The sequence below is a fragment of the Nitrospirillum amazonense genome (assembly GCF_007828045.1).
Taxonomy (GTDB): domain Bacteria; phylum Pseudomonadota; class Alphaproteobacteria; order Azospirillales; family Azospirillaceae; genus Nitrospirillum; species Nitrospirillum amazonense_C.
The window spans coordinates 321465-376069 of sequence record NZ_VITN01000005.1; the positions used below are offsets into that span (position 1 = coordinate 321465).

Annotated in this window: 56 protein-coding genes (2 of these 56 cut by a window edge); 23 read left to right on the top strand and 33 right to left on the bottom strand. The window is 68.3% G+C overall.

Annotated elements, in window-relative coordinates; genetic code table 11:
* From FBZ89_RS11180 to hemN, 4 genes are all read right to left on the bottom strand, one after another.
* Positions 1-271 carry the 5' portion of an ExbD/TolR family protein gene (locus FBZ89_RS11180; protein ID WP_145750049.1) on the bottom strand. It extends 176 nt beyond the left edge of the window, so the window shows 271 of its 447 coding nt (coding positions 1-271); its start codon is at positions 269-271; its stop codon lies off the left edge, out of view.
* A 2-nt stretch (positions 272-273) separates the two neighbouring features.
* Positions 274-1203, bottom strand: a complete 930-nt coding sequence (locus FBZ89_RS11185) for a MotA/TolQ/ExbB proton channel family protein (RefSeq protein WP_246172134.1) — start codon at positions 1201-1203, stop codon at positions 274-276.
* A gap of 81 nt (positions 1204-1284) precedes the next feature.
* On the bottom strand, positions 1285-1947 hold the full coding sequence (locus FBZ89_RS31920; RefSeq protein WP_145750050.1) for an energy transducer TonB: 663 nt from the start codon (positions 1945-1947) through the stop codon (positions 1285-1287).
* Positions 1948-2571: 624 nt separating this feature from the next.
* Positions 2572-3978: an oxygen-independent coproporphyrinogen III oxidase gene (gene hemN / locus FBZ89_RS11200; RefSeq protein ID WP_145750051.1), complete on the bottom strand. Its 1407-nt coding sequence runs from the start codon at positions 3976-3978 to the stop codon at positions 2572-2574.
* 182 nt (positions 3979-4160) lie between these two features.
* Between hemN and FBZ89_RS11205 the strand changes: the two genes are divergently transcribed.
* The 3 genes from FBZ89_RS11205 to folB all read left to right on the top strand — a co-directional run bounded on the left by FBZ89_RS11205 (position 4161) and on the right by folB (position 6583).
* Positions 4161-4862 (top strand): ribonuclease HII, encoded by a 702-nt coding sequence (locus tag FBZ89_RS11205; protein WP_145750052.1) that lies wholly within the window; start codon positions 4161-4163, stop codon positions 4860-4862.
* Between the two features lie 197 nt (positions 4863-5059).
* Positions 5060-6097 carry a site-specific DNA-methyltransferase gene (locus tag FBZ89_RS11210; RefSeq protein ID WP_246130165.1) on the top strand — a complete coding sequence of 346 codons (1038 nt, stop codon included), beginning with the start codon at positions 5060-5062 and terminating at the stop codon, positions 6095-6097.
* A 42-nt stretch (positions 6098-6139) separates the two neighbouring features.
* Positions 6140-6583: a dihydroneopterin aldolase gene (gene folB, locus FBZ89_RS11215; RefSeq protein WP_145750054.1), complete on the top strand. Its 444-nt coding sequence runs from the start codon at positions 6140-6142 to the stop codon at positions 6581-6583.
* A gap of 86 nt (positions 6584-6669) precedes the next feature.
* On the opposite strand, the gene FBZ89_RS11220 is transcribed toward folB, so the two are convergent.
* Complete coding sequence (locus tag FBZ89_RS11220) at positions 6670-7920, bottom strand: threonine ammonia-lyase (RefSeq protein ID WP_145750055.1); 1251 nt, start codon at positions 7918-7920, stop codon at positions 6670-6672.
* Between the two features lie 240 nt (positions 7921-8160).
* The gene (locus tag FBZ89_RS11225; RefSeq protein WP_145750056.1) at positions 8161-11646 is read right to left on the bottom strand and encodes an indolepyruvate ferredoxin oxidoreductase family protein; all 3486 of its coding nucleotides are present in this window, start codon (positions 11644-11646) and stop codon (positions 8161-8163) included.
* A gap of 418 nt (positions 11647-12064) precedes the next feature.
* On the opposite strand from FBZ89_RS11225, the gene FBZ89_RS11230 reads away from it, so the two are divergent.
* Entirely contained in the window at positions 12065-12541 is a 477-nt protein-coding gene (locus FBZ89_RS11230) for an RNA pyrophosphohydrolase (RefSeq protein ID WP_145750057.1), read from the top strand.
* 72 nt (positions 12542-12613) lie between these two features.
* On the opposite strand, the gene FBZ89_RS11235 is transcribed toward FBZ89_RS11230, so the two are convergent.
* From FBZ89_RS11235 to FBZ89_RS11260, 6 genes are all read right to left on the bottom strand, one after another.
* On the bottom strand, positions 12614-13474 hold the full coding sequence (locus FBZ89_RS11235) for an acyl-ACP desaturase (protein ID WP_246172135.1): 861 nt from the start codon (positions 13472-13474) through the stop codon (positions 12614-12616).
* 411 nt (positions 13475-13885) lie between these two features.
* Entirely contained in the window at positions 13886-14311 is a 426-nt protein-coding gene (gene atpC, locus FBZ89_RS11240) for an ATP synthase F1 subunit epsilon (protein ID WP_145750058.1), read from the bottom strand.
* A 78-nt stretch (positions 14312-14389) separates the two neighbouring features.
* Positions 14390-15829, bottom strand: coding sequence for a F0F1 ATP synthase subunit beta (atpD, locus tag FBZ89_RS11245; RefSeq protein ID WP_145750059.1), 1440 nt, complete (start codon positions 15827-15829; stop codon positions 14390-14392).
* 44 nt (positions 15830-15873) lie between these two features.
* A complete protein-coding gene (locus FBZ89_RS11250; protein ID WP_004271497.1) occupies positions 15874-16764 on the bottom strand; it encodes a F0F1 ATP synthase subunit gamma in 891 nt (296 codons plus the stop codon).
* Between the two features lie 87 nt (positions 16765-16851).
* A complete protein-coding gene (atpA, locus tag FBZ89_RS11255; RefSeq protein WP_145750060.1) occupies positions 16852-18381 on the bottom strand; it encodes a F0F1 ATP synthase subunit alpha in 1530 nt (509 codons plus the stop codon).
* Entirely contained in the window at positions 18381-18941 is a 561-nt protein-coding gene (locus FBZ89_RS11260) for a F0F1 ATP synthase subunit delta (protein ID WP_145611249.1), read from the bottom strand. The genes atpA and FBZ89_RS11260 overlap by 1 nt, the downstream gene beginning before the upstream one ends.
* 301 nt (positions 18942-19242) lie before the next feature.
* On the opposite strand from FBZ89_RS11260, the gene FBZ89_RS11265 reads away from it, so the two are divergent.
* Positions 19243-19578 (top strand): hypothetical protein, encoded by a 336-nt coding sequence (locus tag FBZ89_RS11265; protein WP_088872042.1) that lies wholly within the window; start codon positions 19243-19245, stop codon positions 19576-19578.
* 248 nt (positions 19579-19826) lie between these two features.
* On the opposite strand, the gene FBZ89_RS11270 is transcribed toward FBZ89_RS11265, so the two are convergent.
* Positions 19827-20813, bottom strand: coding sequence for a diacylglycerol/lipid kinase family protein (locus FBZ89_RS11270; RefSeq protein ID WP_145750061.1), 987 nt, complete (start codon positions 20811-20813; stop codon positions 19827-19829).
* Positions 20814-20950: 137 nt separating this feature from the next.
* Between FBZ89_RS11270 and FBZ89_RS11275 the strand changes: the two genes are divergently transcribed.
* The 6 genes from FBZ89_RS11275 (at position 20951) to FBZ89_RS11300 (ending at position 27335) form a co-directional block, all read left to right on the top strand.
* Positions 20951-21784, top strand: a complete 834-nt coding sequence (locus tag FBZ89_RS11275; protein ID WP_244909269.1) for a UDP-2,3-diacylglucosamine diphosphatase — start codon at positions 20951-20953, stop codon at positions 21782-21784.
* A complete protein-coding gene (locus FBZ89_RS11280) occupies positions 21781-22845 on the top strand; it encodes a glycosyltransferase family 4 protein (RefSeq protein ID WP_145750062.1) in 1065 nt (354 codons plus the stop codon). Before FBZ89_RS11275 ends, FBZ89_RS11280 begins: the two co-directional genes overlap by 4 nt.
* Before the next feature lie 116 nt (positions 22846-22961).
* Complete coding sequence (locus FBZ89_RS11285) at positions 22962-24254, top strand: 3-deoxy-D-manno-octulosonic acid transferase (protein WP_145750063.1); 1293 nt, start codon at positions 22962-22964, stop codon at positions 24252-24254.
* The gene (gene lpxK / locus FBZ89_RS11290; protein WP_145750064.1) at positions 24251-25231 is read left to right on the top strand and encodes a tetraacyldisaccharide 4'-kinase; all 981 of its coding nucleotides are present in this window, start codon (positions 24251-24253) and stop codon (positions 25229-25231) included. The genes FBZ89_RS11285 and lpxK overlap by 4 nt, the downstream gene beginning before the upstream one ends.
* Positions 25232-25311: 80 nt before the next feature.
* On the top strand, positions 25312-26229 hold the full coding sequence (locus FBZ89_RS11295; protein ID WP_145750065.1) for a lysophospholipid acyltransferase family protein: 918 nt from the start codon (positions 25312-25314) through the stop codon (positions 26227-26229).
* 209 nt (positions 26230-26438) lie between these two features.
* Positions 26439-27335, top strand: coding sequence for a lysophospholipid acyltransferase family protein (locus tag FBZ89_RS11300; RefSeq protein ID WP_186457302.1), 897 nt, complete (start codon positions 26439-26441; stop codon positions 27333-27335).
* Between the two features lie 17 nt (positions 27336-27352).
* On the opposite strand, the gene xseA is transcribed toward FBZ89_RS11300, so the two are convergent.
* The gene (gene xseA / locus FBZ89_RS11305; protein WP_145750067.1) at positions 27353-28984 is read right to left on the bottom strand and encodes an exodeoxyribonuclease VII large subunit; all 1632 of its coding nucleotides are present in this window, start codon (positions 28982-28984) and stop codon (positions 27353-27355) included.
* A 60-nt stretch (positions 28985-29044) separates the two neighbouring features.
* Here xseA and purD point away from each other — a divergent pair, with 60 nt between their 5' ends.
* Both purD and FBZ89_RS11315 read left to right on the top strand, forming a co-directional pair.
* Positions 29045-30358, top strand: coding sequence for a phosphoribosylamine--glycine ligase (purD, locus tag FBZ89_RS11310; RefSeq protein WP_145750068.1), 1314 nt, complete (start codon positions 29045-29047; stop codon positions 30356-30358).
* A 63-nt stretch (positions 30359-30421) separates the two neighbouring features.
* Complete coding sequence (locus FBZ89_RS11315; protein ID WP_145750069.1) at positions 30422-31345, top strand: tetratricopeptide repeat protein; 924 nt, start codon at positions 30422-30424, stop codon at positions 31343-31345.
* Here FBZ89_RS11315 and FBZ89_RS11320 read toward each other — a convergent pair.
* The 4 genes from FBZ89_RS11320 to FBZ89_RS11335 all read right to left on the bottom strand — a co-directional run bounded on the left by FBZ89_RS11320 (position 31342) and on the right by FBZ89_RS11335 (position 34202).
* Complete coding sequence (locus FBZ89_RS11320) at positions 31342-32019, bottom strand: hypothetical protein (protein WP_145750070.1); 678 nt, start codon at positions 32017-32019, stop codon at positions 31342-31344. The two genes, FBZ89_RS11315 and FBZ89_RS11320, sit on opposite strands and share 4 nt — an antisense overlap.
* Before the next feature lie 29 nt (positions 32020-32048).
* Positions 32049-32483: a nucleoside deaminase gene (locus tag FBZ89_RS11325; protein ID WP_145750131.1), complete on the bottom strand. Its 435-nt coding sequence runs from the start codon at positions 32481-32483 to the stop codon at positions 32049-32051.
* A 98-nt stretch (positions 32484-32581) separates the two neighbouring features.
* A complete protein-coding gene (locus FBZ89_RS11330) occupies positions 32582-33487 on the bottom strand; it encodes an alpha/beta fold hydrolase (protein WP_145750071.1) in 906 nt (301 codons plus the stop codon).
* Positions 33488-33563: 76 nt separating this feature from the next.
* Positions 33564-34202, bottom strand: a complete 639-nt coding sequence (locus FBZ89_RS11335) for a TetR/AcrR family transcriptional regulator (protein WP_145750072.1) — start codon at positions 34200-34202, stop codon at positions 33564-33566.
* A gap of 103 nt (positions 34203-34305) precedes the next feature.
* On the opposite strand from FBZ89_RS11335, the gene FBZ89_RS11340 reads away from it, so the two are divergent.
* From FBZ89_RS11340 to FBZ89_RS11355, 4 genes are all read left to right on the top strand, one after another.
* Complete coding sequence (locus FBZ89_RS11340; protein ID WP_145750073.1) at positions 34306-35709, top strand: pseudouridine synthase; 1404 nt, start codon at positions 34306-34308, stop codon at positions 35707-35709.
* A complete protein-coding gene (gene rsmD / locus FBZ89_RS11345; RefSeq protein ID WP_145750074.1) occupies positions 35709-36272 on the top strand; it encodes a 16S rRNA (guanine(966)-N(2))-methyltransferase RsmD in 564 nt (187 codons plus the stop codon). Before FBZ89_RS11340 ends, rsmD begins: the two co-directional genes overlap by 1 nt.
* Positions 36273-36378: 106 nt before the next feature.
* Positions 36379-36960 (top strand): peptidoglycan recognition protein family protein, encoded by a 582-nt coding sequence (locus tag FBZ89_RS11350; RefSeq protein ID WP_145750075.1) that lies wholly within the window; start codon positions 36379-36381, stop codon positions 36958-36960.
* Entirely contained in the window at positions 36954-37349 is a 396-nt protein-coding gene (locus FBZ89_RS11355; RefSeq protein ID WP_145750076.1) for a hypothetical protein, read from the top strand. The genes FBZ89_RS11350 and FBZ89_RS11355 overlap by 7 nt, the downstream gene beginning before the upstream one ends.
* 23 nt (positions 37350-37372) lie before the next feature.
* Here the strand turns inward: FBZ89_RS11355 and FBZ89_RS11360 are convergent, their stop codons facing one another.
* Positions 37373-37978, bottom strand: coding sequence for a gamma-glutamylcyclotransferase (locus FBZ89_RS11360; RefSeq protein WP_246172138.1), 606 nt, complete (start codon positions 37976-37978; stop codon positions 37373-37375).
* 222 nt (positions 37979-38200) lie between these two features.
* Between FBZ89_RS11360 and FBZ89_RS11365 the strand changes: the two genes are divergently transcribed.
* The gene (locus tag FBZ89_RS11365; RefSeq protein WP_186457303.1) at positions 38201-39310 is read left to right on the top strand and encodes a DUF2125 domain-containing protein; all 1110 of its coding nucleotides are present in this window, start codon (positions 38201-38203) and stop codon (positions 39308-39310) included.
* Between the two features lie 155 nt (positions 39311-39465).
* Here FBZ89_RS11365 and FBZ89_RS11370 read toward each other — a convergent pair whose 3' ends face one another.
* From FBZ89_RS11370 to FBZ89_RS11380, 3 genes are all read right to left on the bottom strand, one after another.
* A complete protein-coding gene (locus FBZ89_RS11370) occupies positions 39466-40356 on the bottom strand; it encodes a prephenate/arogenate dehydrogenase family protein (protein ID WP_145750079.1) in 891 nt (296 codons plus the stop codon).
* Positions 40353-41453: a histidinol-phosphate transaminase gene (hisC, locus tag FBZ89_RS11375; RefSeq protein WP_145750080.1), complete on the bottom strand. Its 1101-nt coding sequence runs from the start codon at positions 41451-41453 to the stop codon at positions 40353-40355. The genes FBZ89_RS11370 and hisC overlap by 4 nt, the downstream gene beginning before the upstream one ends.
* A gap of 359 nt (positions 41454-41812) precedes the next feature.
* Complete coding sequence (locus FBZ89_RS11380; RefSeq protein WP_145750081.1) at positions 41813-42676, bottom strand: chorismate mutase; 864 nt, start codon at positions 42674-42676, stop codon at positions 41813-41815.
* A gap of 170 nt (positions 42677-42846) precedes the next feature.
* On the opposite strand from FBZ89_RS11380, the gene metX reads away from it, so the two are divergent.
* Both metX and metW read left to right on the top strand, forming a co-directional pair.
* The gene (gene metX, locus FBZ89_RS11385) at positions 42847-44013 is read left to right on the top strand and encodes a homoserine O-acetyltransferase MetX (protein WP_246172139.1); all 1167 of its coding nucleotides are present in this window, start codon (positions 42847-42849) and stop codon (positions 44011-44013) included.
* A gap of 4 nt (positions 44014-44017) precedes the next feature.
* Positions 44018-44653 (top strand): methionine biosynthesis protein MetW, encoded by a 636-nt coding sequence (gene metW, locus FBZ89_RS11390; RefSeq protein WP_145750083.1) that lies wholly within the window; start codon positions 44018-44020, stop codon positions 44651-44653.
* Positions 44654-44795: 142 nt separating this feature from the next.
* Here the strand turns inward: metW and FBZ89_RS11395 are convergent, their stop codons facing one another.
* Positions 44796-45398, bottom strand: a complete 603-nt coding sequence (locus tag FBZ89_RS11395; protein ID WP_145750084.1) for a helix-turn-helix domain-containing protein — start codon at positions 45396-45398, stop codon at positions 44796-44798.
* 116 nt (positions 45399-45514) lie between these two features.
* Between FBZ89_RS11395 and FBZ89_RS11400 the strand changes: the two genes are divergently transcribed.
* Positions 45515-46714: an MFS transporter gene (locus tag FBZ89_RS11400; protein WP_186457304.1), complete on the top strand. Its 1200-nt coding sequence runs from the start codon at positions 45515-45517 to the stop codon at positions 46712-46714.
* Between the two features lie 21 nt (positions 46715-46735).
* Entirely contained in the window at positions 46736-47455 is a 720-nt protein-coding gene (locus FBZ89_RS11405) for an HAD family hydrolase (protein WP_145750086.1), read from the top strand.
* Between the two features lie 31 nt (positions 47456-47486).
* Here FBZ89_RS11405 and FBZ89_RS11410 read toward each other — a convergent pair whose 3' ends face one another.
* The 8 genes from FBZ89_RS11410 to FBZ89_RS11445 form a co-directional block, all read right to left on the bottom strand.
* Complete coding sequence (locus FBZ89_RS11410; protein WP_145750087.1) at positions 47487-47753, bottom strand: Txe/YoeB family addiction module toxin; 267 nt, start codon at positions 47751-47753, stop codon at positions 47487-47489.
* Complete coding sequence (locus tag FBZ89_RS11415; RefSeq protein WP_145750088.1) at positions 47753-48013, bottom strand: type II toxin-antitoxin system Phd/YefM family antitoxin; 261 nt, start codon at positions 48011-48013, stop codon at positions 47753-47755. The genes FBZ89_RS11410 and FBZ89_RS11415 overlap by 1 nt, the downstream gene beginning before the upstream one ends.
* A gap of 60 nt (positions 48014-48073) precedes the next feature.
* Positions 48074-48625 carry a hypothetical protein gene (locus tag FBZ89_RS11420; RefSeq protein ID WP_145750089.1) on the bottom strand — a complete coding sequence of 184 codons (552 nt, stop codon included), beginning with the start codon at positions 48623-48625 and terminating at the stop codon, positions 48074-48076.
* 12 nt (positions 48626-48637) lie between these two features.
* Positions 48638-49825: a glutamate 5-kinase gene (gene proB / locus FBZ89_RS11425; RefSeq protein ID WP_145750090.1), complete on the bottom strand. Its 1188-nt coding sequence runs from the start codon at positions 49823-49825 to the stop codon at positions 48638-48640.
* 3 nt (positions 49826-49828) lie between these two features.
* The gene (gene obgE, locus FBZ89_RS11430) at positions 49829-50911 is read right to left on the bottom strand and encodes a GTPase ObgE (RefSeq protein ID WP_145750091.1); all 1083 of its coding nucleotides are present in this window, start codon (positions 50909-50911) and stop codon (positions 49829-49831) included.
* Between the two features lie 240 nt (positions 50912-51151).
* Positions 51152-51433, bottom strand: a complete 282-nt coding sequence (gene rpmA, locus FBZ89_RS11435; RefSeq protein ID WP_145750092.1) for a 50S ribosomal protein L27 — start codon at positions 51431-51433, stop codon at positions 51152-51154.
* Between the two features lie 37 nt (positions 51434-51470).
* Positions 51471-51788, bottom strand: coding sequence for a 50S ribosomal protein L21 (rplU, locus tag FBZ89_RS11440; protein WP_145750093.1), 318 nt, complete (start codon positions 51786-51788; stop codon positions 51471-51473).
* A gap of 188 nt (positions 51789-51976) precedes the next feature.
* The gene (locus tag FBZ89_RS11445) at positions 51977-52780 is read right to left on the bottom strand and encodes a class I SAM-dependent methyltransferase (RefSeq protein ID WP_145611221.1); all 804 of its coding nucleotides are present in this window, start codon (positions 52778-52780) and stop codon (positions 51977-51979) included.
* A 160-nt stretch (positions 52781-52940) separates the two neighbouring features.
* Here FBZ89_RS11445 and FBZ89_RS11450 point away from each other — a divergent pair, with 160 nt between their 5' ends.
* A complete protein-coding gene (locus FBZ89_RS11450; RefSeq protein ID WP_145750094.1) occupies positions 52941-53429 on the top strand; it encodes a hypothetical protein in 489 nt (162 codons plus the stop codon).
* Between the two features lie 3 nt (positions 53430-53432).
* Here FBZ89_RS11450 and FBZ89_RS11455 read toward each other — a convergent pair whose 3' ends face one another.
* Both FBZ89_RS11455 and mhpT read right to left on the bottom strand, forming a co-directional pair.
* Positions 53433-54065 (bottom strand): trimeric intracellular cation channel family protein, encoded by a 633-nt coding sequence (locus tag FBZ89_RS11455; protein WP_145750095.1) that lies wholly within the window; start codon positions 54063-54065, stop codon positions 53433-53435.
* 103 nt (positions 54066-54168) lie between these two features.
* Positions 54169-54605: the final stretch of a 3-(3-hydroxy-phenyl)propionate transporter MhpT gene (gene mhpT, locus FBZ89_RS11460; protein ID WP_246172140.1), read on the bottom strand. It continues 832 nt past the right edge of the window; only the last 437 of its 1269 coding nucleotides appear in the window; its start codon lies off the right edge, out of view; its stop codon occupies positions 54169-54171.

Sequence of the window (54605 nt, forward strand, 5' to 3'; positions counted from 1 at the left end):
GCAACGCGCTGTAGTCCGGCATCTTGGACTCGTTCCAGAAGATGTCGCCGTCCCGGTTTACCGCGATGACGATGTTTTCCGGCTTCGTCTTGGTAGGCTGATTACGTTCCTTCGGCAGGTCCACGTTCACCGTGTGGGTGACGACGGGGACCGTAATCAGGAAGATGATCAGCAGCACCAGCATGATGTCGACGAGGGGGGTCGTATTGATCGCCGATACGACCTCGCCATCATCATCACCATCGCCGGCAGGACCGACGTTCATCCCCATGTTTACGCGCTCCGAGCGGACTTGCCGGCGCCGAGACGGCCACCGCTCACCAGCAGGGCATGCAGGTCGGCGGAGAAGTTGCGGACGCGGTCCATGGCGGTCTTGTTGCGGCTCAGCAGCCAGTTGTACCCCAGCACGGCGGGAACGGCGACCATCAGACCGATGGCGGTCATGATCAGCGCTTCACCGACGGGGCCGGCGACCTTGTCGATCGAGGCCTGACCGGCGATACCGATGGCGGTCAGGGCGTGATAGATGCCCCACACCGTACCGAACAGACCGACGAACGGACCGGTCGAACCGACGGTGGCGAGGAAGGCCAGGCCGCCCTTCATGCGGTTGCTGATGCTATCGACCGAGCGCTGCAGCTGCATGGTCACCCAGGTGTGAAGGTCGATCTGGTCGACCAGCGTGCCCTCGTGGTGCTCGGTGGCGCGCAGGCCGTCTTCGACCAGCATGCGGAACACGCTGTTCTTGTTCAGCTTGGCGGCGCCATCGGCCAGGGACGGGGCGGTCCAGAAGGACTTGTCGGCCTGGCTGGCGGAGCGCAGCAGCAGGGTCTGCTCGATCAGCTTGGTGATGATGATGTACCAGGTGCCGGTCATCATGATGGCCATGATGATCAGGACGCCACGGGCCACGAAGTCACCGCCCTTCCACAGGGCGCTCAGGCCGTAGGGGTTCTCGACCGTCTCGGTGGCGGCAGCCGGAGCGGCGACGTCGCTGGCGCTGGCGTCCGCGGCGGGCGCGGCGGCCGGAGCGGCCTGGTCAGCAGCCGGAGCCGGAGCGGCGGCGGCCGGGGCCGAGCTGTCGGTGGACGGGGTCGTGGTCTGGGCGACCGCGACCGAGGTGAAGGTACCGACGACCAGGGCCACCATGGCGAAACGCACCATGGAACCGGCGGTCAGCTTGAAACGCTCCCTAATGCTCATGACAATTCCAACACATTTGGGTTGAGGGGATGAGGAACCCTTGCGCATCCGCGTCTAAGAGGCCCCGGTTTTCTTGAACTGTTAACGCGCGTCCTTGAGCTGGAAGCGGTAGGCGATCTTGGTCGAGGACCACGTCCCCACGGACTTGCCTTCCTGCTGCTCAGCCGTGCACTTCCACACGCCACGCTGGGCCTGCTTGATCACCGCCTCATCCAGACGGTCATGCGTGCTGGACTCGACGACCTTGGCGTCGGTGACCTTGCCGCTGGAGTCGCAGTACACGACGAACACGACACGGCCTTCCTCACCCAGGCGCGAGGACGCGGACGGGTATTCCGGCTGATAGCGGCTGAAGCTGTTCGGGTCGATCTTGACCGGAACGGAGGCGGGGGCCGGCGGGGCAGCGGGCGCGACCGGGGCGGTCGGCGGCACGACCACCGGCGGCCTGTTCGTGGTCGTCGGCGTCGGGCTGGGCGGCGGCGGGGTCTCGATATTGACCTCGACGGGCGGCACGAACGGCGGCGGCTGCACGGTCTGCGGCGGCGGCGGCGGCGGCGGCGGCGGCGGCGGCGGGTCCTTCTTGACATCTTCAATGATCTGGGTCTCGACAGGACCCTTGACCACCTCGACGACCTTGTTCGCAAGGCCCGTGAAGAGGGCGTAGACGATACCGGCCTGGATCAGGACCGTGGCGGCCAGCCCGATCAACCGGCTGTTTGACGATTGTTTTGTGGTGTAAGGCATTTTCCTGCGGTCACATCACGAAGGAAGACACCGCATCGGAAAACGCCATGGCGCATCCGAGCGGAAGCGATTTACGGGCGGCAGAACGGGGGGAATCCGTGATGCCGGGAACCAGAGGTCCGCCTGGACATCGAAACGCAATCCTGGGGTCGACCAACACCGACCTTCCCACATCTGCCTCCAATTCATTTGCGAAGCAGTATCCGGCACCCGTGGCGCACATCCGGTTATTTCATAACCTAACGAACACCAGCCCCAAGCACCACGGCCCGCTTTTCACGGACCCGAACACCGCTTGCGATCGTTGTCGACCTTCACAGTCGAGCCTTGTTGGGTTTTCGTATGCCCGATTTCTAAGACGCACGCAAGCGGCAGGTATGCAGGAAATGACTCTCTCGGTCACTGCCTGTCTTAAACCAGCCAGCCTTCGTAATTTCATGCAACTTTCGCGGGGCACGATCGCCATTTTGCTGCATTGCAGCAGGGGCTTGGGGACTCTCCTCCGTTAACCTGTGGGACTGTTTCTTTTCAGTCTTCTAAGGCACATTGTGAAAGCGGGCCGGGAACACCATGGGTTTCGCGGACGCGGCGATCCGCCCCATCTTGAAAAATTCTGAAAAAAATCTACACGGCATAGCTGTGCCGTCCCGATTCCGGATCGAAGTAAGCATCGAACAGAACCGCGACGCTGCGGACCAGGGGTCGAGCCTCCTCCCTTACCTCGACCCTAGTTTTATCACAGATTATAATATCATCGTCGGCGAGCGCGGCCAAGGCGCGGTGGGTCGCAGGGGTCAGGATCTCTTCCAAAGAACCACCGTGGCGGCGGCACGTATCGCTTAAGTCCACCGAAAAACGGCACATCAACTGTTCGATGATGTCCGCGCGCAGCCGATCATCATCGCTGAGCGCCAAGCCCTTGGCCACCGCCCACCCCGCACCGCCTCCCTCCGCGTGGGCTTCCCACGCCTTAAGGTAAGCGGGCACCTCCACCTTGTTCTGGATATAGCCCCCGCGCGTGCGCCCGATGGCGGAAGCGCCGAAGCCCAGCAGCGCCGTGGCCGTGTCGACGGTATAGCCCTGGAAATTGCGTTTCAGCCGGCCGGCGGCGTAGGCCGTGGCCATCACGTCGTCCTTGCGGGCGTAGTGGTCCAGGCCGATGGCGACGTAGCCCGCCGCCTCCAGGGTCTCGGCCATGGCGGCGGCCTGCTCGGTCCGTTGGGTGGCCCCCGGCAGGGCGGCCGTCTCGATGCGGCCCTGGTGGGCCTTCAGCGACGGCATGTGGGCATAGCCGAAGACGCTCAGCCGGTCCGGCGCCAGGTCCAGGGCTTGGGTCACGGATTGGACACAGCTGTCCACCGTCTGGTGGGGCAGGCCGTAGATCAGGTCCAGGTTGATGCCGCCGATGCCGGCCTGGCGCAGGCGGGCCACCGCCTCCGCCGTGGCGGCGTAGGGCTGCACCCGGTTGATGGCCCGCTGCACCCGGTCGTCAAAGCTTTGCACGCCCAGGCTGGCCCGGGTGACGCCCGCCTGGCCCAGCGCCGCCGCCATGGCGGGGGTCAGGGTGCGGGGGTCGATCTCCACCGCGATCTCCGCCGTGGCGGCCGGCCGGCCGAAGCGCTGGGCCAACCGGTCCATGAGCGACAGGAAGGCATCGGGGGGCAGCAGGGTGGGCGTGCCGCCCCCGAAATGGATGTGGGTGACGGGGGGCAGGCCGCCGCCCCGAGACAGCGTGGAGTCGGGGACCAGCGCCCCCGCCACGGCGTCGATCTCCGCCTCCAGGGCGGCCTGGTAGCGGCGGATGGGCGCCTCATGGTTGACCACGGTGGTGTGGCAGCCGCAGTACCAGCACATGCTGCGGCAGAAGGGGAGGTGCAGGTAGAGGGACAGGGTGTCGGCCGCCGTCAGCTGCCCCAGCCAGCGGCGGTAGTCGTCGGCCGTGACCGCCGCGCTGAACTGCGGCGACGGTGGATAGCTGGTGTACCGGGGGACGCGCTGGTTGCGGTACTTGGCGACGAGATCGGGGCGCATGGGGCGGACCTGGCAGGACGGTTTGGAGCGGGACGATGTTGGGACGGACGCATGCTGCGCCCGATGCGTCGGTGGCAAAATGATCTGCCTCAACCTCTCCCTATTCCCGGAGGTCCAAAGCTTGCCCGCGAGGGGTGCGGTCGGCCATCATGGCGGCCACGCCCGTGCTTAAGCTGTGAACGATGCCCCGCCCCCGCAAGCCCACCTCCGAAATTGTCATACAGTTGGGGCCGCCCACCCTGCGGCCGGAACTGGACGCCGGCCACGCCCATGACAATCTGGTCTGCGGCGTGGACGAGGCCGGGCGCGGCCCGCTGGCCGGCCCGGTGGTCGCCGCCGCCGTCATCCTGCCCATCTGCCCTCCCGGCAGCACGGAAGCCCCGCCCTGGTGCGCTGGCATCAACGACAGCAAAAAACTGACCGCCGCCGCGCGCGAGGCCCTGTTCGACGCCATCCGGGCCAACGCCCGCGTGGGCGTAGGCATCAGCAGCGTGGAGGAGATCGACACCGTCAACATCCTGCAGGCGACCTTCCTGGCCATGCGGCGCGCGGTGGAGGCCCTGGCGGCCGATGGCGGCCCCGCCCCCCTGACCGCCCTGGTGGACGGCAACCAGCGTCCGCCGGGCCTGCCCTGCCCCCGCATCACCACCCTGGTCAGCGGCGACGCGCTGAGCCTGTCCATCGCCGCCGCGTCGATCATCGCCAAGGTCACCCGCGACCGTCTGATGGCGGATCTGGCCCTGTCGCACCCCGGTTATGGGTGGGAACGCAACGCCGGTTACGGCACGGCCGAACATCGTGACGCAATCAAGATATTGGGGGTCACGCCCGCTCACCGCCGTACATTTGCTCCAATCTCAGAACAGTTGGCCCTAAACCTTTGACTCTACTGACTCTTGCCTAAAAAATTACATTGACGGCGACTCGGGGCCGACTCATTGTCGGCAAAAATCAACCCCCGATTCGGCGAATACTCCCCATGTTGAAGACCACGGAAGCCCGTACCGACTCCAAGACCAAGTCCAAGGTGCGGGAGGCGGCCCCCGCCAACCGGATACTTGTGGGCGACTGCGTTTCCCTGATGCAGGGTCTGCCGGCCGGATCGGTCGACATGGTGTTCGCCGACCCGCCCTATAACCTGCAGCTGTCGGGCGACCTGATGCGTCCCAACCACACCCGCGTCGATGGGGTGGACGAGGAATGGGACCGTTTCGCCGACTTCGCGACCTACGACCGCTTCACCCGCGACTGGCTGGCCGCCGCCCGCCACGCCCTGAAGGACGACGGCACGCTGTGGGTCATTGGCAGCTACCACAACATCTTCCGCGTGGGCGCCATCCTGCAGGACCTGGGCTACTGGATCCTGAACGACATCATCTGGCGCAAGACCAACCCCATGCCCAACTTCCGGGGCAAGCGCTTCACCAACGCCCACGAGACCATGATCTGGGCGGCCAAGTCGCAGGACGCCAAGTACTTCTTCGCCTATGAGGCCATGAAGAACCTGAACGAGGAGCTGCAGATGCGCAGCGACTGGCTGTTCCCCCTGTGCACGGGCTCGGAGCGCCTGCGCGACGCCGACGGCAACAAGGCCCACCCCACCCAGAAGCCGGAGGCCCTGCTGTACCGCGTGCTGTCCAGTTCCACCCGCGTGGGCGACACGGTACTGGACCCGTTCTTCGGCACCGGCACCACCGGGGCCGTGGCCAAGCGCCTGCGCCGCAACTGGATCGGTATCGAGCGGGAGAAGACTTACGCCGAGGTCGCCCTGTCGCGCATCGCGGCGGTGGAGCCCGCGGCCGAGGCCGAATTGCTGGAGCCGCCGTCCAAGCGCGCCCAGCCGCGGGTACCCTTCGGCTGGCTGGTGGAGCGCGGCCTGCTGCAGCCCGGCACCACCCTGTATGACACCCGCCGCCGCCACAGCGCCCGCATCAAGGCCGACGGCACCCTGGTGGGCGCCAACCATTTGGGGGAGCACAACGGCTCCATCCACAAGGTGGGTGCCGCCATGCAAGGCCTGCCGGCCTGCAACGGCTGGACCTTCTGGCACTATGTCGAAGGCGGCCAGCTGGCCCCCATCGACATGCTGCGCCAGCGCGTCATCGCCGAAATGCACTGAGCAGCCCTTCCCGCTACCCAGCCGGGGTGGTAGAGGAGCCCTATGAATAAGCTCTTCGCCCAAGTGACCGGCGGTCCGGCCAAGGCCGTGCCCGTGCAGTCCGCCTCCCCGGCCGTCACCCATCCCCCCGCCCTAGCCCGCATCTTCGTGCGCGATCTGGTGGTGATGGCCACCGTCGGCATCTATGAGCATGAGAAGCAGAAGGCCCAGCGCCTGCGCGTGAACCTGGACATGATGGTGCTGGACCGGTTGGGGTCGCGCCGCGACGACATCGCCGACGTGGTGTCGTACGAGGACGGCGTCACCATCGTCCGCGAGCTGGCGGCCCAGGGCCATCTGAACCTGGTGGAAACCTTCGCCGAGACGGTGGCCCAGCGCCTGCTGGCCGATGGCCGGGTGCACAGCGTCACGGTGCGGGTGGAAAAGCTGGACGTCTTCCCCGACGCCGCCTCCGCCGGGATCGAGATCACGCGGCAGCGGGGGTGACCCCTTGGCGCGCGGAATAGGAAAAAGGCGGCCGTCGGTCCTTCCACCGACTGGCCGCCTTTTTTCTTGTCAACCCCTGGCGGTGCTCACTCCCCCGCCAGGGCCTTGACCTGGAAGCCGTTGCTGCGCAGCGCCTCGACCACCCGACCGGCGTGGTTGGCGGAGCGGCATTCGACCGTGATGTCGATGTCGGTGGCCTTGACGTTGGCGGTGCTGAACAGGCGCTGGTGCACGGCCTCGATGATGTTGCCGCCGGCCTCGCCGATCAGGGTGGTGATGCGTCCCAGGGCGCCCGGCCGGTCGGGGATGACCACGCGCAGGGTGACGATGCGGCCCTCGCGCACCAGCTGGCGCAGGATGACGCTGGCCAGCACGCGGCTGTCGATGTTGCCGCCGGACAGCACCAGGCCCACCTTGCGGCCAGCGAAGCGCTCCGGATGCTTCAGGGCGGCGGCCAGGCCGGCGGCGCCCGCCCCTTCCGATACCGTCTTTTCGATGTTCAGGAACAGGGCCACGGCCCGCTCCACCTCCCAATCCTCCACCAGGATGATGTCGTCGACCTTTTTCCGGACGATCTCCAGCGTGGTGGCGCCAACGTTCTTGACCGCGATGCCCTCGGCAATGGTGTCGCCGCCCACGCTGACCGGCAGGTTGTGCAAGGCCTGGTACATGGGCGGGTAGGCCGTGACCTCCACGCCGATGACCTCGATGTCAGGCTTGCGCGCCTTGGCGGCGATGGCCATGCCGGAAATCAGGCCGCCGCCGCCCACCGGCACCAGCAGCACGTCCAGGTCGGGGGCGGCGTTCAGCATCTCCAGCGCCACCGTGCCCTGGCCGGCGATGACCAGCGGATCGTCGTAAGGGTGGACGAAGACGTAGCCGTGTTCCTGTTGCAGACGTTCGGCTTCCGCCGCCGCTTCCGCCAGCACAGCGCCCTTCAGCACCACCTTGGCGCCAAAGTTCTCCGTATGCTCCACCTTGATGAAGGGGGTGCCCTCGGGCATCACGATGGTGGCGGGAATGCCCAGGCGGCCGGCGTGGTAGGCGACACCCTGGGCGTGGTTGCCGGCGGACATGGCGATGACGCCGCGCCGGCGCTCCTCCTCCGTCAGGGACAAGAGACGGTTCAGCGCGCCGCGTTCCTTGAAGCTGGCGGTGAACTGCAGGTTCTCGAACTTCACCCAGATTTCGCAGCCGGCGATGCGCGACAGGGTGCGCGAGGGAATGCAGGGCGTGTCGATCACCTGGCCCCCCAGCGCCAGGGCCGCCGCCCGCACATCCTCCAGGGTGACTTTGTCCGCCAAGGTCACCGTGTCCACGCCCGCGTTGCTGTCCATCACGTCTATCCTTGAAGAGGCGTCCTTGAGGGCGCCAACCATAGACCTCAAGCAACGGCCCGCGACAGGAGATTTGTCGCGGGTCCGTCGTCAATCCCTCAAGCGCCGGGCGCCAGCATCCGCCGGCTTGGCTTGTCCTCCCCTTCCGGTCCACTTCGTTCCCCGGAAAGGTCCGGCGGACGCGCTGGCGTCCTACAGCGGCATGAGGCTCAAGCCTCTTTTGCCGCTGCCGCTTGATCCTTACTCCGCCGCCAGCGGCGTGGATTGGCCTGGCGTGCCGGTGCGCCAATCGCGCAGCAGCGCCTCTTCCTTGGCCTTCACCTCGGCGTAGGCCTTCTCCTTGACGTGGCCGTAGCCGCGGATCTTCTGCGGCAGCTCCGCGATCTCCACCGCCAGCGCATGGTTGTCCTCGGACAGGCCGGCCAGCAGTTCCGCCACCGTGGCGCGGAAGTCCACGATCAGCTGGCGTTCCATGCGGCGCTCGGCCGTGCGGCCGAAGACGTCCAGGGCGGTGCCGCGCAGACCCTTCAGGCGGGCCAGCAGGCGGAAGGCCGTCAGCATCCAGGGACCGAAGGCGCGCTTGCGCATCTCGCCGGTGGCCGGGTCGGCGTGGGACGCGGTGGGCGGGGCCAGGTGGAAGACCAGCTTGTAATCGCCCTGGAACTGCTGGCGCACCTGGTCGAGGAAGCCGGTCTGGGTGTAGAGGCGCGCCACCTCGTACTCATCCTTGTAGGCCATCAGCTTGAACAGCGTGCGGGCCACGGCCTCGGTCAGCTGGTCCGCACCCGGCACCTTGGCCGTCTCCACCGACCGCACCTGGGCCACCAGCTGGCCGTAGGCGTCGGCGTACGCCGCGTCCTGATAATCGGTCAGGAAGGCGGCGCGGCGCGCGATGACCTCATCCAGCGTCTGCGACAGGCGACGGTGGGGCTGGTCGGCGGCGGGACCCTTGGGCGTGGAGATCTTTTCCACCGCCGCCTGGTCCAGGGCGGCGCGGCGGCCCCAGCGGAAGGCGTCGGTGTTCATCTTCACCGCCGCCCCGTTCATCTCGATGGCCTTTTCCAAGGCCTCGCCGCTGACCGGCACCAGGCCCTTCTGATAGGCGTAGCCCAGCATGAACAGGTTGGTGGCGATGCTGTCGCCCAGCAGGCCGGTGGCGATGCGGGTGGCGTCCACGGCGTTGACGGCATCGGCGCCGCAGGCCTTGGCCACGGTCGCCACCATGGACCCGCCATTCATCTGGAAGTCGGGGTTGGTGACGAAGGCGGCGGTGATGGCCTCATGGGTGTTCAGGATGGCGTGGGTGCGGCCCTTGGCCATCTTGGTCAGGGCGTCGGCGTTGGCCGCAACCACGATGTCGCAGCCCAGCACCACGTCGGCGCCGCCGGCGGCGATGCGGGTGGCGTGGATGTCCTCCGGCCGCTCGGCGATGCGCAGGTGGCTGGTGACCGCCCCGCCCTTCTGCGCCAGGCCGGCCATGTCCAGGACGGTGCACCCCCGGCTTTCCAGGTGGGCGGCCATGGCGACGATGGCGCCGATGGTGACCACGCCGGTGCCGCCCACGCCCGTCACCAGGATGTTCCACGGGCGGTCCAGGGTACGGCGCACCGGCTCCGGCAGGGTCTCGAACGCGTCGGCCTTGCCCCCAACCGGCTTGGGCTTGCGCAAAGACCCGCCCTCCACCGTCACGAAGCTGGGGCAGAAGCCCTTGAGGCAGGAGAAATCCTTGTTGCAGCTGGACTGGTCGATCTGGCGCTTGCGGCCGAACTCCGTCTCCACCGGCACCACGGACAGGCAGGAGGACTTGGCCGAGCAATCGCCGCAGCCCTCGCACACCAGCTCGTTCACCACCACCCGGCGGGCCGGGTCGGGGAAGGTGCCGCGCTTGCGGCGGCGGCGCTTCTCGGCGGCGCAGGTCTGTTCATAGATCAGGACGCTGACGCCCTTGATCTCGCGCATCTCGCGCTGCACCCGGTCCAGGTCGTCGCGGTGCTCGATGGTGGTGAAGGGCGGCAGGCCCTGGCCCTGGCCGTACTTCTCCGGATCGTCGCTGACCACGACGATGCGTTCCACCCCTTCGGCTTCCAGCTGGCGGGCGATCTGGTGCACCGACAGGCTGCCGTCCACCTTCTGGCCGCCGGTCATGGCGACGGCGTCGTTGTAGAGGATCTTGTAGGTGATGTTGACCTTGGCGGCGACGGAGGCGCGCACCGCCAGGATGCCGGAGTGGAAGTAGGTGCCATCGCCCAAATTGGCGAAGACATGCTCCTCCCCCGCGAAGGGCGCCTGGCCGATCCAGTGCACGCCCTCGCCGCCCATCTGGCTGAACACGTCGGTGTTGCGGCCCATCCACGTCACCATGTAGTGGCAGCCGATGCCGGCCAGGCCGCGACTGCCCTCGGGCAGATGGGTGGAGGTGTTGTGCGGGCAGCCGGAGCAGTAGAAGGGTGCCCGGACCACGGTGCTGGCCGAGGCGGAGGGGCGCAGCTGCGCCTCCAGGGCCCGCACCCGCTCCGCCACCCGATCGACCATCAGGCCCAGCTTGGCCATGCGGCCGGCGAGCGCCAGGGCGATGGTGGTGGGCGACAGCTCCGCCTTTTCCGACAGCAGGGGGCGGCCATCCTCATCCGTCTTGCCCAGGATGCGGGGGCGACGATCCCAGTTGTACAGCTGTTCCTTCAGCTGCGCCTCGATCAGGGCGCGCTTTTCCTCCACCACCAGCAGCTCTTCGGCGCTCTCGGCGAAGTCGCGCATGCCGTGGGGTTCCAGCGGCCAGGTCATGGCCACCTTGAAGATGGCAATGCCCAGATCGGCCGCCATCTCGGCATTGATGCCCAGCTCATCCAGGGCCTGGCGCACGTCCAGATAGGACTTGCCAACGGTGACGATGCCCAGGCGGGGCTTGGCGGCGCCCAGGATGACCTTGTCCAGGCGGTTGGACCGGGCGAAGGCGCGCGCCGCGTCCAGCTTCCACTGGATCATGCGGTCTTCCTGGATCAGCGGCGTGTCGTGCAGGCGGATGTTCAGGCGGCCCGGCGGCATCTCGAAATCGGCGGGCAGCACCACGCCGCTGGTGATGTCGGGCACGCGCACGATGGCGGAGGTGTCGATGGTGTCGGCCAGGGCGGTGAAGCCGACCCAGCAGCCGGAATAGCGCGACATCTCCCAGCCGATCAGGCCGTAGTCCAGGAACTCCTGCACGCCGGCCGGGCTCATCACCGGCATGAAGGCGTGGATGAAGGCGTGGTCCGACTGATGCGGCAGGGTGGAGGATTTGGAGGCGTGGTCATCGCCGGCGATGGCCAACACGCCGCCGTGGCGGCTGGTGCCGGCGAAGTTGGCGTGCTTCAGCGCGTCCAGCGAGCGATCGACGCCGGGGCCCTTGCCGTACCAGATGCCGAACACGCCATCGACCTTGGCGCCCTTGAACAGGTTGACCTGCTGGCTGCCCCAGACGGCGGTGGCGCCCAGTTCCTCGTTCACGCCAGGCTGGAAATGGATGTCGTGGCGGGCCAGGTGCTTGCGCGCCTGCCACAGCGCCTGGTCATAGGCGCCCAGGGGGGAGCCGCGATAGCCAGAGATGAAGCCGGCGGTGTTCAGGCCCGCCGCGCGGTCGCGGTCGCGCATCAGCATGGGCAGGCGCACCAACGCCTGGGTTCCGGTCATATAGACCCGGCCGTCCCGCAGGACGTACTTGTCATCGAGGGTAACGGCGGCCAGCGTCATAACGCATCTCCCACTCGGGTGAAACTCGAGCCCCTGCCTAGCCTTGAGGGCCATCGCCCGATGCGGTCGGGTCGCGGCCTTCCCAAGGAACGGGGCCTCGCGGCCTGGGGGTCCGCAAGGTCCGGCGCCGATGTTCCCTCGGCTTACCTTGGTATCTAAGCAAGGATGCGTCCGGCCGAAAATAGGTCATATATGCTGACATATTTCCTGTCGGAAGCACCGCAGCAATCGGGCCAACTCGTTCCCGCTGGCCGCCGTTTGGGTTCGTTCCTTACGCACCCCCTTACCGGAGCGGGGTCACCGACGACCTGGCGCATCGCCGCCACGTTTTTCCAGCCCGCGACTCGGGCACCACGCTGGCTTGACCGGTGCCCGCCCGGTAGTCTGCCGCCAGTTTCCCTTCTGAAGAGCCCGCCCCATGACGAAGCCGGTCGATCCCAGCACCCTGCCCTACCGCCCCTGTGTCGGCATCTGCCTGCTGAACGCCCAGGGTCTCGTGTTCGTCGGCCAGAGGCGCGACACCCCTGGCGCCTGGCAGATGCCCCAGGGCGGCATCGACAAGGGCGAGACGGCGGCCGAAGCCGGCCTGCGCGAGTTGATGGAGGAGATCGGCACCGACCAGGCCACGATCCTGGAGGAAACGGCCGAGTGGCTGCGCTACGACCTGCCGCCGGAGTTGGTGGGCGTGGCGTGGAAGGGCAAGTACCGCGGCCAGAAGCAAAAGTGGCTGGCCTGCCGTTATACCGGCCAGGACGGCGACATCAACCTGGACACCGAGCACCCGGAGTTCGACGCCTGGCAATGGGTGCCGCTGGAGCGGACGGTGGACCTGATCGTCCCCTTCAAGCGCGCGATCTACACCCAGGTGGTGGCCGCCTTCCGGCATCTGGTTTGAGGTTGTAAAAGCGGAAACGCCGCCCGGGTTGCCCTGGGCGGCGTCTTCCTTTTCCAGCGCAAGGAAGCGTCTTCAGGCAGCCAGGGGCGGCACGCCAGCCTTCTTCATCATACGCTTGTAGGCGTAGCGCGAGGCGACGTCATGCAGCCAGCCCTGGGGCTTCAGGCCGCTGGCCTTGAACACCATGGCGACCATGCGGTCCAGATGGTGGGGGCGGTAATAGCTGTAGGCCCGGCGCACGTAGTTGGCGAAGGCCGTCTCGCGGTGATAGGGCGCGCCCTCATCATTGTTGGCGGCGTGATAGGCGAAGGACAGCTCATCATCCTCCGTCTCGTTGATGCGCGAGAGGGAGATGCGCAGGCGGCCGAACTTGCCCAGGCGTTCCTGGGTCAGGTAATCGCCCAGGTAATCGTAGAACAGCTTGTAGTGCCGGAATTCGTCGGCCGCGATGTGGCGGCAGATCTGCTTCAGCACCGGCTCATCCGTCGCCTCGGCCAGGGCGGTGTAATAGCTGCTAGTGCCGGTCTCGACGATGCAGCGCGCCACCAGTTCACCGGCGCGGGAACCGCGCACCGACTGGCTGACGTCGATGTCGATCTTGTAGCCCTCGCGGAAGCGCTTCACCGCCGCCTGGAAGTTCCAGCTGGGGTCCACGCGCTCGGCCCAGGCGCCCAAGGCCTCGCCATGCTGCACTTCCTCAACCGCCCACTGGCGGGCCGTCCGGCAGAACTCCGCGTTGTCGGCGAAGACATTGCACAGGTAGTCGGCGTAGCTGTCGCCGTTGTACTCCACCAGAGCGGCGGCCTTGATGAGCTTCAGGATGTCGGGGTTGACCTTGGACCGGTCCAGCGTGTCCCAGGGCAGGCCGGCAACCGTCCAATGACCGTTGCGGGAGTCCGTAGCCTGAGATTCCGTGCCGTTGACGTCTGCCATGCGCGTTCCGTTCTTCGTGCCCCAGGGCCGGCGCCTTCGCTTCCGGGTGCCGGCATCCGATGACCATTATACGGGCCCGATGCTGCCGCCGTGCCCCCACTGCGACGATCGAACCCCACTCCATTCGAAAAGGTCCGCCTGGAAACAAGAAAGCCGGCGGGCTTTTCGTGATGCCCCACCGGCCGGTATGCCACAAATTCGTAACACCCGCCAAGCTCGGCAAGGCGCCAAGCTAGCACGATGCCGCCGATCGGCAAAATGCCCACCCGTCAAGGGTGGGAACTATTGTGCTAAATCAAGGGACTGGGCTTACGTCCTAGGCGGTTTACCTAAGGGCGAAGGGGGCTAGGCACGATGTCCTAGCCCCCTTCGGGCCCTTGCGATTCGCTCTCAACTACCAGAGACCAACCCTTAGTGGGCGGCCGGGCCGGTGCCGAGGGCTTCCAGCTTGGCCTGGGCGACCAGCAGCTTGGCCTCCGCGGCGCGCTTGTCGACGTCGTTGGCGACGTCGGCCACGTCCTCGGCCAGATCCTTCACCTGCTGCTCCACGGCCGCACGGTCCAGGGCCGCGACCTCGATCACCTCCTCCGCCAGCACGGTACAGCGGATCTCGGTCACCTCGGCGAAGCCGCCGGCGACGAAGATGCGGTTGCTGATGGTGGTGATGCCATCGAGGTAGATGTCGATGACGCCCGGCTTCAGCGTGGTGATCAGCGGCGCGTGGCCCGGCAGGGCACCCAGGTAGCCTTCAGTGCCCGGGACGACCACCATGTCGACCGGCTGGGAAACCAGCAGCTTTTCCGGCGACACCAGCTCGAATTCAACCTTATCGGCCATGATGGGGCTTCCGTTCAGCGTCTTACGATAAGGGACGGAAAGGGGATCACCCCTTCCGTCCCGGTACTACTCAGGCGATCAGGCGGCCTCGGCGGCCATCTTGCGGGCCTTCTCGACGGCTTCCTCGATGGTGCCGACCATGTAGAAGGCCGCTTCCGGCAGGTGATCGTACTGGCCGGCCACGATGCCCTTGAACGCGCGGATGGTGTCTTCCAGGCTGACCAGCACGCCGGGCGTGCCGGTGAACACTTCGGCCACATGGAAGGGCTGGGACAGGAAGCGCTGGATCTTACGGGCGCGGGCGACCGTCAGCTTGTCCTCTTCCGACAGTTCGTCCATGCCCAGGATGGCGATGATGTCCTGCAGCGACTTGTAGGTCTGCAGCACCTTCTGCACCGAGCGAGCCGTCTGGTAGTGCTCCTCACCCACGACGCGCGGGTCCAGCGCGCGGGAGGTGCTGTCCAGCGGGTCCACGGCCGGGAAGATAGCCTGCTCGGCGATGGCGCGGCTCAGCACCGTCGTGGCGTCCAGGTGGGCGAACGAGGTGGCGGGGGCCGGGTCGGTCAGGTCGTCGGCGGGCACGTACACGGCCTGCACCGAGGTGATCGAGCCCTTCTTGGTGGAGGTGATGCGTTCTTGCAGGGCGCCCATGTCGGTGGCCAGCGTGGGCTGGTAACCCACCGCCGACGGGATGCGGCCCAGCAGCGCCGACACCTCGGCACCCGCCTGGGTGAAGCGGAAGATGTTGTCGATGAACAGCAGCACGTCCTGGCCTTCCTCGTCGCGGAAGTATTCCGCGATGGTCAGGCCGGACAGGGCGACGCGGGCGCGGGCCCCCGGCGGCTCGTTCATCTGGCCGTACACCAGGGCGACCTTGGAGCCCGGGCCGTCGAGCTTGATGACGCCCGACTCGATCATCTCGTGGTACAGGTCGTTACCCTCGCGGGTACGCTCGCCCACGCCGGCGAAGACCGACACACCACCGTGCGCCTTGGCGACGTTGTTGATCAGTTCCATGATGGTGACGGTCTTGCCCACGCCGGCGCCGCCGAACAGGCCGATCTTGCCACCCTTCAGGTACGGGGCCAGCAGGTCGATGACCTTAATGCCCGTGACCAGGATCTGCGCGTCGGTCGCCTGCTCGGCGAACTCGGGCGCGGACCGGTGGATGGGGTAGGTCTTTTCGGAGGCGACGGCACCGCGCTCGTCGATCGGCTCGCCGATGACGTTCAGGATGCGGCCCAGGGTGGCCGGGCCCACGGGCATGTTGATGGGGCTGCCGGTGTCGCTGACGGCGACGCCACGCACCAGGCCGTCCGTGCTGTCCATGGCGATGCAGCGCACGGTGTTCTCGCCCAGATGCTGGGCGACTTCGAGCACAAGGGTCTTGCCCTCGTTCTGCGTGTGCAGGGCGTTCAGAATGGCGGGCAGTTCGGCATCGAACTGCACGTCCACCACGGCGCCCAGCACCTGCGTGATACGGCCGACGGCGTTGGTCGCCTGGTTAGTCGTAGCCATGGGGTAAGCTCCCTCGGACCCTTGCGAATGTTGTCGTGGCGCCGTCAGACCGCTTCAGCACCGGAGATGATCTCGATCAGCTCCTTGGTGATGAAGGCCTGGCGCGTGCGGTTGTAGTTAAGCGTCAGCTTCTTGATCGTATCGCCGGCGTTGCGCGTGGCGTTGTCCATGGCGGTCATCTGCGCGCCGAAGAACGAGGCCGAGCTTTCCAGCAGGGCGGTGTACACCTGGATGGAAAGGTTGCGCGGCAGCAGGTCGTTGAGGATGTCCTCCTCCGACGGCTCGAACTCGTAGATGGCCTTCGGCTCGGTGGAGGCCGGGGCCTCTTCCGTCGTGGCCGCCACGGCGAACGGGACGATCTGCTGAACGGTGACGATCTGCGTCATCGCCGACTTGAACTTGTTGAAGATGATGGAGGCGACGTCGAATTCACCGGCGTCGAACAGCTCCAGCACCTTGTCCGCGACCTGGGCCGCGTCGGCGAAGCCCAGGCGCTTGCCGCCCAGGTTCTCGTAGCTGTGGACGATCATCGAGCCGAACTCGCGACGCAGCAGGTCGCGGCCCTTGCGGCCCACGGTCAGCAGCTTCACGGTCTTGCCCTCGCCCGTCAGGCGGGCGACCTGGCGCTTGGCCTCGCGGACGATGGTGGCGTTGAAGCCGCCGCACAGGCCGCGGTCGCCGGTCAGGACGATCAGCAGATGCGTCTTGTCGGAACCGGTACCCGCCATCAGCTTCGGGCCCTGCGCGCCCGCCGGCACGTTGGCGGCGAGGGAGGAGAGCATGCGGCCCATGCGCTCGGCATAGGGACGCCCGGCTTCGGCCTGTTCCTGGGCGCGGCGCAGCTTGCTGGCCGCCACCATCTTCAGGGCCGAGGTGATCTTCTGCGTCGACTTGACGCTGTCGATCCGGATCTTGAGGTCCTTAAGGCTGGGCATGCCGTGCCTTCACTTCCTTGACAAGGTCCCTTGTGGGGAGAACTGGACTGGAGGGCGGCCCCGAAGAGCCGCCCGCCGCTACGGAGATCAGGCGAAGACCTTGGAGAAGTTCTCCAGGAAGGCCTTCAGCTTTTCCTCTGTGTCCTTGCTGATCTGCTTGTCGGTGCGGATCGCGGTCAGGATGTCCTGGCCCTTGCTGCGGATCTCGTCCAGGAAGCGCGCCTCGAAGCGGTTCACGTCCTCGACCTTCACCTTGTCCAGGAAGCCCTTCACGCCGGCGAAGATGGAAACCACCTGCTCTTCCACCGGCAGCGGGCTGTACTGCGGCTGCTTCAGCAGCTCGGTCAGGCGGGCGCCACGGTTCAGCAGGCGCTGGGTGGCGGCGTCCAGGTCCGAAGCGAACTGGGCGAAGGCGGCCATTTCGCGGTACTGGGCCAGTTCCAGCTTAATGGTGCCGGCGACCTGCTTCATCGCCTTGATCTGGGCGGCGGAGCCGACGCGGCTGACCGACAGGCCGACGTTAATGGCCGGGCGGATACCGCGGTAGAACAGGCCGGTTTCCAGGAAGATCTGGCCGTCGGTGATGGAGATGACGTTCGTCGGGATGTAGGCCGACACGTCACCCGCCTGGGTCTCGATGATGGGCAGGGCCGTCAGCGAGCCGGCGCCGTAGCCGTCGGCCATCTTGCAGGCGCGTTCCAGCAGGCGGCTGTGCAGGTAGAACACGTCGCCGGGATAGGCTTCGCGGCCCGGCGGACGGCGCAGCAGCAGGGACATCTGACGGTAGGCGACGGCCTGCTTGGACAAGTCGTCGTACACGATCAGGGCGTGCATGCCGTTGTCGCGGAAGAACTCGCCCATGGCGCAGCCGGTGTAGGGCGCCAGGTACTGCAGCGGCGCCGGCTCGGACGCGGTGGCGGCGACGACGATGGAGTATTCCATCGCGCCGGCTTCCTCCAGCGTCTTCACGATCTGGGCGACCGTGGAGCGCTTCTGGCCGATGGCCACGTAGATGCAGTAGAGCTTCTTGGACTCGTCGCCGCCGGCGTTGATGCCCTTCTGGTTGATGAAGGCATCGATGGCGACGGCGGTCTTGCCGGTCTGACGGTCGCCGATGATCAGCTCACGCTGGCCACGGCCGACGGGTACCAGGGCGTCCACGGCCTTCAGGCCGGTCTGCATGGGCTCGTGCACCGACTTGCGCGGGATGATGCCGGGGGCCTTCACCTCGACGCGCTTGCGCACGACGTCGACCAGCGGGCCCTTGCCGTCGATGGGGTTGCCCAGGCCGTCCACGACGCGGCCCAGCAGGCCACGGCCCACCGGAACCTCGACGATGGCGCCCGTGCGCTTCACCGTGTCGCCTTCCTTGATGGCGCGGTCGTCGCCGAAGATCACGGCGCCGACGTTGTCGGCTTCCAGGTTCAGGGCCAAGCCCTGAATCCCGCCCGGGAACTCGACCATCTCACCGGCCTGGACCTTGTCCAGGCCATGGATGCGGGCAACACCGTCGCCGACCGAGAGCACCTGGCCCACTTCAGCAACATCGGCCTCGGTGCCGAAATTCGCGATCTGCTGTTTCAGGATCGCGGAAATCTCTGCGGCGCGGATTTCCATCAGCCCACCCCTTTCATGGCGATTTTCAGCTTGGTCAGTTTGGTGCGCACGGAACTGTCGATCATGCGCGATCCGACCTTAACGATCATGCCGCCCAGCAGCGTCGGATCGACGCTGGCGGCGACGGAGACTTTGGAGCCCAGGGCCTTCTTGAGCGCGTCGGTCACGGCCGACAGCTGCTCCTCCGTCAGCGGACGGGCCGAGATGACGGTGGCCGTCTCTTCGCCGCGGCGCTGGGCCAGCTCGGCGAGGAAGGCGGCGATCATGCCGTCGAGGGCGAAAAGCCGGCGGTTCTGGGCGACCAGACCAATAAACTTGCGCACAAGCTCGGACGTGCCCGCCTGTGACAGCACCGCCTCCATGGCGCGGGCCTGCTCGGCACGCGACAGGACAGGGCTGCGCACAACGCGACGCAGGTCTGCGCTTTCGGCGAGAACCTGCTTGAGCGACGTCAGGTCCTGCGCGGTTTGGTCCAGCGCCTTCTGCTCGTCGGCAAGGTCGAACAGCGCCGCCGCGTAGCGGGCCGCCAGTCCGGATACGACTGTCCCTTGGGATGCCACCTGGAAACCTCGGTTAATCCGCAGACCTGAAGGATTTCAGGGCCTTAGCAATGTGGGCCCGAACCGGGTGAAAACCACCCCGGCGTCGGGCGTCGTGCACTTAACACAGGATGTCGCAGGGCGCAACTCCATCACTCCATCCAAAGCATACTATCCCACGGGTGAGCAGCCCGCTTTAAGGCGCCATTAACAGTTGGGGCCGCATAGTCCCCTCAACGCGCCAAAGCCACCCGGCGCACTGACGAAAAGTCCGGAACCTTCCGGGCGCCTCCGATCCAGGGTGGCAGAGTGCTGGTGAGTCATGACTGTCGTCCCCTTCTCCTCTGCCCGCTTTACCCCCTTCGATCTGACCGAGTGGAACAGCGTCGCCCAGCCCAAGCTGGAGCGGGGCCTGTGGGAAACGGTCAGCCGCCACACCGCGCCCGACCATGATCAGCTGATCGTGCGCTTCCCCAACCTGGACCGCCCGGTCTTCCGCTTCGAGCGTGACCGCCGCGGCACCTATCGCCTGTACTTCAACGATCGCCGCGGCTGGTACTGCATCGGCACCGGCGAGAGCGCCGAGGAATGCCTGTCCGTGTGGCGGGGCCGCGTGCCGCGCGCCACGGCCGAGGCCGGCGCGCAGGCGGGCCGTTGAACGTCCGCCGCTATACTAAAGAACGAGGGGGCCATGGGCCCCGTCGGAGCCTGAGTTGCCTGGTGAGAACCCGATTTTCGGTGGCCTGACGTTTATAAAGTCTTGGAGTCGTGTACCAGTCGAGTGGCCTAGCGTTGCCTGGAACCAGAGTTGCCTGAACACCGGCTTCAGTAGCGTTGCCTCATGTGACGACAGGGGGCAGACCAGCGCCCCCTTCAGGGCAGACGGGACACTTATCTCAGTTGTGATTAGGGGCGGAGCGGCGGCGCCAGCACACGGAAAGGCGCCGCCGTTTCCATATCCACCGGCAGCCGGGCGATCGTGTCGCCATCCCCCTGCACCGGATCGCCAACCGGCCCCTCGATCCGCACCCGCACCGCCGGCATCACCCGGTATCCCAATCCCCCCTTCGCTTCCGTCCAGCGGGCCAGCCGGCCCGTCACCAGCGCCGCGCCATAACCCAGCGCCGCCAGCCGTCCGCCCGCCTCGAACAGGCAGACGTGGAAGCCGCCTTCGTCCAGCCGGGCGTCGGGCGCGCAGACGAAGCGGCCGCCATAGAAATGGCCCTTGGCCACGATGCAGGACGCCGCCTCGTGCTCGCGGATATGGCCGGCCGCGTCCGTCGTGATCACGCGATAGCGCGGACTGGGCCAGCGCGCGATCTGCGCCAGGCTTTCCAGCACATAGGCGCCCTTGCCGATCCGGCGCTTCACCCCGGGATCCACCCCCTCCACCACATGGGCGTCCAGGCCCACGCCGGCCATCATGGTGAAGAGGCGGCCGTTGGCGCGCCCAGCATGGATGGTGCGCGGCACCGCGCCCGCCAGGGTGCGCGCCAGCTCTGCCACGCCGGACGGCAGGTCCAGTTCCGCCGCCAGCACGTTGGCCGTGCCCAGGGGGATCAGGCCCAAGGCCGGCGGCGACCGGGTCGGCGCCGCCAAGAGGCCGTTCACCACCTCGTTGATGGTGCCGTCGCCGCCGGAGGCCACGACGGCGTCGGGGACGCGCCCGTCCGTCAGCGCGCCGGAGGCGGCCAGGCCCGCCAGGCGCTCGGCGTCGCGCGGGCCGGTGGTTTCCACCACCGCCACGTCGATCCCGCCCTGGCGCAGGGCATCGACCACACGCCCCATCAGGCCCCGCCGGCGGCGGCCCGCCACAGGATTGTGAATGATCAATAGTCGGCGCGCGGGTACGGACACAGGTTCCGTGACAGCCAAGTGAAGGGCGGAAGACATATTTATGAATGCCCCGTGAATATATGGTGAAGTCCTTGAACTTGCCTTCATCAGCATTTGTCTTGCCCTACATGCTGCGGTATAGCCCTGTCAACATTACTATTGATTGTCTGCGTGGGTCATCTCGGGGGCGTAGCATGGAGACGGACATGGAGACGGAACACGAGGCCCCACGGCGGTACCGCAGCATATGGCTCTCGGATCTGCATCTGGGAACCCGCGGTTGCCAGGCCGACATGCTGCTGGATTTCCTGAAGCACACCGAGTCGGAATACCTGTACCTGGTCGGCGACATCGTCGACGGGTGGCGCCTGAAGAAGGGCTGGTACTGGCCGCAGGCCCATAACGACGTGGTGCAAAAGGTGCTGCGCCGGGTGCGCAAGGGCACCAAGGTCTTCCTGATCCCCGGCAACCATGACGAAGTCTTCCGCGACTTCATCGGCCTGCAGTTCGGCGGCGTCACCATTCTCGAGGATGCGGTCCACACCACCGCCGACGGCCGCCGCTTCCTGGTGCTGCACGGCGACCTGTTCGACGCGGTGGTGAAGTACGCCAAGTGGCTGGCCTATGTCGGGGACAGCGCCTACACGGTGCTGCTGACCCTGAACACCTGGCTGAACGCCGCCCGCCGCCGCTTCGGCTTCCAGTACTGGTCGCTCTCCGCCTACCTGAAGAATCGCACCAAGAAGGCGGTGGAGTTCATCGGCAATTATGAGCAGGCGCTGGCGGATGAGGCCAAGCGCCGGCAGGTCGACGGCATCATTTGTGGCCACATCCACCACGCCGAGATGCGTGACATGGGTGGTGTCCTCTACTGCAACGACGGGGACTGGGTGGAATCGTGTACCGCATTGGTCGAGCACGCCGACGGCACGCTGGAGATCCTTCATTGGGCGGACGAGGTGCGCAAGCGCGCGGCGGCCCGCCAGCCTGGGCAGCCGGGCGGGACGACGCAGAAGGCTGCAGCGTGAAAATCCTGATCGTCACGGACGCCTGGCATCCCCAGGTGAACGGCGTGGTCCGCACCCTGACCACGACGCGCGATGAATTGCGCCAGCTGGGCCATGAGGTCGAGGTCATCGCCCCGGACCGCTTCCGCACCGTGCCCATGCCGACATACCCGGAAATCCGGCTGGCGCTGAAACCCGGCGCCCGGCTGCGCCGCATGATCGACGAGATCGCGCCCGACGCCATCCACATCGCGACGGAAGGGCCCCTGGGCCTGGCCGCGCGGCGCTATTGCCTGCGCCGGCGCATCCCCTTCACCACCGCCTATCACACGCGCTTCCCGGAATATGTCCGCGACCGCTTCCCCATCCCGCTGCGCCTCAGCTACGCCCTGGTGCGCCGCTTTCACGCGCCGGCCTCCGCTGTCATGGTGGCGACGCCATCCATCGAGAACGACCTGGTGGACCGCGGCTTCCGCAACATCAAACGCTGGTCGCGCGGCGTCGACACCGACCTGTTCCACCCGCGCGAGAAGGACTTCCTGCCCTTCCCCCGGCCCATCTTCATGTATGTGGGTCGGGTGGCGGTGGAGAAGAACATCGAGGCCTTCCTGTCGCTGGACCTGCCGGGCACCAAGGTGGTGGTGGGCGGCGGCCCGCAGTTGGACGAGCTGAAGGCCAAGTACCCGGCCACCCAGTTCGTCGGACCCAAGCATGGGGAAGAGCTGGCCGAGCACTACGCCGCCGGCGACGTCTTCGTCTTCCCCTCGCGCACCGACACCTTCGGCCTGGTGCTGCTGGAGGCCCTGGCTTCCGGCGTGCCGGTGGCGGCGTACCCTGTGCCGGGTCCGCTGGACGTGCTGGCGGGGTCGGACGTGGCCGTGCTGGACGAGGATTTGCGCAAGGCCGCCCTGGCCGCCCTGGAGATCCCGGGCGACAAGTGCCGCCGCCACGCCCTGACCTTCTCCTGGTCCGCGTCCGCCGCGCAGTTCCTGAACAACCTGCGCCCCTTCCGCGGCCACCCGGCGCTGGACCCGGCCCCCGTGTTGGACCCGCAAGCCGACGAGACCAAGAAGGCCAGTTGATCCCGGCCGCACAATTGACCTGCATTCGTTGAAGCGGGCGCGGGGCCGGTGCTAGGGTGGCGGCGACCGCGGCGGGCCCGTCCCGCCGCCCTATCCGTTTCCCTGACACGACCGGTATGCTGGAAGCGCTTTATCGCGGGCTGACCGCCCTGGCCGGCCCCGCCGTCCGCCGCCTGCTGGACCGGCGGCTGGCCGCCGGCAAGGAAGACCCCCACCGTCTGCCCGAGCGCCTGGGCCATGCCGGCCTGCCCCGGCCCCCCGGCCGGCTGATCTGGCTGCACGCCGCCAGCGTGGGCGAATCCATGGCCGTGCTGCCGCTGATCGACCGGCTGCTGACCCTGTCGCCCCGGCCGACCGTCCTGGTCACCACCGGCACCGTCACCTCCGCTGCGCTCATGGTCAAGCGCTTGCCGCCGGGTGCCATCCACCAGTTCGTGCCCGTGGACCTGCCGGCGGCCGTGGCCCGTTTCATGGACCATTGGCGGCCCGACGCGGCGCTGTGGATCGAATCGGAATTCTGGCCCAACCTGCTGCGCGCCCTGCGCAAGGCCCAGGTGCCCGCCGCCCTGGTGAACGCGCGCCTGTCGGCCGGCAGCCACCGCAACTGGCGCCGCGCGCCGCGTACCGCCCATCGCCTGCTGTCCACCTTCCGCCTGGCGCTGGCGCAGACGGCGACGGAGGCCGGGCGCCTGCGCGATCTGGGCCTGGCCGACGTGCGCTGCGTCGGCAACCTGAAATACTCCACCAGTCCCTTGCCGGCGGAGCCCCAGGCCCTGGCCGCCCTCCAGGCCGCCGTGGCCGACCGCCCCGCCTGGGTCCTCGCCAGCACCCATCCGGGCGAGGACGACTTGGCCGTCCAGGTGCATCGGCGCCTGGCCCCCCGCATCGCCGGCCTGCTGACCCTGGTGGTGCCCCGTCACCCCGCACGGGGGCCGGAGATCGCCGCCGCCTTCCAGGCCCAAGGCCTGACTGCCAGCCGCCGCGCCACCGGCGCCCTGCCGGATGCCACCGACGCCCTGCACGTGGCCGACACGCTGGGGGAGCTGGGGCTGTTTTTCCGCCTGGCGCCGGTGGCCGCCATCGGCGGATCCTTCGTGCCGGTGGGCGGGCACAACCCCATAGAACCGGCACAGCTGGGGGCCGCCATCGTCTACGGCCCGCACATGCATAATTTCGCGGAGATAGCCGCGACCCTGGAGGCGGCCGGCGGCGCCCGCCGCGTGCCGGATGTCGACGGCCTGACAGAGGCGGTGCACGCCCTGCTGACCGACCCGGACGCGCGCGAAGCCCAGGCGGCGGCGGCCAAAGCCGTGGCCGACGACAACCGCGACGCCGTGGACCGCGTGATGGCGGCCCTGGCGCCCCTGCTGGCCGAAGGGGGCCTGCACCTGATCGGGGATGCACGGTGAAGGCCCCCGGCTTCTGGTATCGCCCGGCCGGGCCGCTGGCGGCGCTGCTGAGTCCCTTGGGCTGTCTCTATGCCCTGGGTTCCCGCCGGCGCCAGGCCAAGGCCACGCCGCAGGAGACCGGCATTCCCGTCATCTGCATCGGCAACCTCGTGGCGGGCGGCGCCGGCAAGACGCCGCTGTCGCAGGCGGTGATGCGGCACCTGCGCGCCCGGGGCGTCCAAGCCCACTACCTGTCGCGCGGTTATGGCGGCCGGCTGAAGGGCCCCCTGCGGGTCGATCCGGCCCGGCATGGTGCCGCCGACGTGGGGGATGAGCCGCTGCTGCTGTCGCGCACCGCCCCGGCCTGGATATCGGCGGACCGCCTGGCCGGCGCCCGGGCCGCGCGTCATGGCGGCGCCCAGGCCGTGGTGATGGACGACGGATTCCAGAACCCGGCCCTGGCCAAGAACCTGTCGCTGCTGGTGGTGGACGGCGGCGCGGGCTTCGGCAACGGCCACGTCATCCCGGCCGGCCCCCTGCGCGAGGCGCTGGGTGATGGCCTGGCACGGGCGGACACCGTGGTAATCGTGGGTGCCGACCGTACGGGTGCCAGGGCGAGCGTGGCCGCGCTTGCCCCCGCCCTGCCCATCCTGACCGCGCGACTGGTGCCGGACGCAGCCGTGGCCGCCGGGCTGGCCGACCGCCCGGTCCTGGCCTTCGCCGGCATCGGCCGCCCGGACAAGTTCTTCGACACCTGCCGTGAGCTGGGCCTGACAGTGGCGGAGGCGGTGCCCTTCCCCGACCATCACCCCTATGCCGAGGCTGAAGTCACCCGCCTGCTGGAGCGCGCCGCCGCCCTGGGCGCCGTGCCGCTGACGACCGAGAAGGACTGGGTGCGACTACCCGCCGCGCACCAAACCGCCATAAAAGCCCTGCCCGTGGTGCTGGCCTTCGACGATCCCGGTGCCCTGGAGCGTGTTCTGGGAACGGTGTCCTAGAGACCCGGATTTCCAGGGACGGGCGCGCACCTTGGCGCCCGCTGATCCGCGTATGAGCTTGTCTTGCACCGGTGCGCGCCATGGCTAAGCACAGCCCCCGGCGCCGCGCCTTCGACCGCCTCCTGGGCCACCGGCTGGAGGCGGTCGCCGCCTACCTGGCCTACGGCCTCCTGGGCTTGCTGCCGCTGGACACGGCCTCCGCCATGGGCGCCTGGGCGGGACGCGTCTTAGGGCCGCGTCTTCGCACCCACGCCAAGGTGCTGCGCCGCCTGCGGCAGGCCATGCCGGAACTGCCGGAAGAGCGGCGCCGGATCATCGCATGCCAATCTTGGGAGAACCTGGGCCGCACCCTGGCGGAATACCCCCACATCAAGACCATCGCCCGCGATTGGGACCGCCGGGTGGAAATGGTGGGGGCGGAGCATTTGCGGGCCCTGCGCGACGATGGCCGGCCCGGCATCTGCGTCACCGCGCATCTGGCCAACTGGGAACTGGCGGGGTTGGCCTGCCAAAAACTGGGTCTGCCCCTGACCATCGTCTACCGCGCGCCCAACAACCGCTGGGTCGACCACCTGCTGGCGCGGGCGCGGCGCCCGCTACACGCCCTGCTGGTGCCCAAGGGTCGCGACGCCGCCCGGGGCATGGTGGCCGCCCTCCGCGGCGGCGGCCATATCGGCGTGCTGCCCGACCAGAAACTGAACGAGGGCATCCCCGTGCCCTTCTTCGGCCGCGACGCCATGACCGGCACCTTCACCGCCGACCTGGCCCTGCGCTACGACGCCCCCATCGTGCCCATCCGGGTCACACGGCTGGCTGCGGACCGGGGAGGGGAGCGGCGTTTCCGCGTCGAGGCCATGGCGCCCCTGGCCCTCAAGAGCAGCGGCGACCGCGCCGCCGATACCCGCGCCGGCATGGGGGCCGTGAACGCCGTGCTGGAGGGGTGGGTGCGGGCCCATCCCGGCCAATGGATGTGGAGCCACAACCGCTGGCCCGACTAGAGCCGAGCGCCGGCTGGACCGAACCGCCCCGCCGCGCTTGACCCGTGACAAAAAGCACCCGATAGCTTTAGCCGCCGCCGGTGTTGGGACCCGGCGGCCCCCGCTGTTGTCCGCCTTGGATGTCGTCTTTCTGGGTTCGGATAGGGTGCTATCCCCAACCCTTCCAGGACGGCCGGCCCATCGCCATGGGGTCCGGCACGGGAGTTTCCATGGCCGAGCACGGTACCCAGCCCTCCTCCCTGCGCTACGCCATCGAGGCGGCGGGCATCCGCGCCCTGTTCCGCCTGCTGGGCCTTCTGCCGGCCGACGTGGCATCGGACTTCGGCGGCTGGATCGGGCGCACCCTGGGGCCGCGCATCGGCGGCAACGCCAAAGTGCTGCATAACCTGGAACGCGCCATGCCACACCTGGATGCGGCGGAACGCCGGCGCGTGGCCCGCGAGTCCTGGGACAACCTGTGCCGCACCCTGGCAGAATATCCCCACCTGAAGACCATCTCACGCGAGTGGGAGCAGCGGGTCGAGCTGATGGGGGCGGAGCATGTCCGGGGCCTGGTGACCGATGGCAAGCCGGGCGTCATTCTGACCGGCCATTTCGGCAATTGGGAACTGGTGGCCATGACCGTATTCAAATGCGGCACCACCATGACCGCCATCTACCGCGCGCCCAACAACCCATCGGTCGACAAGCTGCTGGCCGAGGCGCGGGGCGAACTGGGCACCACCCTGGTGCCCAAAGGCCGCGCCTCGGCCAAGGGTATCCTGGCGGCCATGCGGGCGGGCGGCATCCTGGGCATCCTGGCCGACCAGAAGCTGAACGAGGGCATCGCCGTGCCCTTCCTGGGCCATGATGCCATGACCGGCACCATCGCCGGCGACGTGGTGGTGCGCCACGGCGCCGTCGTCGTGCCCATGCGGGTGACGCGCAAGCCCAAGGGCGCCCGTTTCCGCATCGAGGTCTTTCCGCCCATGGACCTGCCCGCGCCCACGGGCGACCGCCCGACCGACATCCGCGCCATCACCGTGGCGGTGAACCAGCTGCTGGAGCGGTGGGTGCTGGAAAACCCCGGCCAATGGCTGTGGACCCACCGGAGGTGGCCCAAATAGGGGGCCCCACCCCCTGCTTAGAACAAGCTGCCCTGCCCGCCCGGTCGCGCGGCCGCGCGCGGCTTGGGCGTCGGGGCCGACTCGCGGGGCGGGGCGGGCGCCGGCGCCCCTTCCCCGTCCAGGGTGGCGCCCACGGCGCCATCGATGAACTCCACCCGCACGCGGCCGCCGGCGGGGGCATCCGCCGCCTTGGTCACGGGGTGGCCGTCGGCGGTGGTGACCAGGGCGAAGCCACGGGCCAGCACACCGCGGTAGGACAGCGTTTCCAGCAGCTTGGCCTGGCCTTCCAGGCGGCGGGCGCCATCGGCCACGGCGCGGCCGAAGCTGGCGTCCAGGCGGCGGCTGAGATCGGCCAGGCGCACGCCGCCCTCCTCCGCCCGGCGCACCAGCGGCTGGGGCGTCAGGCGCTGGGCCAGGGTCTGGGCGCGGGTGGCGCGGTCGGCCAGCAGACGGGTCAGGCCGCCCGACAGGCCACGGCCGGCGATGTCCAGGCGGGCGTAGGCCAGCCCCAGCACCTGGGCGGGATGGCGCAGGCCGGCACCCAGCTTGGCCACCTCGGTCCGGTGGCGGCGGATCAGGCCGGTCATGGACAGGGCCAGGCGCTCCCCCCGGTCGTCCAGGCGCTGGGCGCAGCCCTCCAGCAGGGCGCGGGGATCGCCCAGGCCGCGCGCCAGTCCTTCCACGCGGTTGCGGCGCTCGGCCAGCAGGCGGTTGGCGGTCCCCTCCAGCCGGCGGCCGCATTCCATGACCTGGGCCATCAGCTCGGCCCGCACCGGCACCGCCATCTCGGCGGCGGCCGTGGGCGTGGGCGCCCGGCGGTCGGAGGCGAAATCGATCAGCGTCGTATCGGTCTCATGCCCCACGGCGGAGATCAGCGGAATCTGGCTGGCCGCCGCCGCCCGCACCACGATCTCCTCATTGAAGGGCATGAGGTCTTCCAGGCTGCCGCCGCCGCGCGCCACGATCAGCAGGTCGGGCCGGGGCACGGGGCCGCCGGGGGCGATGGCGTTGAAGCCCTGGATGGCGCGGGCCACCTGGGCCGCCGCCTGCTCGCCCTGCACCGCCACCGGCCACAGCAGCACGTGGCGGGGGAAGCGGTCGGCCAGGCGGTGCAGGATGTCGCGGATGACGGCGCCGGTGGGGGAGGTCACCACGCCGATGACCCTGGGCAGGAAGGGCAGCGGCCGCTTGCGCTGGGCATCGAACAGGCCCTCCGCCGCCAGCCGGCGCTTGCGCTCCTCCAGCATCTTGAGCAGCGCGCCCTCGCCCGCCAACTCCATGGTCTCGATGATCAGCTGGTATTGCGAGCGGCCGGGATATGTCGTCAGCCGGCCGGTGCACACCACCTCCATCCCATCTTCCGGCTTCACGGCCAGGCGCATGACCGTGCCCTTCCAGCACACGGCCTCGATCACCGCCTGGTCGTCCTTCAGTCGCAGATAGAGGTGGCCGGAGGAGACGCGCTTGGGCTGGCTGACCTCGCCCCGCACGCGGACATAGCCAAACGTCTCCTCCACCGTGCGCTTCAGGGCGCGCGACAGGTCGGAAACGCTGAGCTCGGGCAGGTTGCCGCCGGCGACGGGCGTGGCGCCGGCATAGCCGAGATCGGCGGACGAGGGCGGGGGTGAGTCGGGGAAGTCTTGAGTCATGGCGCGGGCATGATACAAGCACCCGCTCAACAGATGGAATCGTGATCGGGGGTAGAGGCGATGAAGATCCTGGTGGTCGGATCCGGCGGGCGGGAGCATGCGCTGTGCTGGGCCATCTCGGCCTCGCCCCTGTGCGGCACGCTGTGGTGCGCGCCCGGCAACGCCGGCATCCGTGACGTGGCCAGCTGCGTGGACATCAAGGCCGACGATGTGGACGGCCTGGTGGCCTTCGCCACGGCCAACGCCGTGGATCTGGTGGTGGTGGGGCCGGAGCAGCCGCTGGTGCTGGGCCTGGTGGATCGCCTGACGGCCACCGGCATCAAGGCCTTCGGCCCCAGCCAGGCGGCGGCCGCCCTGGAAGGCTCCAAGGGCTTCATGAAGGACATCTGCGCCAAGTACGGCGTGCCCACGGCCGCCTACCAGCGCTTCACCGATGCCGCCGCCGCCAAGGCCTACGCCACCGAGCAGGGCGCGCCCATCGTGGTCAAGGCCGATGGTCTGGCCGCCGGCAAGGGCGTGGTCATCGCCATGACCCTGGAGGAGGCGCACGCCGCCATCGACGACGCCATGCTGCATGGCCGCTTCGGTAGCGCCGGCGCCGAGGTGGTGGTCGAGGAATTCATGGACGGCGAGGAGGCCAGCTTCTTCGCGCTCTGCGACGGCACCCACGCCCTGCCCCTGGTGGGCGCGCAGGACCACAAGCGGGTGTTCGACAACGACCAGGGCCCCAACACCGGCGGCATGGGCGCTTATTCCCCCGCCCCCGTCCTGACGCCCGAGCTGCAGGACCGGGTGATGCGTGAGATCGTGGAGCCCACGGTGCGGGGCATGGCGGCGGAGGGCAAGCCCTTCACCGGCGTGCTGTTCGCCGGGCTGATGATCGTTGCGAGCCCGGAAGGACCGAAGCCCCGCCTGATTGAATTCAACGCCCGCTTCGGCGACCCGGAATGCCAGGTGCTGATGCGCCGCCTGAAGTCCGACATCGTGCCCTTGCTGCTGGCCACCTGCGACGGGCAGCTGGACCATGTGGACGTGCGCTGGCACGACGACCCCGCCCTGTGTGTGGTGATGGCGGCCCAGGGCTATCCGGGTGATTATGTGAAGAACACCGTCATCGGGGGGCTGGAGGATGCGGGCAAGGTCGACGGGGTCACCGTCTTCCATGCCGGCACGAAAGCGGCCAAAACACCCGAGGGGGACGACCGTGTGCTGGCCAATGGCGGCCGGGTGTTGGGCGTGACGGCCATCGGGGGAACGGTGGCGCAGGCGCAGGCCCTGGCCTACCAGGCGGTGGACCGCATCCGCTGGCCGGAGGGCTTCTGCCGCCGGGACATCGGCTGGCGCGCGGTTGAACGGGAACAGAAGCAGGGATAAGGCGGGCACCCCAAGAGGGGCCCAGCCGTTTTTTCCCAGCCGTTTTTTCAGGGACACGAGATCATGAATCGCCAGGACCGCCGCCGCCGCATCGCGGAAATCTCCAAGGACGCCAACGCCGGCGCGCCCTTCGTCAACGACATGCGCGTGGCCGCCGACCTGCATCGCCAGGGCCGGCTGAAGGAGGCGGAGAACGCCTACCGCGCCATCATCCGCATCTACGCCGCCGTCCCGGAAATCCGCGTCGCCTGGTCCAACCTGGGCGCGGTGCTGCAGGGCCTGGGCAAGCTGGAGGAGGCGGTGACGGCGCTGAAGAAGGCGCGGTCGCTGAACCCCAACCACCCGCCGCCCTACCAGAACCTGGGCATGGCCCTGCTGGCCCAGGGCAAGGTGGATGAGGCGCTGGAAAGCTTCCGCCGCGCGGTGGAGCTGAACCCGCAGTTCACCGAGGCCTGGCACGCCCTGGGCGTGGCCTCGGGCCAGAAGAACGACCTGGCCGGGGCCGAGGACGCCTGGCGCCGCACGCTGGAGCTGGACCCCAACCGGGCCGAGACCAGATTCAACCTGGGCCTGATCCTGCGCAACACCGGCCGGCTGGACGCGGCCGCCGCCGAGTTCCATGCCTGCGCCACCCTGGACCCGTCCCAGGGCGATGCCCGGCTGGCCCTGGCCGACACCCTGATCGCCATGGGCCGCGCCGAAGAGGCGGCCCAGATCATCTGGGTGCTGATCCAGACCACGCCGGCGCATCCGGTGCCGCAGCAGTTCTACGCCCGCGCCCTGACGGTCATGGCGCAGATGGGCAACGGCGATGCCGCTGCCGACCGTGCCGACCAGTGGGCGGCCGCCTACCCGGACAGCGAGGCCGCGCGGTCGGTGAAGATCGCCTTCGACACCTACCGCGCCGAGAAGGCCGCCGCCGAAGCCAAGGGTGGGGATGCCCCCCGGGCTGAGGAAACCGCCGCCGAAGAGAAGCCGGAAGCCTAAGACCCGGTCCGATCCCGCCGCTGCTCGCGCGACGCCGCCACCCTCAGGCCGAGGGCGCGCGGCGGCGGGCGGCGGTGGGCCTCCTTCCAGCCCACCCAGCATTGGCGGATCAGCCAGCCGGCCAGCACGGCCAGCCCCAGCACGGCCGCCACCACGATGCCCCAGACCCACAGGTCGGTGCCGTGCACGATGGTCCGCAGGCCCCTGAACACCCCGGCCTGGCGCCAGAATATGGCGGCGGTGGCCAGGACGATCAGCAGCGGCCCCAGGAGGGGCAGCAGCGGCGCCAGCAGCAGGCTGGGCGCCTGACCGTACACAATGCGCAAGGGGTGGCGCACGATGGTCCACTCGCACGACAGCGGCAGCAGCACGGACAAGGCCAGCACCGCCAGGATGGTGGTGGGCAGGAAGGCGTTCACCGCCAAAGCGGTCTGCCAGCCGGCGGGGACGATGACCAGGCCGATGGCCAGCGCCAGGATGGCCAGCGCCTCCAGCCCCAACAGGGCGAAAGCGCCCCGCACCGTCCACAGGATACGCCCCTCCTGGCCCGGCCGCACCCGCAGCACCCGCATGCCGGCGTCCTTGTGGAAAGGCGTGTCGCGCACCACCTCGCCCGTCACATCGCCGCGCAAGGACCAGTAGAAGGCGCCGTAGTCGTCCCGGTAGAGCGGCATGCGGTTCCCATCCCCTTGCTATGGCGGCGTCAGCGTCGTTCCTTGAAGAAATCCTGCAGCAGCGCACCCGCCCGCCGTTCCTGCAGCCCGCCATAGGTGTCGGGCGCATGGTGGCAGGTGGGCTGGCTGAAGAAGCGGGGGCCATGCTCCACCGCCCCGCCCTTGGGATCGTAGGCCCCGAAATAGACCCGTCGCAGGCGGGCGAAGCTGATGGCGGCGGCGCAGAGAGCGCACGGTTCCAGCGTCACATAGAGGTCCAGGCCCGGCAGGCGCGGCTGGCCCACCGTGGCACAGGCGGCACGGATGGCCAGCACCTCGGCATGGGCCGTGGGGTCGGCCAACTCCTCCGTCCGGTTGGAGGCGGCGGCCAGGACGGCACCGGTGGCGGGGTCGACGATGACGGCGCCCACCGGCACCTCCCCCCGCGCGGCGGCGGACGCGGCCTCGGCGAAGGCGCGCTCCATGGGGGAAAAGTCGGGCTCGATCGCGGGTGGGGACGACAACATGCCCCCAGCCTGGAGCAGGGCCGCGCGCGGCGTCAAGCGGGCGGGCGGCGCATCTGTCATCGGGCGAAAAAATCAACCAACAGGGCCGCCAGCTCCGCCGGCGCCTCCTCCGGCACGTAATGGCCGCAGTCCACCACCTGGGCGCGGAGGTCGGCCGCGTGGCCGCGCAGGGTATCGGCCAGCATCGTGCCCACGCCCGCCCTGGCACCCACCGCCAGGATGGGCAGCGACAGGCACTTGTCCGCCCGCGCGCGGGCCCGCGCCAACTCCTCCGACCGGAAAGCCTCGCGGTAATAGGCGAAGGTTGAGCGCAAGGCGCCCGGCAGGGACAGCACCCGCACATACTCGTCGAGGTCGGCCGGCCCGATGGCCCAGCGCCGCAGGGCCTTGGCATTGAACAGGTGGCTGAGGTAGGCGCGCTCCCGCCCCTGGATCAGCAGTTCCGGCAGATCGTCCAGGCGGTTGAAGGCGAAGTGCCAGGTGCGTGCGTTGGCCTCATCCGACGGGATGCCGGGCGGTGGCGGGGGCGTGATGCCCGGCAGGGCCGCGTCCACCAGGGCCAGGCAGCGCACGTCCCCTGGCCAATCGGCGGCATAGGCGTGGCCAATCCAGGTGCCGACATCATGGCCCACCACGTCGAGGGGACCCTCCGTCAGAAGGCCCAGCGCGGCGGCCAAGCCGTGCATGTCGGCCGCCGCCGTGCCCAGGTCGTACCCGCCCGCCGGCCGATCCGACTCGCCGAAGCCGCGGGGATCCACGGCGATGACCCGCCGCCCGGCGTCGGCCAGCAGCGGCATGACATGGCGCCAGGCGTACCAGCTTTGCGGCCAGCCCGGGATCAACAGCACCGGCGGCTCCTGCCGGTCCGGCCCACCCTCGACGTAATGCAGGCGCACACCGTTGGCGGTCACCAGGCCGTGTCGGAAGCGTTGCCAGAAGCGGTCGGCGTTGAAAGGCGGCATGAGGGTATCTCCTTTTGGGAATGATCATTTCCTAATTGACTGAGACGCGACGTCGTTCGGCGATGGTGGGTCACCCTTAATCGAGCAGTTTCAGGGCATTGTCCGCCAAGGGCGCCATTTCCATGCGGTCCCGCCCCGTTTTGCCGACGACGCGCATCCCCTGCAGCACGCACAGCAACAGCCGGGCGGTTGCCATAGGATCAAGATGCAGGGCGACGGTGCCGTCGGCCTGTCCCTCGGCGACAAAGCCGGCCAGCCGGCCCTCGTTCAGGTGCAGCGCGCCGGTCACCCGGGCCGCGACCTCCGGATCGGCGGTGGCGAGGTCCACGGCGCCGGCCACCACCAGGCACCCCCGGCGGCCGTCCGCCCCATGACTGCTGTCGGCATAGAAATCCAAGACTGCCTTGATCTTGGCCCGGCCGGTGGGGGCGCCCTCCAGCACGGCGCGCAACCGTTCGGTCCGCAAGGCCACGTAGCGGTCGAAGGCGGCCAGGAACAGGCCGCGCTTGTCGGTGAAGGCCTTGTACAGGCTGCCAGCGGTCAGACCCAGGGCCTGGGTCAGGTCGCTGATGGCGGCCCCCTGATAACCGCGCTCACTGAACACCGCGATGGCGCGGTCGAGCGCCAGGTCGGTATCGAATTCGCGCGGACGGCCGGGACCGGGACGACGGGGATGGGATGGAGCGGTCATGGCGGCATGATAGGAAACGATCATTTCCGAATCAAGCGCAGCCATGCCCCAGACGGGGGCCCCACCGGCTTGGGCCGGCGCCGTCTGCCGCTTGGCAAGGCGCCTGGGCGCGCATACAGTCCGCCGCATGTCCGAGACCAAATCCCCCGAAAAGTCTGGCGCCGAGAAATCCGGTGCCGAAAAATCCGCTGAGCGCATCGCCAAACGGCTGGCGCGCGCCGGCCTATGCTCCCGCCGCGATGCCGAGCGCTGGATCGCCGACGGCCGCGTGGCCGTGAACGGCCAGGTGCTGACCTCGCCCGGCGTGAACGTGCAGCCCGGCGACCGCATCGTCGTCGATGGCCAGGTTCTGCCCGAGCAGGAGCCAACGCGCGTCTGGCGCTATCACAAGCCCGCCGGCCTGGTGACCACGGCCCGTGACGAGTTGGCCCGCGCCACGGTGTTCGACCGCCTGCCCGACGGCATGCCACGGGTCATCTCCGTCGGCCGGCTGGACCTGAACACCGAGGGCCTGCTGCTGCTGACCAACGACGGGGAACTGGCCCGGCACCTGGAGCTGCCGTCCACCGCCTGGCCCCGCCGCTACCGGGTGCGCGTGCACGGGACGCCGGACACCGCCAAGCTGGCCAAGCTGGCGGAGGGTATCTTCGTCGACGGCATCGAGTACGGCCCCATCGAGGCCGTGCTGGATCGGGAGCAGGGCAGCAACGCCTGGCTGACCATGACCCTGCGCGAAGGCAAGAACCGCGAGATCCGCAAGGTGCTGGAGCACCTGGGCCTGACGGTGAACCGCCTGATCCGCGTCGCCTACGGGCCGTTCCAGCTGGGCAAGCTGGAAAAGGGTGAGGTGGAGGAAGTGCCGCGCCGCGTGCTGCGCGACCAGCTGCCCCAGTTCTTCCCCAAGGAAAGCGCCCAGGACCGCAAGGAGGCGCGCGCCACCAAGTCCGCGGCCGAGATGCCAACCCTGCGCTTCGACAAGGCGCCCAAGGCCAAGCCCGCCCCGTCGGGGAAGTCGCCGACAAAGGCGAGCCCCGCGAAGACCGCGCCGGCCCGTACCCGGCGCGAGGACACGGCCGAAGCGCCGCGCCCCATCCGCGCCCCGGCCCGCACCGGCGCCCGCACCGTGGAGCGCCCGTCGGCCCAAGCGGACGTGGTTACGCGCACCAGGCGTCCGCCATCGACCGGCGACAGCGCCGCGGACAAGGCGCGCGCGCTGGCCCACGCCCTGGACCGGGCGCTGGACGGCACGCCCGACGATGATGAGGACAGGGCCCCCGCCCGCCGCCCGCGCAAGACGCCGGTGGCCCGCACCGCGCCCAGCCTGGGGGAGCGTGTCGATAGCCGCGCGCCGGCCAAGCGCGCGCCCACCAAGCGCCAAGACGCCAAACGGGATGATGCCAAGCGCGGCGAGGCCAAGGCGGCCCCGCGTACCGGCAAGGCGGCGCCCGCCAAAGCCCCCAAATCGGCCGGCCCGAAGCCCACTCGCCCGGCGCCTAAGGGCAAGCCGGCCCCCAAGGGCAAGAAGACCTGATGCGCATCGTCGGCGGGCGGCATCGCGGGCGGACCCTGGCGGCCCCCGGCGGGCGGGACGTGCGGCCCACCAGCGACCGCACGCGCCAAGCCCTGTTCAACATCCTGGAGCATGGCGACTTCTTCGCCGACGAGGGCCCGACGGTGGAGGGCCGGGTGGTACTGGACGCCTTCTGCGGCACCGGCGCCCTGGGGCTGGAGGCGCTGTCGCGCGGGGCGGAGGCCGCCCTGTTCCTGGACATCAGCCGCGCCTCGCTGGACCTGGCGCGCGCCAACGCCGCCACGCTGAAGGAAACCGGGCGCTGCCAATTCATCCAGGGCGACGCCGCCAAGGCGCCCATGGCGCGCCAGATGGCCGACCTTGTCTTCCTGGACCCGCCCTATGGCCAGGGCCTGGCGCCCCGCACGCTGGAAAGCCTGGTGGTCGGCGGCTGGCTGGCCCCGGAGGCCCTGTGCGTGGTCGAGATCGGCGGCGACGACCCGTTCGAGGCGCCGCCGGGTTTCGAGGAACTGGACAATCGCCGCTATGGCGACACCCGGGTGCTGTTCCTTCGGCGCGCCTAGTCACGCCACCCCTAGTCCCAAGACTTACTTACTCCGACACGTATTGCCATCTGGACGCACGATCCTAGGTACTATTCTCCAACCCTCTTTTTGGGGAATGGTGGAGATGGTGATCGATGACGATGGGTGGGTCATAGACCCCCGAGTAAAGAAGACGCCCTTCTTTAATCTCAAGCACGGCTTGATGGATGTTATCCATGGGATAATAGTCCATCAAACCGCGAGCCCATCCGCTCAGTCCACCTTCAACAGCTACAAATCAGCTGATCCAAACGGAGCCCATTTCTTAATAGATAAAGACGGAACCATCTATCAAACAGCTTCCGTTACCTGGAAGGTTTGGCACGTTGGAAAAATTCGATCGAGATGCTTAGTTAACTATACGTGCACGCCATTAGAAATAAGAAAATTAAAATCTTCGTCGCAAATTCAAAAAACAGAAAGAGAAAAGAAATTTCCGGATAGATATCCTATGAATGAGGACTCCTTAGGAATTGAGATCGTTTCCGCTGTCATAGGCGACGAAAAACACCCTAATTTTGAGACAGTAACAGATGAGCAAAACGGCTCTTTGACATGGCTAATTTCGGAACTGAAACAGAAATTCAGCGTTCCTCCCACGGAAATCTACAGACACCCCGACGTAGCATATAAAAATGCACACGAAGCGGAGTCGGCAAGATGGTAAATCGGATATTTTTCCTAGGTATATCAATTATTTTTGCAACACCATGTGCCGCCCTTGCAAAACCAAGGAGCATAAAAATATCTTCAATTACTGTTGAAAAAACCGGCCTGTATGAACCCGGAAGAACACCACAACCAGAAATAGAAAGTGCATGCCGGAATTTTTCAGCGACGGACAAGACAGTGTCAGCGTGGCTAAATCACTCCAAGGAGGTTTCGGAAATAAAGTACTTTTCAGAAAACATTATTACGAACTGCACCGCCACCGGGACGCTGATAGCCCAAAACGGCTTGCGGTATAATTGGGTAATCGATCTTGGTGGCTCTGCCGTAATTTATAACGAGGAAAAAAAGACAAAAATCTACCTTATTGGAAAAGAATTATATTAGTATCGCACCTAAAATTCATAGCTCTATTTGCGAATCGCATTAACGTCCATGCCTTGGCCAACCACCCGCTCCACTAGCCCTTCCAGGTTGCGGTCGCGGATGCCCAGCTCATGCAAGTGGCGGACGGTGTTGACCAGATAGTCAACGTTGCGCCCGCTCTCCCCCACGCCCTGGCGGATCAGGCCGGCCAGCTCGTCGGGCGGCAGGCGCCCGCAATATTGCTCATGCCCGCGCAGCACGGTGAAGGCCACGGTGGGCACCCGGCTTCCCCCCTCCAGCGTGGCGGTCAACAAGCGCGGCTCATAGACCGCGTTCTGCATCTCCCGCGCCCATAGATAGTCCAGCACGCCCGGCGCCTCGGCAGCTTCCACACGATAGGCGACGCCCCGGCAGGCTCCCCCCCGGTCCAGGCCCAGCACGGCGCCGGGGCAGGCGCGGGTACCGCGATGGCGGTAGGAATAGACGCTGAAGCCCCGGTGCCAGCCGCGCACGGTGGCGAGCCGCCGCTCCACGAAGGGGAAGCCCGGGTTCCACATCAGGGATCCGTAGCCGAACACCCAGACATCCACGCCGGCGGCGACACCGATGGCGCCGTAGGGGGCGGCGATTTCAGAGGGGGATGAGGACAAGGGCGGCATGCCAGGCAGGGGAAACGACGATCATCCCTGACCCTGGACGGCTTCGCCCCTCGCCGTCAACCATCGGCAAAACGAAGAGTGCTGGCATTCCAGGCGGCTGATCCCGATCTAAGACTGAAGACCGGCGCGACGGCACCGCGCTTGCCAAGCCCATCCGGGCGTGGCCTCATCGCCTCGGCGTCCATGCCCGGCCGCCGCCTTTCGGAAGTTCCCATGCGTGTCCGCCCCCTGACCCTTGTCCTGTTCCTGGTGCTGGTCCTGGTGACCGGCTATGCCGTGTGGTGGCACCGCATGGCGACCCGCCTGCTGGGCCTGCTGGAACACAACACCGAACTGGCGCGCGTGGCGGGCGCCACCATCACTTATCAACCGCCCACGCTGGGCGGCTTCCCCCTGGGCATCTCCATCACCGCCACCGACGTGAAGGTCGCGAAGCCGGACGGGCTGAGCTGGTCGGCCGAGACGGTCAAGGCCTCCGCGCCCGTCTGGCGCCTGGACCAGGTGGTGCTGACCCTGGCCAAGGGCGGCCACGCCAGCCTGCCACGCGAGGGCGCCCGGCCGGCCCTGGACGCCACCGCCACCATCGCCGGCGGCCGCGTCACCTTGGACCTGGCCACCGGCACCCCACGGTCGGTGCAGGTGAACCTGAACCACGCCACCCTGGTCGCCGCCCCCCTGCCGGCGCCGGAGGGCGCCCCGGTGGAAGCCCCCCCGCCGGACGGAACGGCGGCCGGTTCCCCCCCGGCAAGCCTGGTGCCGGCCGGCAGCTACCCCATCGAGGATGTGTCGGTCACGGTGGAGCGGCCGGTGACGCCGCCCACCGACCACACGGGCACGGGCCTGGCCCTGCACGTGGATGTCACCAACATGACCGTGCCGCCGGTGCGCAGCCTGGGCACCACGGTGCAGCGCCTGATCCTGGCGGCGCGGGTGCAGGGGCCGGTCCCGGCCGCGCCCACGGTGGACGCGGTGACCCCGTGGTCCAAGGATGGCGGCACGGTGGAGGTGGACAGCCTGAAGCTGGACTGGGGCGACCTGCACATGGGGGCCAACGCCACCCTGGCGCTGGACGCCAACCTGCAACCCCAGGGGTCGGGCACGGCGGAGCTGTCGGGCCTGGACAATCTGGTGGACGCGCTGCACGACGGCGGCAGCCTGCGCGGCAATGCCGCGACCTGGGCGCACCTGGGCGTCGCCCTGTTGGCCAAGCCCAAGGCCAACGGCGGCGCCCCCACCCTGAAGCTGCCCATCACGATGCAGGACCATAAGCTGCAGGTGGGCCCGCTGACCGTGGCCCACTACCCCGACATCGCCTGGCGTTGAAGCCAAACGCCAAGCCAGCCGCTCCGCCCCAAGGGAGCGAAGCGACTAGGCTGCGACCGCAGCCGCCGGAGCCTTTCGGGGAGCGTCAGCGGACTGAAAGGCGAGGATAGCCAAGGCCGCGGATGCGGCCGCCCGGCGCTTGAGGGAACACAAGACTAAGCCTGCTTGGCGTCGATGATGGACCGCCGGATGGCGCGGGTGCGGGTGAACAGGTCGAACAGCTTGTCCCCCTCGCCCCAGCGGATAGCGCGCTGCAGGGCCGTCAGATCCTCGGTGAAGCGCTGGATCATCTCCAGCACCGCCTCGCGGTTGTTCAGGAAGATGTCGCGCCACATCACAGGATCCGACGCCGCGATACGGGTGAAGTCGCGGAAGCCGGAGGCGGAGAAGCGGATGACCTCCGACTTCGTCGTCTCCTCCAAATCCGTGGCCGTGCCGACGATGGTGTAGGCGATCAGATGCGGCAGGTGGCTGGTGATGGCCAACACCTGGTCATGGTGGCCAGCGTCCATGACCTCGATCTGCGAGCCGCAGGCGGCCCAGAGCCGGCCCAGCCGGTCGACCGCCGCCGCGTCCGTGCCCGGAGGCGGCGTCAGGATCAGCCAGCGGCCGCGGAACAGCTCCTTAAAGCCGGAATCGGGGCCGGAGTGCTCGGTTCCGGCCAGGGGATGGCCGGGCACGAAGTGCACGCCATCCGGCACATGGGGGGAAACGTCGCGCACCACCGCCTGCTTGACGGAGCCCACGTCGCTGAGCGTGCTGCCCGGCGCCAGGTGCGGGCCGATCAGGGCCGCCACGTCGGCATAGGCGCCCACGGGCGTGCACAGGACGACAAGGTCGGCGCCGGCCACGGCCAGGGTGGCGTCGCTTTCCACGCGGTCGGCGATGCCCAGCTCCGCCACGCGGGCGCAGACGGCGTCGGAGCGGTCGCAGGCCACCACCTCGGCCGCCAGGGAACGATCGGCCATCAGGCAGCGCAGCAGGGAGGAGCCGATGAGGCCCAGGCCGATGACGCAGACGCGATTGTAGAGGGGCGTATCGGTCATTTGCCGGCCACCCAATCCGCAAGGCCGGCCACGACCTCCCGCATCTCATCCTCCAGCCCGATGGTGACGCGCAGGCAGTGCGGCAACCCGTAGGAACCGACCTGGCGCACCAGGATGCCACGCGACTTCAGCAGCAGCCGGGCGCCCTCGGCATTGGCGCGGTCGCCCTTCTGCTCCGCGAAGGAGATCAGGACGAAATTGGCGACGGAGGGATGGACCACCAGGCCCAGCTCACGGACCTGGCCGGCGAACCATTCGCGCACCTGGGCGTTGTGCCGGCGGCTTTTCTCCAGGAACTCCACGTCCTCCAGCGCCGCCAGGCCGGCGGCCTGGGCGCTGGACGCCACGTTGAAGGGGCCGCGCACGCGGTTCAGCACGTCGGCCACGGCGGCCGGGCAATAGGCCCAGCCCAGGCGCAGGCCGCCCAGCGCGAAAATCTTGGAGAAGGTGCGGGTCATGACGACGTTGCTGAACTCATCGACCATGTCGGACCCGTCGGTGTAGTCCGGGGCGTCGACATATTCGGCATAGGCCGCGTCGATGACCAGCAACACATTCTCCGGCAGCCCGGCGTGCAGGCGCCGCAGCTCGTCCTTGTTCAGGTAGCTGCCGGTGGGGTTGTTGGGGTTGGCGATGAAGACCACGCGGGTGCGGGGCGTGACGCGGGCCAGTAGGGCGTCCACGTCGGTCTTCAGGTTGGTCTCAGGGGCCGCCACCGGTGTGGCACCGGCGAAGCGCGCGCTGATGGGGTAGATGGCGAAGCCGTGGACGGTGTGCAACACCTCGTCACCGGTTCCGGCGTAGGCGCGGGTCAGCAGTTGCAGCACATCGTCGGAGCCGTTGCCGCAGACGATGCGCTCGGCATCCAGGCCGAAACGGCGGCCCAGGCCGGCGCGCAGCGCCTTGGACCCGCCGTCGGGATAGCGATGGATCTGCCCCGCCACCGCGTTATAGGCGGCGACCGCCTTGGGGCTGGGGCCCAGCGCCCCCTCGTTGGAGGCCAGGCGGATCAGCCGCGACGCCCCCGGCGCATGCGCCTCGCCCCCGACATAGGCATGGATATCGAGAATGCCGGGGTTGGGAACGGGAGCGGACATGATGCTGAGGAACCTTCTGGCAGGCGGTGGCGGTCTTCTTCTCGCGGGCGGCGGGTTTGATCTCAAACCCGCACGCAGGTAAGGATAGCCGTGAGTCTTATCAAAGCCTTATGCGAATCGGGGGCGCATGCCCTGCGCCGTTGGGGCGCGACTCGGCGGGCTTCCTGGGACGACTCGGCGGTCTGTCCTCCACCAGCGGCATGGGGTTTCAACTCGTGCCGCTGCAGCCCGCGACTGCGGGCACCAGAGATTTCCGGGAAGCCGAAGGCAGACCGGAAATCGAGGAAGCCAAGCCAGCGGATGCTGGCGCCCGGCGATTGAGGGGGCATTTGAGCGGTCACGATCAAATGCCACACATATCAGGCCTTCCTGGCTTCCAGCGTGATGGGCAGGGCATAGGCGCCCACGGGCAGCACCCGCACCAGGGCGTCGCCCAGCTTTTCCGCCAGGGCGCCCAGGCGGGCGTCGTCGCCATCCACGAAATCCTCCACCTCGATCAGGTGCACGGACCCGCCGCCGCCCGGCAGGTGGAAGATGCGGAACCAGCCCACGGGCAGGCTGACGGCCTCCATCATGTCCTTCAGGCGGCCGCGGCTCATGTCCTGCGCCAGTTCCACCCCCAGCAGGGTGTGGTCCTGGCCCGTGGCCTCCAGCGGTACCGCCCCGAGGATCAGGGCGTCGCCGCCCTCTTTCTGGCCGGGGCGGCTGCAGAACGGCAGGCGGCCGATGATCTTGGGTGTCTTGGTGTCGTCGCTGATGAGGAACCGCCACCAGGGGTCCGTCTCCTCCTCCTCCGGCACGGGCACCACGCCCACGGTGGCACTGCCCTCGGCCAGGGCGCGCAGCACGGCCTGGGCGGTGTTGGCGGGAGCCAGGGGGGTGACGGTGCCGTAATGGTCGCGGGCGATGTCCCACAGGCGGCGGTCGTCGTCGGGCGCGTAGACGGCGACGGCGAAAGGCCCCTGGATCAGGGTCATGGCGGCGATCATCTCGCGCCAGATGCGGACGATGGCGGCCACGGGCACGCTGCCCTGGTGGCGGGCCACCAGGCGCCGCAGGATGCCCGCCTCGCGCCCCGGCCGGATGAAGACCTTGGCGCCCGCCTTGGACTGGGCAATACGCTCCACCACCCGGGCGCGCCGCATGATGAGGTCATGGATGGCCGCATCGATCTCATCGATTTCACGGCGCAGGGCGTCGACGGAGGGGCTGGCAGGGGGCATGGACGGGTTCGGATTATAGGACCTGAAACGATTGAGTCTTAGAGCCTGCCCCCCGCAAAATCAAAGAAAACGTTGACTTGGGGTATCCCGCTTCCTAGTCATGCAGGCTGCATTCCAAGGCCCGCCCGACGATGATCACCCCGCCTGCCTACACGGATAGTTCCGGCGCCATGGCCGCGCCCGCCCTTGGGATCCTGCCCGGGCAGCGCACGGTGCTGGGCGCCGACCGGCCCATGCCCCTGGACGGCGGCGGGCAGCTGGGCCCCTTCACCATGGCCTACCAGACCTACGGCACCCTCAACGCCGACAAGTCCAACGCCGTGCTGGTCTGCCACGCCCTGACCGGCGACCAGTACGTGGCCGACCGCCACCCCATCACCGGCAAGCCCGGCTGGTGGGAGATGCTGGTGGGCCCGGGCAGGCCGGTGGACACGGACCGGTTCTTCGTCATCTGCAGCAACGTCATCGGCGGCTGCATGGGGTCCACCGGTCCGCACGACGTGAACCCGGCCACGGGCCAGCCCTACGCCATCGATTTCCCCGTCATCACCATCGGCGACATGGTGCGGGCGCAGACCCTGCTGATCGACGCGCTGGGCATCGACCAGCTGTTCTGCGTCATCGGCGGCTCCATGGGCGGCATGCAGGTGCTGCAGTGGGCGGTGGCCTACCCGGAGCGGGTGTTCGCCGCCGTGCCCATCGCCACCGCCGCCCGGCATTCGGCCCAGAACATCGCCTTTCACGAGGTGGGGCGCCAGGCCATCATGGCCGATCCCGAATGGCGCGACGGCGCCTATCAGCGGGCCGGGACCAACCCGGCGCGCGGCCTGGCCGTGGCCCGCATGGCCGCCCACATCACCTACCTGTCGGAAGCGGCCCTGCACCGCAAGTTCGGCCGCAACCTGCAAAGCCGCCAGGCCATCACCTTCGGCTTCGACGCTGATTTCCAGGTGGAAAGCTATCTGCGTTACCAGGGCACCAGCTTCGTCGACCGCTTCGACGCCAACAGCTACCTCTACATCACCCGTGCCATGGACTATTTCGACTTGGCGGCGGAGCATGGCGGCCAGTTGGCCCAGGCCTTCCGCGTGGGCGGCAAGGGCACGCCGGTGCGCTTCTGCCTGGCCAGCTTCTCCAGCGACTGGCTGTTCCCCACGTCCGAGTCGCGGGCGGTTGTGCACGCGCTGAACGCCGTGGCCGCCAATGTCAGCTTCGTGGAAATCGAGACGGACAAAGGCCACGACGCCTTTCTGCTGGAGGAGCCGGAGTTCCACCAGGTCATGCGCGGCTTCATCAACGGCTGCGCCGATCATCGCGGCCTGAAACGGCGGGTCTGACCCCATGGACGCCACGGTCATCCCCCCCCGCACCGACATCCGCGGCGACCTGCGCCGCATCGCCGACATGGTCAGCGCGGGCGCCCGCGTGCTGGACGTGGGCTGCGGCGACGGCGCCCTGCTGGACCTGCTGACCCGAGAAAAGGGTGTCGATGGGCGCGGCGTGGAACTGGGCATGGACGGCGTGCGCGAGTGCGTGTCGCGCGGCCTGTCCGTCATCCAGGGCGACGCCGACACCGACCTGAAGGACTACCCCAGCGACGCCTTCGACTATGTGATCCTGTCGCAGACGCTGCAAGCCACGCGCGACCCGCGCGGCGTGCTGTTGCAGATGCTGCGCATCGGCCGCCGCGTCATCGTCTCCTTCCCCAATTTCGGCTATTGGCGGGTGCGTCTGGCCCTGCTGCTGACGGGGCGCATGCCGGTGACCGACCGGCTGGGCTTCCAGTGGTGGGAAACGCCCAACATCCACTTCTGCACCATCGCGGACTTCACCGCGCTGTGCGCCGACCTGGGCGGAGTGACGGTGGAACGCAGCGCCATCCTGGACCACGCCGGCCGCCAACTGACCAGCGACGCCACCACCTGGCGCGCCAACTGGTCGGGGGAGCAAGGCATCTTTTTGCTGCGAAGAGATTAGTTTTGTTCCCTCAGCCCCCGGGCGCCGGCATCCGCCGGCTTGGCTTATCCTCGGTTTCCAGTCCGCTGACGCTCCCCAGAAACCTCCGGCGGATGCGGTCGCGTCCTACAGCGGCAGGAGGGCCCCTGCCGCCGGTATCATTTCAACCGACTGGACCGGAAGCGCAGGCTTCATCGTAGGCGATGGTGTCGACCAGCCGGGCGAAGGTGCCGTCCGACAGCTGGAAGCGCACCCAGCGGAAACGGCTGGCGTGGATGGGCACCTCGGCCGAGCGGTTGGCGCGGGTCGTCAGTTCCAGGGCCGGCGGCCTGGCCTCGAACCAGCCCAGGTCCGGCAGGGTGGCCTCCGCCGCCACGATGTCCTCGGTGGCGTAAGGCCAGAGCGAGGTGCCCAGCAGGTCGGCCCGCGCCCGGCCGAAGTCCCGCTCCCGGGCCGGCGACAGGGCCAGCAGGGTGTGCGTCAGGTCGCAAACCAGGTGGACCGCCCCGCTTGACTGGTTGACCAGGCGCGCCAGTTCCCGGTCGGCGGCGCTGTCCAAACCGGCGCGCATCAGCAGGCGGATCGCGGTCTGTTCATCGGCGTCGGGCGCCAGCGCGCCCGATTCCCAGCGCGACACCGTGGCCTGGGAAACGCCCAGCAACTCCCCCACATGGCTCTGCTTCATGCGGCGCAGGGTGCGCCATAGGCGGAGCGAGGGCCCCAGATGCGACACGGGGCCGATAACGGCGGCGATGCTGCGGCCCATGGATGATGTCCTGCGCCCTTTGTCCACGCATATCTTATTCACGGCCTTTCGCCGCCAGCCATGCCAAAAATAGAGCCCCCGCCCCGTTGGGCGGGCGTCACGCGGTTGAGGGCATCATGAGCGGCACCTGGGTCAAGATCGTCTGGTTCTATGGCGTCGGGGTCATCGCCGCCGCCCAGCTGGGCAAGATGTCGGCCCTGATCCCCCTCATCTCCCGCGACCTGGGCCTCAGCCTCACCGTGGCGGCCCTGGTGATCTCGCTGCTGGAGATCGGCGGCGCCGGATTCGGCCGCATCGCCGGCGGGCTGATCCAGCGGGCGGGACGGCGCCCCGCGCTGCTGGCCGGCACCGCCCTCCTGGCCCTGGGCGGTATCGGCGAAAGCCTGGCGCGGGGCCCGGCGGCGCTGATCGCGTGGCGGATGGTGGAAAGCGCCGGCTATCTCACCACCGTCATCGCCGCCCCCATGCTGATCCTGGAGACGGCGACCCCGCGCCAGCGCGGCGTGGCGCTGGCCCTGTGGAGCAGCTTCGTGCCCGTCGGCCTGGCCCTGGGCGCCATCCTGTCCGGCTGGGCGGCGGAGCTGTGGAGCTGGCGCGGCGCCCTGTTCGGCGGCGGCGTGGTGGCGGCGGGCGCCCTGGTCCTGTCCCTGCGCATGACCGCCGGTGTCGGGGCGCAGGTGCGTGCCGCCGCCGCCGGCGGCACCGCCCCCACGCGGCAGGCCTGGGCCTTGGCCCTGGGCTTCGGCTGCTACACCACGTTCGAGGTCGGCCTGCTGGGCATGCTGCCCACCTTCCTGGTGGACAAGGCCGGCGCCAGCGCCGACACCGCCGGCCTCATCACCGGCACCGCCTCCTTCGCCACCGTGGCGGGCAGCGCGGTGGCGGGGTGGTGGAACCACCGCAACCATGGGCGGGACCTGGCGCGGGGGCCGTCCTTCGCCCTGATGGCGCTCAGCATCGTGCTGCCGGCCCTGCTGCTGTTCCTGGTGTTCGGGCCAGCGCTCGACCTCCCCACCGCCGCCAGCGTGGTCATCGCGCTCAACGCCCTGTCCGGCATCTATCCCGGCCTGGCCTTCGCCCTGCTGCCCGCCGTGGCGGGATCGGACCGGGGCCTGCCTGCCGCCAACGGCCTGCTGACCCAGTTCGGCGCCAGCGGCTCCCTCATCGGGCCGCCGCTGTTCGCCGCCTTCGCCGGCCACTGGGGCTGGACCAGCGCCGCCGCCTGCGGCCTGGCCGCATCCCTGCTCTGCCTGGCCTTGATGCGGGCGGCGGGGGTATCGTCCCCTTCCGTCGCGGTCCCCGATCAGGCCGCCTGAGTTTCTTTGGAGTTGCGTCCCATGCCTGCCCTTACGCCCCGGGGGCCCCCCCGTGTCATCGCCCTCGATGGCGACGACACGCTTTGGCACAACGAGGCCATGTTCTCGACCTCATACGCCGAGTTCCGCGACCTGCTGCTGCGCCACAGCGACCTGGACCAGGCGACCATCGATGAGCGCCTGCTGCTGGTGGAGCGGCGCAACCTGGCGGCCTATGGCTACGGCATCAAGGGCTTCACCCTGTCGATGATCGAGACGGCCCTGGAACTGACCGAAGGGCGCATCCCCGGCATCGCCATCGAGACGCTGGTGCGGCGCGGCCGCGCCATGCTGGCCCACCCAGTGGAGCTGATCGACGGCGCCCTGGAGGTGATCGAAACCCTGCGGGAGCGGGACCATGAGGTGTGGCTGATCACCAAGGGCGACCTGTTCGACCAGGAGAGCAAGATCGCCCGCTCCGGCCTGGCCGACCTGTTCCATCGCATCGAAATCGTGTCGGAAAAGGACGACGCCACCTACCGCCGCCTGCTGGACCGCCACGGCGTGGCCCCGGCCGACTTCGCCATGGCCGGCAACTCGCTGAAGTCCGACGTCCTGCCGGTGGCAGCATTGGGTGGCCTGGGTTTCCACGTGCCCTACCACACCACCTGGGCCCATGAGATGGTGTCCGGCCCGATTCCCCACCCCTATACCGAGCTTGCATCCTTACGTGAATTGCCGAGCGCGTTAGGGTCCAGGTAAGGAATCGACTCGGGATGTGGGACGGTCCGCGTCAGTAGTGCAACCTGCACTGCACGATCTGAACCTCCTGCTCTTCCCCCTTACCGCGCACCCGATAAACCAGGCGATGCTCCTGAGTGATGCGACGGGACCACCAGCCGGAAAGGTCGCCCTTCAGCGCCTCCGGCTGGCCTACGCCCCGGAAGGGGTCCCGGCGGATATCTTTGATCAGGCCATTGATCTTGCGCAGCACTTCCATGTCCTGGGACTGCCAATACAAATAGTCATCCCAGGCTTGTGCCGTGAACCTCAGCTGCATCAGTCGAGATCATCCGGAAGGGCGTCCGTGACGAACTCTCCAGCATCAGCGGCGGCGATGGAAGCCAGCAGGCGCTCGGCATTCCGGGGGCTGCGCAGCAGATGCAGCGTTTCCATCATGCCGTTGAACTCATCCTCAGCGATCACCACCACCGACCGGCCGCCCTGGCGCGTCACCACCAGGGGCGCGCGGCTATCGCATGCCGCATCCAAATGCGCCTTCATGTTCTGGCGAAACTCGGTGAAGCTGACGTGCGACATGGGGGCCTCCAGAAACTCGTATCTGTACATATATCCGTACAGATTGCCATTACAAGGCGCTCAAGACATGTCGGGCGCTACAGGGCAAGCGTGTTGCCAAACTTCCAGACGGACAATGTCGTTCCGCCCGGAAAGCCGCCGGACGTAAGAGACCTGGACCTTGGAATCGGCATGGACAATTCCACCATGCATCTCAAGGGCATGGTAGCCGAAACCAATTTTCTCATCCGCGTAGGCAAAATCCATGCCCGCAACCCGCCATCGTTCAAAATCCCGCGACAGGCGTGATCTTGGGCTTCCAGGATAAAAATGGGTCAAACAGCCTTGTACCGTATGATACCGCCCCGCCCGTACGTCCGCTTGCGCCTCATAGGCGTATCTAAAGTCGAAATAAGCCCCCGCAGAGAAAAAGATCAACCAAACGATGGAAAAGGGAAGGATCAACCATCGCATCATCCAAGCTCGGCCTTCCAGACCAAACCCCGGCCGATTGAACCGAGGCGCCATGATGGCCATAACCAGAAGTCCCAATCCAATCGATAGGAACAGCCCGAAGCACATAAAGTCGGGCCTGATCTGGTCAGGCACCTGAGCCAGGTCAAAAACGTCCAAGACTCCTCCACCTCACCCCAACGCCAGGTCGTCCCGGTGGATCATCTCGTCCCGGCCACGCCAGCCCAGGCTGGCTTCGATCTCGGCGCTGCGGCGGCCCTGGATGCGGCGGGCGTCCTCGGCGGAATAGGCCACCAGGCCGCGGGCGATGACGCGGCCGGCCTGGGTGCGCACGGCCACCAGGTCGCCGCGCTCGAACTCACCCTCCACCGCGCGCACGCCGGCGGGCAGCAGGCTGCCGCCGCGCGCCAGGGCCTGGGCGGCGCCCTCGTCCACCACCAGCGTGCCGGCCGGCTTAAGCGAACCGGCGATCCAGCGCTTGCGCGCCGTGCCGGGGCCGGCGGCGGGCAGGAACCAGGTGCACAGCGCCCCGCCCTGCTCCAACGTCTTCTCCAACGCCGCCAGCGGATGCTGGCGCTTGCCGGAAACGATGGCCATGCGGCAGCCGGCGGCGACGGCGATGCGGGCGGCGGCGATCTTGGTCACCATGCCCCCGCTGCTGTAGCCGGCAGGCGGTTCCCCCGCCATGGCCTCGATCTCCGGCGTCACCTCGGTCACCACGGGCAGGTGCCGGGCCGCCGGGTCCTTGCGCGGGTCGGCGGTGTAGAGGCCGTCGATGTCGGACATGAGGATCAGGGTGTCGGCGCTGATCATCTGCGCCACGCGGGCGGCCAGGCGGTCGTTGTCGCCGAAGCGGATCTCGGCGGTGGCCACGGTGTCGTTCTCGTTGATCACGGGAACGGCGCCCAGCTTCAGCAGGGTCTCGATGGTGGCGCGGCCGTTCAAGTGGCGGCGGCGATCCTCGGTATCGTCCAGGGTCAGCAGCACCTGGGCCACGGTGATGTCGTGGCGGGCCAGGGTTTCTTGATAGGCGTGGGCCAGGCGGATCTGGCCGGTGGCGGCGGCGGCCTGCTTTTCCTCAAGCTTCAGCGGGCGGCCCACCAGGCCCAGGTGCTCCCGCCCCACGGCGACGGCGCCGGAGGAGACGATGACCACGTCCACGCCCCGGCGGCGCAGGGCGGCCACGTCATCGCACACGCTGTCCAGCCAGTCGCGGCGGATGCGGTGCGTCTCACCATCCACCAGCAGGGCGGAGCCGATCTTGACGATCAGCCTTTTGGCGCCCAACACCGGCGGGACATCAAACACCGCCGCCGCACCGGTTGAAGAAACTTCCGTGCGGGCGGCGGCGTCATTCATTTTCTAACGTGTCCCTTTGTCGGCCTGGGAGATGTCGTCCAGGGGATTGTACCGCGCCTTGTATGCCTTGCTGCGCGCTTCCTCGCCATCCATCAGGCGCGCAGCCTTGATCTGCTCCAGAAGCGCATACAGCACGTCGGGCACATGCTCGCCCGTGGCGCCGGACAGCACCATGACCGGCTTCTTGGCCGAGCGGCGCAGCTTCAGCTTCTTTTCCGCAAGTTCTTCCTCGGACAGGGCGTCGACCTTGTTCAGGGCCACGATCTCCTGCTTCTCCGCCAGGCCGCCGCCATAGGCGCGCAGCTCACGGCGGATGGTGCGGTAGGCCTTCTGCACATCCTCCTGCGTGCCGTCCACGAGGTGCAGCAGCACGCGCGTGCGCTCCACATGGCCCAGGAAGCGGTCGCCCAGGCCGTGGCCCTCATGCGCGCCCTCAATCAGGCCGGGGATGTCGGCCACCACGAACTCCTCCTCACCCGCGCGCACGACGCCCAGGTTGGGCACCAGCGTGGTGAAGGGATAGTCGGCGATCTTGGGCCGGGCGCGCGACACGGCGGCCAGGAAGGTGGACTTGCCGGCATTGGGCAGGCCCACCAGGCCCACGTCGGCGATCAGCTTCAGGCGCAGCCACACCCAGCGCTCCTCCCCCGGCCAGCCGGGACCGGCCTTGGTGGGTGCGCGGTTGGTGGAGGTCTTGTAATGGGCGTTGCCGAAGCCGCCGTCACCGCCCTTCAGCAGCACGATGCGCTGGCCCACCTCCATCATGTCGGCCAGCACCGTCTCCTGGTCCTCATCCAGGACCTGGGTGCCCACCGGCACCTTCAGCACCATGGGCTCACCGGCGGCACCCGAGCGGTCGCGGCCCATGCCGTGGCCGCCGCGCTGGGCCTTGAAGTGCTGCTTGTAGCGATAGTCGATCAGCGTGTTCAGGCCGTCCACGGCCTCGATCACGATGTCGCCGCCGCGCCCGCCGTTGCCGCCGTCCGGCCCGCCGAACTCAATGAACTTCTCCCGGCGGAAGCCGACGCAGCCGGGGCCGCCGTCACCGCTCTTCAGGTAGATTTTGCACTGGTCCAGGAACTTCATGATGGGCGGGCCTTATGTAACGGTCTTTGATCCCAAGGGATCAAAGACCCCTCAATCGCCGGGCGCCGGCATCCGCCGGCTTGGCTTCCTCGCTGCGCCCTTCGGTACTCGCTCCGGCGGACGCGGTCGCGTCCTAGGGAAAAAAGCGGGCACGGCGGCGCCACGGGGCAAATGCAAATCGGGGGAACGGTCACCCGTCCCCCCGATCAGAGTCAAAACACCTGGTGCCGAAGCGGCAGGTTACTCGGCGGCGACGGCCACCGGCTCCTGAGCCAGCTCGACGGACACGTAGGTGCGGCCCTGACGGCCGGTGTGGAACTTCACGGCACCATCGGCGACCGCGAAAATGGTGTGGTCCTTGCCCAGGCCCACGTTGGCGCCGGGGTGGAACTTCGTGCCGCGCTGGCGGACGATGATGTTGCCGGAAACGACGGCTTCACCGCCAAAGGCCTTCACGCCCAGACGACGACCGGCGCTGTCACGACCGTTGCGGGAGCTACCGCCTGCCTTTTTATGTGCCATCTCTAAAACTCCTTAAATCGAGGAGGTCGGCTGCCGATTAGGCGCCGGCCTGGATGTCGGTGATGCGCAGGATCGTCAGGTCCTGACGATGGCCGTTCTTGCGGCGGTAGTTCTGCCGGCGCTTCTTCTTGAAGACGATGATGTGCGGCGCGTGGGCCTGGGCGACCACGGTGGCCGTCACGGCGGCGCCAGCCACCAGCGGGGTGCCGACGGTGGTGTTGCCGGCATCGCTGACCAGCAGGACCTCGTCCAGCTTCAGGGAGGCGCCAGCGTCACCCGCCAGCTTCTCAACCTTAATGACGTCGCCGGCCGCGACCTTGTACTGCTTACCGCCGGTGCGGATGACTGCGAACATTCTAGCCCACCACTGATCTGGCCGGGCCCAGCCGAGAGTGGCCAGCGCCCACGCAAAACGGAACGACGGGACCTAGCACAGGACCCGTTTCTAAGAGAGCGCGCACTATACAGGCGACCTCGGCCCTGTCAAGCACCCCCAATACGAGTCCGCGCGGAATCCCGACGCCCGGCACCGTTGCGGGATTCTCAGGGCTTCGTGTCGGGATCCACGATCACGCCCGACGAGGCCGCAAGGCGGGGCAGCAGGCGCCGTTCCGCCGCCAGACCGGAGAAGGCCGGCTGGGCCACGGAAGGGGCCAAGCGGCGGCGCGGCTCCACCACGCGGGTGGCGGTGGTGGCGTAGATCTGCTTGCTGGCCTCCACGATCTGGACGCCGGCGAAGGCCTTGAACCAGCGGGCGCCCAGGTTTTCCACCGCCCCGGCCGACGCCATGAAGAATCGGGACTTCACCGGCGGCATGAACAGGGCCGACGTCTCCCGCTCCGGCACGAACAGGTTGGCGCGCAGCACGCGGCGCAACTGGCCCGTTGAAAACGGGGAGCCATGGCCGAAGGGGGTACGGTCGGTGCGGGCCCAGATGCCGCGCCGGTTGGGCACGACGGCGATCAGGCGCCCGCCCCCGGCCAGCACGCGCCAAATCTCCTGCATCATGGGCTTCAGGTGTTCGGTGAACTCCAACCCATGGACCAGCAGCACGCGGTCGACCGACATGTTGGGAAACGGCAGTTCCGATTCCTCGCCCAGGGTCACGAGGCCCGGCCCCTCGGGCGGCCAGAAGACCACGCCCTGGGCGGCCGGCATGACGGCCATCACCCGCTCCGCCTCCGTCAGGAAGGGACGCAGGAAGGGGGTGGCGTAGCCGATGCCCAGCACGCGCTGGCCGCTGACATCAGGCCACAGCTCGCGCAGGCGGCGACGCACCAGCCGCCGGACCACTTGGCCCAGACTGCTTTCGTAAAACTCGCGCAGATCGACGACATCGTTATACATCAGGGGGATGCTAGCACGGCTGGGACGCGTTCGCCTATTAGGCTGGCGGCCCTAATGCCTATCGCCAAGCCGCCCCTTGCCGCCTGCGACGCGGCCGCCGCTTGTGGCGGGGCGAATCGGTGCTTACCTTTCAGGGTAATCGCCTTGGGAGGCCACCATCATGCTCCGCACTTCCGCTGTCCTGATCGCCGCCGGCCTGGCGGCCGGCCTGCTGACCGCCTGCGCCGCCGACCAGAATGCCGGCCCGAATGGCGGCGGCCCCCAGACCGCCAGTATCCCGGCCGCCAGCGCCGAGTCGCGCGACCGGGGCCCGATGTGCATCCCCGTGCGCAACATCCGTCGCACGCAGGTCATCGATGACCGCACCATCCTGGTGGAGATGCAGGATCGCACCCAGTTCACCCGCATCAACCTGGCCAACCGCTGCATCGGCCTGGGCCCGTACGGCTTCGCCTATGTATCCCATAATGACGAGCTGTGCCGCACCGACCCGCTGACCCTGGTGGGCATGCCGGTGCCGCCGGTCTGCCTGATCGACAGCATGATCCCCATCGACAAGGCCGCCGCCGACGCCCTGAAGGCCAAGCCAAAGACCGACAGCGCGGCCGGAGCGGCCACGCCCGCGCCCGATGATCAGGGCCGCGACTGAGGGTCAGCCCTGTAGCCCCGTCGCCGTGGGCAGGGCCCAATGGCGCCAGACGCTGACCATGCGCAAGGCGAAGCACGCCCCGCCGCCAGCCAGTGCCGCGTAGCGCGGGGCGACGCCCAGCCGGATGGCGGCGGTCATGACGGCGGCGCCCAGCAGCGCCGCCGTGGCGTAGACGTCGACCCGCAGGATGGCCGGCACCTGGGCCAACATGATGTCGCGCAGGGTGCCGCCGCCCACGCCGGTGATGGTGCCCATCAGCATGGCGCTGAAGGGCGGGATGTCGCGGTTCAGCGCCTTTTCCGTGCCCGCCACGGCGAACAGCGACAGGCCGGCGGCGTCCAGGATGGTCATCAGCCCCACCGGCACCTGGCCCACCAGGGTATGACCGGTGAAGGTGGCCGCCCCGGCGGCGAAGGCCATGGCGGGATAGCGCCAGTCGCGCAGGGCCGTGGGCGGGGCCGCCCCGATCAGCAGGTCGCGCAGCACGCCGCCGCCCAACGCCGTGGCAAAGGACAGGACCATGACGCCGAACAGGTCCAGCCCGCCGCGCAGTGCGGCCATGGCGCCCTCGACCGCGAACAGCACGGTGCCGGCCATGTCGGCCACGGACAGCACCATATCCGTCTTCTTCCCCATCCCCTTCCAACCCCGCATCCCTTGCCGGACCGCAGCGTTACACCGTCGCGGGGCGGCTGGCGAGAGGATCGGCGCCAGAGGGCGGCGGGTGCGGCGACAGCCGTCAGGGCTGGCGCCAAAGCTGCCGCCGGATCAGCAGGACCGCCAGCAGCCCGCCCACCGCCACCAGGGGCACGAGGCTGAGCAGCAAATCCGGCGCCGACAGCCCCGCCTGCACCAGGCCGCCGCCCAGCAGCGGCCCGACGACGGAGCCCAGGCGCCCGGCGGCCACCGCCCCGCCCACGCCGGTGCCCCGGATGGCGGTGGGGTAGCACGCGGGTGCCGCGGCATAGAGCGTGGCCTGGGTGGTCAGGACCATGGCGCCGGCGCCCAGACCCACCAATAGGGCCACCGTCAGGTTGGCCGGCATCACGGCCAGCAGTACCAGGAAGACCGCCAGGCCGACGAAAACCGTGATGGCGTAGCCGAAGCGCCGGGGACCATCCAGCAGAGGCCCGGTGACGACGCAGGCGATGGCGCCCGAGATGTTCAGCATCACTT

Excerpts from the sequence above, each read along its gene's own strand:
- FBZ89_RS11185 (WP_246172134.1), bottom strand. The coding sequence starts at position 1,203 with ATGAGCATTAGGGAGCGTTTCAAGCTGACCGCCGGTTCCATGGTGCGT.
- FBZ89_RS31920 (WP_145750050.1), bottom strand. The coding sequence starts at position 1,947 with ATGCCTTACACCACAAAACAATCGTCAAACAGCCGGTTGATCGGGCTG.
- hemN (WP_145750051.1), bottom strand. The coding sequence starts at position 3,978 with ATGCGCCCCGATCTCGTCGCCAAGTACCGCAACCAGCGCGTCCCCCGG.
- FBZ89_RS11205 (WP_145750052.1), top strand. The coding sequence starts at position 4,161 with ATGCCCCGCCCCCGCAAGCCCACCTCCGAAATTGTCATACAGTTGGGG.
- FBZ89_RS11210 (WP_246130165.1), top strand. The coding sequence starts at position 5,060 with ATGCAGGGTCTGCCGGCCGGATCGGTCGACATGGTGTTCGCCGACCCG.
- folB (WP_145750054.1), top strand. The coding sequence starts at position 6,140 with ATGAATAAGCTCTTCGCCCAAGTGACCGGCGGTCCGGCCAAGGCCGTG.
- FBZ89_RS11220 (WP_145750055.1), bottom strand. The coding sequence starts at position 7,920 with ATGGACAGCAACGCGGGCGTGGACACGGTGACCTTGGCGGACAAAGTC.
- FBZ89_RS11225 (WP_145750056.1), bottom strand. The coding sequence starts at position 11,646 with ATGACGCTGGCCGCCGTTACCCTCGATGACAAGTACGTCCTGCGGGAC.
- FBZ89_RS11230 (WP_145750057.1), top strand. The coding sequence starts at position 12,065 with ATGACGAAGCCGGTCGATCCCAGCACCCTGCCCTACCGCCCCTGTGTC.
- FBZ89_RS11235 (WP_246172135.1), bottom strand. The coding sequence starts at position 13,474 with ATGGCAGACGTCAACGGCACGGAATCTCAGGCTACGGACTCCCGCAAC.
- atpC (WP_145750058.1), bottom strand. The coding sequence starts at position 14,311 with ATGGCCGATAAGGTTGAATTCGAGCTGGTGTCGCCGGAAAAGCTGCTG.
- atpD (WP_145750059.1), bottom strand. The coding sequence starts at position 15,829 with ATGGCTACGACTAACCAGGCGACCAACGCCGTCGGCCGTATCACGCAG.
- FBZ89_RS11250 (WP_004271497.1), bottom strand. The coding sequence starts at position 16,764 with ATGCCCAGCCTTAAGGACCTCAAGATCCGGATCGACAGCGTCAAGTCG.
- atpA (WP_145750060.1), bottom strand. The coding sequence starts at position 18,381 with ATGGAAATCCGCGCCGCAGAGATTTCCGCGATCCTGAAACAGCAGATC.
- FBZ89_RS11265 (WP_088872042.1), top strand. The coding sequence starts at position 19,243 with ATGACTGTCGTCCCCTTCTCCTCTGCCCGCTTTACCCCCTTCGATCTG.
- FBZ89_RS11270 (WP_145750061.1), bottom strand. The coding sequence starts at position 20,813 with ATGTCTTCCGCCCTTCACTTGGCTGTCACGGAACCTGTGTCCGTACCC.
- FBZ89_RS11275 (WP_244909269.1), top strand. The coding sequence starts at position 20,951 with ATGGAGACGGACATGGAGACGGAACACGAGGCCCCACGGCGGTACCGC.
- FBZ89_RS11285 (WP_145750063.1), top strand. The coding sequence starts at position 22,962 with ATGCTGGAAGCGCTTTATCGCGGGCTGACCGCCCTGGCCGGCCCCGCC.
- FBZ89_RS11295 (WP_145750065.1), top strand. The coding sequence starts at position 25,312 with ATGGCTAAGCACAGCCCCCGGCGCCGCGCCTTCGACCGCCTCCTGGGC.
- FBZ89_RS11300 (WP_186457302.1), top strand. The coding sequence starts at position 26,439 with ATGGCCGAGCACGGTACCCAGCCCTCCTCCCTGCGCTACGCCATCGAG.
- xseA (WP_145750067.1), bottom strand. The coding sequence starts at position 28,984 with ATGACTCAAGACTTCCCCGACTCACCCCCGCCCTCGTCCGCCGATCTC.
- purD (WP_145750068.1), top strand. The coding sequence starts at position 29,045 with ATGAAGATCCTGGTGGTCGGATCCGGCGGGCGGGAGCATGCGCTGTGC.
- FBZ89_RS11315 (WP_145750069.1), top strand. The coding sequence starts at position 30,422 with ATGAATCGCCAGGACCGCCGCCGCCGCATCGCGGAAATCTCCAAGGAC.
- FBZ89_RS11320 (WP_145750070.1), bottom strand. The coding sequence starts at position 32,019 with ATGCCGCTCTACCGGGACGACTACGGCGCCTTCTACTGGTCCTTGCGC.
- FBZ89_RS11325 (WP_145750131.1), bottom strand. The coding sequence starts at position 32,483 with ATGGAGCGCGCCTTCGCCGAGGCCGCGTCCGCCGCCGCGCGGGGGGAG.
- FBZ89_RS11330 (WP_145750071.1), bottom strand. The coding sequence starts at position 33,487 with ATGCCGCCTTTCAACGCCGACCGCTTCTGGCAACGCTTCCGACACGGC.
- FBZ89_RS11335 (WP_145750072.1), bottom strand. The coding sequence starts at position 34,202 with ATGATCGTTTCCTATCATGCCGCCATGACCGCTCCATCCCATCCCCGT.
- FBZ89_RS11340 (WP_145750073.1), top strand. The coding sequence starts at position 34,306 with ATGTCCGAGACCAAATCCCCCGAAAAGTCTGGCGCCGAGAAATCCGGT.
- rsmD (WP_145750074.1), top strand. The coding sequence starts at position 35,709 with ATGCGCATCGTCGGCGGGCGGCATCGCGGGCGGACCCTGGCGGCCCCC.
- FBZ89_RS11350 (WP_145750075.1), top strand. The coding sequence starts at position 36,379 with ATGGTGATCGATGACGATGGGTGGGTCATAGACCCCCGAGTAAAGAAG.
- FBZ89_RS11355 (WP_145750076.1), top strand. The coding sequence starts at position 36,954 with ATGGTAAATCGGATATTTTTCCTAGGTATATCAATTATTTTTGCAACA.
- FBZ89_RS11365 (WP_186457303.1), top strand. The coding sequence starts at position 38,201 with ATGCGTGTCCGCCCCCTGACCCTTGTCCTGTTCCTGGTGCTGGTCCTG.
- FBZ89_RS11370 (WP_145750079.1), bottom strand. The coding sequence starts at position 40,356 with ATGACCGATACGCCCCTCTACAATCGCGTCTGCGTCATCGGCCTGGGC.
- hisC (WP_145750080.1), bottom strand. The coding sequence starts at position 41,453 with ATGTCCGCTCCCGTTCCCAACCCCGGCATTCTCGATATCCATGCCTAT.
- FBZ89_RS11380 (WP_145750081.1), bottom strand. The coding sequence starts at position 42,676 with ATGCCCCCTGCCAGCCCCTCCGTCGACGCCCTGCGCCGTGAAATCGAT.
- metX (WP_246172139.1), top strand. The coding sequence starts at position 42,847 with ATGGCCGCGCCCGCCCTTGGGATCCTGCCCGGGCAGCGCACGGTGCTG.
- metW (WP_145750083.1), top strand. The coding sequence starts at position 44,018 with ATGGACGCCACGGTCATCCCCCCCCGCACCGACATCCGCGGCGACCTG.
- FBZ89_RS11395 (WP_145750084.1), bottom strand. The coding sequence starts at position 45,398 with ATGGGCCGCAGCATCGCCGCCGTTATCGGCCCCGTGTCGCATCTGGGG.
- FBZ89_RS11400 (WP_186457304.1), top strand. The coding sequence starts at position 45,515 with ATGAGCGGCACCTGGGTCAAGATCGTCTGGTTCTATGGCGTCGGGGTC.
- FBZ89_RS11405 (WP_145750086.1), top strand. The coding sequence starts at position 46,736 with ATGCCTGCCCTTACGCCCCGGGGGCCCCCCCGTGTCATCGCCCTCGAT.
- FBZ89_RS11410 (WP_145750087.1), bottom strand. The coding sequence starts at position 47,753 with ATGCAGCTGAGGTTCACGGCACAAGCCTGGGATGACTATTTGTATTGG.
- FBZ89_RS11415 (WP_145750088.1), bottom strand. The coding sequence starts at position 48,013 with ATGTCGCACGTCAGCTTCACCGAGTTTCGCCAGAACATGAAGGCGCAT.
- proB (WP_145750090.1), bottom strand. The coding sequence starts at position 49,825 with ATGAATGACGCCGCCGCCCGCACGGAAGTTTCTTCAACCGGTGCGGCG.
- obgE (WP_145750091.1), bottom strand. The coding sequence starts at position 50,911 with ATGAAGTTCCTGGACCAGTGCAAAATCTACCTGAAGAGCGGTGACGGC.
- rpmA (WP_145750092.1), bottom strand. The coding sequence starts at position 51,433 with ATGGCACATAAAAAGGCAGGCGGTAGCTCCCGCAACGGTCGTGACAGC.
- rplU (WP_145750093.1), bottom strand. The coding sequence starts at position 51,788 with ATGTTCGCAGTCATCCGCACCGGCGGTAAGCAGTACAAGGTCGCGGCC.
- FBZ89_RS11445 (WP_145611221.1), bottom strand. The coding sequence starts at position 52,780 with ATGTATAACGATGTCGTCGATCTGCGCGAGTTTTACGAAAGCAGTCTG.
- FBZ89_RS11450 (WP_145750094.1), top strand. The coding sequence starts at position 52,941 with ATGCTCCGCACTTCCGCTGTCCTGATCGCCGCCGGCCTGGCGGCCGGC.
- FBZ89_RS11455 (WP_145750095.1), bottom strand. The coding sequence starts at position 54,065 with ATGGGGAAGAAGACGGATATGGTGCTGTCCGTGGCCGACATGGCCGGC.